Source organism: Brevibacillus sp. HB1.1, from assembly GCF_013332445.1.
Classification (GTDB): domain Bacteria; phylum Bacillota; class Bacilli; order Brevibacillales; family Brevibacillaceae; genus Brevibacillus; species Brevibacillus porteri.
The window spans coordinates 1-57,472 of record NZ_JABMIV010000017.1 but is presented as its reverse complement, the minus strand read 5'-3'; the positions used below and the strand labels follow the sequence as shown (position 1 = coordinate 57,472).

The window sequence follows — 57,472 nt, the reverse complement described above, 5'->3', positions numbered from 1 at the left end:
AAGGCGTGTTTCGCTTTTTGCATTACGTCTCGGTCGGTGTCCCTAAGATCTTCGCTGTTTTCTCCTGTTCCCTCTACAAGCTGCTTGTTTTTTTCGGTAGCTGATAAAAGATGAAAAAACCTTTACTGTTCTACCGCGGAGATTTCGAACAAATAGAAAATGTAATCGGAGGAAGCTCCCGCGTGACCCATTTGTCTGAGCATGGCGGAGATATTGCCTCGGTGATAGGTTCCGTGGTTGGCGACGTGTTGGACGATGTCGGCATAGCGAGCATGAACCGTGCCCAATGCCGGGTGCGTATAGGCCGAGGTGTCTTCCATCGAGATTTGCCCGAAGAAATCTCTGAACTGCTGGGCTGATTCGGCAAACCGTTTTCGCAGCTCGTGTACGTTCTTCCCTTTTAATTCCTGCAAGAGAACCCCTACTTTTGGTCCTACCTCTTCGTAGCTCTCCCCCTTCATGGCCAACAACCAAACATAATCCGTCTTGAGAATGTGAGCCAACGTCTGGGTGATCGTCGGAAACACACTCGGAACCTCCTGCTCACTTACTCCCTCTGGTACCTCCTGCAACCGCGCGAATACCTTTTCGTTTGCCCATACATGATATTCGTACAAACGCAATGCTTCATGCTTCATAATCAATCTGCCTCCATTCACTTTTTCCATCTCTTCTTTGCATTCAATATAAATCAACTCTCCTGACAAAAATGGTCAGTGAATTCAAGTCGACTGATAAAAATGAAATAAATCGGCAGCTATAGCAGCCAAACGCTCTTTTACAAAGGCTGGCTCTTCAACTTGAATGGATTTTCCGTATGGCAAAAGATAATGAGAAAGGATCGAATGGGCCATTTGCTCATCTACTTGAAAGATCACCTGTGCCTCGCTGCGCTCGATCACTGTATGTCCGAGATACCAATGCCTGCACAAATCAGCGAGTGACTGTGGTCTTCCTTTGACCTTGATCAAAATGGTGTTGCCCTGCTTGTCTGCTTCCGGTAGTAAATTCGAGAGAAAAAAATGGCGCGCAGAAAATTCAGGAGGGCGTTGAAAGCTGGCTTCTGTACGTTGGATCTCATAGACACGATCTGCACGAAAGCTGCGAATGGTACTACGGAGGTGGCAATAGGCAACGATATACCAGTTTCCCTTCCAATAAACGAGCCCGTATGGATCGATTTGACGCATCTGTCTCGTTGTCTGGTAGGCTTTCTGATACTCCATCGAAAGGGTGTATCCATTGGCAACAGACAACTCCAGTTCCTGTAAGGTAGATTCGAGAGAAGGATCAACAGGAGGCTGGATCACCTCGAAGCCGATACTATGTCGGTCAATCGCGTCACGCTGCTCTTCATTTGTATAACGTTTTAGCTTGGAAATGGCCCGGTGTAAATCTGCTCCGAAGGGATAACCGGCCTCTTGGGCAAAAGCCGCTGCATGAATGAGGGCTTTTTGCTCGTTGAGGTCGAAAAACAGCGGAGCTTCATTGAAATGCTGAAGTAAACTGTAGCCACCATTGTGTCCGGCATCGGAAATGATGGGTACACCGCTCGCACACAGTGAGTCGATATAGCGATAAACGGTGCGAATATTGATCTCGAGAATCTCTGCCAATTGCTTGGCTGTCATTCGCTTGCCGGTCTTCAACAGCCACAAAATGGAGAGCATATTATCGGCTTTGGACATGGACGGATTCGCTCCCCTGAAAGAAATCTTCTGATTCTACTAATTACCACAGAATTCAATCCATTTCCTCTATCTGCCCCTTCTCCTTTTCTCGACAGGACAGGTCTTTTCTCGATACGCTGTCAGTTGAAACATGGCGGAAACGGTTGAAAAGGTATATTTCTGTTCACTTAACACCTCAATGACATAGGGCAAGGCGTCCACACTCCCCTTTAGCGTGTCTTTTGTACCGCCAGCGGAATGTTGAAGCACGACTGCGCCTGGGGTAACATGTCCCAAGATGTTTCTCGCTACCTGCGGGCCGGTGAGACCTTTCCAATCCCAACTGTCTATATCCCACAAAATCATTTCGTAGTCTCTCGCTGCAAGCAGCTGGATGACCTCCTCATTCACTGCTCCATATGGCGGCCGAACTATGCGAGGACTCACTCCTACTACCTTTTCGATCTGATCCGAGGTACGTTCTACCTGCTCCTGAACAGCCAAGAGAGGTATTTTCGTAAAGTCAGGGTGATCCCAGCTATGATTTCCTACAATATGACCTTCCCTTACGATCCGCTCCAGTATTTTCGGGTAGTACTTCACCATTTGTCCCACACAGAAGAAAGTTGCCTTTACCTGATAGTGGGCTAATATTTCTAACACACGAGGCGTCCACAACTGATCTGGTCCATCATCAAAAGTGAGTGCGATTTCCTTTGACTGATTGAGCTTGTTCACAAGCGCTACCCTCCCTAAAGCCAGTATTCTGCTGCATTGATGCATAGTATGACTGGGCTCTCATTTGGTAACGCTAAAAAAGCTGTATGGATATGCAACGTATAAAAAAATTTTTTAACAATAGTTAATGAATATAGTATAATGATGATAATGATTTTCATTTTCGTAAAAATTCCTACTAGAGAGATTGTTGGATATACATGGAGGGTTAATCACGGCAAAGCATGCTCGAAAGGGAGGATTATATGGAAAAAGTTTTAGAAGTAAAAGATTTGCATGTGTCATTCGATACGTATGCAGGTGAAGTCAAAGCAGTACGAGGCGTCTCCTTTGATCTGGAAAAAGGAGAAACACTGGCAATTGTTGGTGAATCCGGTTCCGGTAAATCCGTAACCTCACAAGCACTTATGCGCCTCATTCCTTCTCCTCCTGGACGCATTCCAAAAGGACAAGTTCTCTTTGAAGGAAGAGATTTGGTTACGCTTTCCGAAAAAGAAATGCAGGATGTTCGCGGTCGCGATATCTCGATGATCTTCCAAGACCCGATGACTTCCTTGAATCCGACGATGACTATCGGTAACCAAATCATGGAGAGCTTCATCAAGCACCAAAAGCTGAACCGTGCAGATGCGCGCAGCCGTGCTATTGAACTGTTGGAAATGGTAGGGATTCCATTTGCCAAGGAACGTGTCGATCAATACCCGCACCAGTTTTCCGGTGGGATGCGCCAACGGATTGTCATTGCCATCGCACTGGCCTGCAATCCAAAAATTATCATCGCCGATGAGCCGACAACTGCTCTGGACGTATCGATTCAAGCGCAGATTTTGGAGTTGCTGAAGGAACTGCAAAAGAAGATGGGTACTTCGATCATCTTTATTACGCATGATCTCGGTGTAGTTGCTAACATGGCAGACCGTGTAGCGGTTATGTATGCAGGTAAAATTGTGGAAATCGGTAAAGTCGATGAAATTTTCTACGATCCTAAGCACCCGTATACCTGGGGTCTATTAGGTTCCATGCCTAGCCTCGATGCCAGCGACGACGAGCTGATGTCCATTCCTGGATCGCCGCCTGACATGTTCAAGCCACCTGTAGGTGATGCCTTCGCGGCTCGTAACCCATTTGCGTTGAAGGTCGATCTGGAATATGAACCACCGATGTTCAAAATCTCCGACACGCACTATGCGGCAACATGGCTCCTGCATGAAATGGCACCTGACATCAAACCGCCTGCTTCGGCTGTGAGACGAAAAGTCAATTCTAATGATGCGACTGAGGCTCCAGTAAGCACCAAAAAAACGATCAACTACGAGAACCGTGAGAAGCTGGTTGAAGTCAAAGATTTGAAACAGCATTTTGACCTCGGGAATGGTCATACGCTGAAAGCTGTAGATGGTATCACCTTTGACATCTACAAAGGGGAAATTTTCGGTCTTGTGGGTGAATCCGGTTGCGGTAAATCCACCACAGGACGAACCATCCTTCGCCTGTACGATGCAACTGGCGGAGAGGTCTTGTTCAATGGGAACAGTGTACACGGAAAGAAAACACTTGAAGAAAAGAAATGGCTCAACCGCAAAATCCAAATGATCTTCCAAGACCCGTACTCGTCGTTGAATCCACGTCTGACTGTATCCGACATTATTGCAGAAGGTCTGGACATTCATCGTCTGGCGACCAAGGAAGCACGCATCGCCAAGGTACACGGGCTGTTGGAAACCGTTGGCCTCAACCGCGAGCACGCAAACCGTTACCCGCATGAGTTCAGCGGCGGACAGCGCCAACGGATCGGGATTGCACGGGCATTGGCTGTTGATCCGGAATTCATCATTGCCGATGAACCGATCTCTGCCCTCGACGTGTCCATTCAGGCGCAGGTCATTAACCTGCTCAAGCGCCTGCAAAAAGAAAAAGGCCTGACTTATCTGTTCATCGCCCATGACCTGTCCATGGTTAAATACATCAGTGACCGCATTGGTGTGATGTACCGCGGACGTATTGTGGAGCTGGCAGAAAGTAATCGCCTGTACGAGAATCCGATTCATCCGTACACCAAATCGTTGCTCTCGGCAATTCCATTGCCAGACCCTGATTATGAGCGCAACCGTAAGCGCATCGTTTTCGATGATCAGGAATATTTGCGAGATCAAGGGGAAGAACGCGTCTTGCGTGAAATTGAGCGCGGTCACTTTGTTGCTTGCACCCAGAAAGAATTCGAAAGATACGGCGGCGGAGTCTTGGTGTAAACCTGATACAGAAAAAAGGGAGAGAGCCTCGACAGCTCATCTCCCTTTTTTATTTAGTCCTTCATTCGCAAGAGTCTCATGCTGTTTAAGATGACCAGCAATGCGGCTCCCGTGTCACTGAGCACCGCCAGCCACAAGGTTAGATAGCCTGGGAATATCAACACGAGTGCGACCAGCTTTACGATGATCGAAAACCAGATGTTTTGCTTGATAATCGCGAGTGCTTTTCTGCTGACCTTCATCGTGTGCGGCAGCTTTTCGAGATTGTCAGCCATCAATACGATATCCGCGGTTTCCATTGCCGTATCGGTACCAGCTCCACCCATGGCAATCCCCAAGTCAGCTGATGCGAGAGCAGGCGCATCGTTGATCCCGTCACCCACCATGGCGACGACCTTGCCTTCTTGTTGGAGTTTCTTAACCGCCTCTACCTTATCTTGCGGCAACAACTCTGCAAAATAACGATTTACACCCGTCTGACTCGCTACCTTTTTCGCCGTACCAGCATTGTCACCAGTCAGCATCACGATGTCTTCAATACCTGCCGCCTTGAGTTTGCCAATGGCACTAACCGTAATCTCACGAATGGTGTCGGCAACGGCAATCATCCCGATCAATTTCGTTGCGGTACCGATAACCACCAGCGTATGTCCCTCACTCTGCAACGACTCGATTTGCGTTTGCCATGCCGACAAATCGACTCCCAGCTCTTGAAACAAGGCGGGCTTCCCTGCATAAAATGTCTCGGCTCCAATGACAGCGCTCGCCCCTTTTCCGACAATCGCCTTGAAATCTTGCCCACTCTGGGAAGCGACCTGCTTTTGTTTCGCATAGGTGAGAATCGCTTGTGCAATCGGATGGGAAGAACGCTCTTCAATCGTTCTGGCGATCGACACTACTTCGTCTTCGCTTCCCTCCATCTCGATAACCGCTGCAACCTGTGGTTTCCCTTCCGTCAATGTGCCCGTTTTATCGAAGGCAATGGCGTTGATCGCTCCTGCCTTTTCCAAAAACGTACCGCCCTTGATCAGGACGCCGTTTCTCGCGGCATTTCCAATCGCAGACACAATCGCAACTGGCGTGGAAATGACCAGTGCGCACGGGCAAGCAACAACCAGTAGCTCAAGTCCTCTGTAAAACCATTCTCCCCAGGTACCGAGTCCGAATAATGGCGGGAATACGATCACGAACAAAGCAAGCACGAGCACGATTGGCGTGTAGATCGCAGCGAATTTGTCGACGAACGCCTGAGTAGGCGCTTTTTTCTCCTGCGCTTCCTCCACGAGATGAATGATTCTGGCAATCGCCGTATCCTCCACCAGCTTTGTTACCTTGATCTCCACCGCGCCGCTTTCGTTGACACTCCCTGCAAAAACGCTGTCGCCGACCAGTTTATCTACGGGAATCGATTCACCTGTAATCGGGGCCTGATTGACGCTCGATGTCCCGTGTACAATCACCCCATCCAGCGGGATTTTCTCTCCTGGCTTCACTACGATGACTTGGCCGACAGCAATGTCCTCAACTGGCTTGCGGGTAAGAGTCTCCCCTACCTTGACCCATGCCTCAGGCGGAGCCAAATCCATCAAATTGCGTATGGAGTCACGTGTTTTTTCAATCGACTTGGTTTGCAGCAAGTTTCCGATGGAAAAGAGCCAGACGACCGTCGCGCCCTCCAGCCACTCACCGATTAATGCTGCTCCAATAGCCGCAACAGACATCAATACGTTCATATCCAGTGAACCGCTTTTGATCGCGTAAAAAGCACTGCGCGCAGGTCGGTAGCCGCCACTTATGATCGACAACGCATAGAACACAGTAACGACCAGTGGAGATACGCTTGGTGAAAGGGAGGCTAGAAAACCGAGAGCCAATAACACACCCGAAATTGTCGTCAGTACCGTCCCTGCTTGATCCGTTTTCGGTACTGCTTTGGCGGTACGTCTAGTAAGTAGCATGGCACTGTATCCAGCCTTGGCGACTTCCTTCACCACCACATCGGCTCCTAGTCCATCCGCGACGAGCTGCATTTTACCCGTGGAAAAGTTCACGTTTACCTCTTTTACGGTTGGCAACGTCTGCATATGCTTTTCCAGCGATTTGGCGCACGAACTGCAATCCATACCTGTAACGCGATAGACAACAGCCTGTGAAGAAAGAATTCCTGCGCTTTCTGTTGCCGCAGCCGCAGGCTCGAGAACCGTGAGAATTTTACCAGCATGCGTATGCTCACTGCCGCATTGATGCCCACTGCAACACTCTTCTTTTTTTCGTTCTTCTGCCATCTGTTCTCACCTTTTTCCAAGCATCTATTTTGCCCAGCTTCGAATGAAATCAATCCACAAACATTCAAACAAATATTTAATTATTATATTATCGCATCCTTCTGGTTCGTTCAAGAATTGATTTGAATATTCCGCCCATTTTTTTACAGATCGAGAATAAAAAAAGACCCCTATTACTAGGAGTCTTGTTACTTGGTACGAGCTTCTACAGGTGTTGGGGTGGTCTGCCAACGCTCCCCACAGTCCAGACATTTGCACTTGATTACTTTACGCTTTTCTAAGGCAAGACGAACGGCAAACAGAATAAATGCCCCTGACAGTCCGAGGAACAAAAAGATGACAGGAGTCCCTTTCACGGAAATGCCGATCAAGGCAAGCACTGCTAAAACCGCTACATAAATGGTTATGTATAATGGCTTATTGATCGACTCCGTGAAATCGATCTTTGCAGACCGGCACTTCGGGCACTTTGGTTGCGCACTCATGGTATTCTCTCCCCATTTCTTGGATCATGTTCATCTTACACGAAAACGAAGAGGGACACTACACTGCCATGAAAATGTCGTTTTTCCTTTTCACTTTCTCCGCGAATGTCTATAATAGTAGGACATTGTAGAGCATGAGGTGATGGTTACAGTGGATGACATCTGTGAAATCCAATGTTTTGATGAGGAAAAAGTAAATCGGTTAAAGCCGTTCGCCACAGAATCAGAAGGGGTAGCAAAAATCTTCAAGGCGTTGGCCGATGACACCCGCGCCAAAATCATTCACATCCTCTCGATGGAAGACGAGCTCTGTGTCTGTGATGTGGCTGCTATCATCGGAAGCTCGATCGCTAACACCTCCCACCATCTGCGGCTACTTCGCAACATGGGACTAGCCAAGTACCGCAAAGAAGGTAAACTCGTTTTTTACTCGTTGGATGATGACCATGTACGCCATCTCATATCTGCGGGGATTGAACACGCCAAAGAACAGAAAACCATTGTCCGAGCTACCTGATTGCTCGGGCTTTTTTGTTATAGGACTAAGATGGCTTTTTTAAGAAATAGTCAGGAGGTGTGTTCACACATGATAAACAAGGATGCGGTAATCCATTGTTTACAGGGTATCCATAACCGAAAGTTCGTCGATCATTTTCATATTCAAGAAGACCGGCAGCCACGTTGGGAGGCTTCAGCCTATCTCTTGTCTCTCGAAAAAACAGAAGTCCCTCATCCGGTGGATGCTTTTCTACTTTTAATGGAGCGTCTCGAATACTGGGGTGAAGAGTGGGCTTGGGAAGAGATGAACGTCAAAAATAGCAACAGACAGCTTGTACTTAGTCGGGTCATTGATCCCCTCATAAGGTTTGGGCTATTCATGAAAATAGACGTAAAAAATACGCTTGGCAAACTAGATGAACTAGGTATTGAAATTGATTTTGGCTCCATTGTGACAGCTGGGTCCACTAACACGCTGATTTATGATGAGTGGAATGATTTTCTATTATTCGGTGGTAACGCACACCATTATTACGCCATTCAATGGTACACAACCGCTTAGTCAGTATTTTAAACATTTGATTAACTATGAAAGGTTCCCTCGTTTTTCCGGGTAAATCCTTATAAAATCAGCCTTTTACGGATGGCTCGGTTTCTGTATGAAGACGCTTGTTGACCGCCTCTATTCCCACAAATATAAGGAAGTAACATATTGCAGCAAACACAAAAACCGTTGCCTGCGGATAAAACAAGGCAGCATGCGGATCAACACTCATTAGCCATTGAAAAAACACAGGCACATAGCCGATGACCGCATACCCGCCGAAACGCACAGCGTTTTTATTCCACCCGATCAAGTGTGATCGACTCACTAGCAAGTCCACGAATACCGACAGCCATACGAAGACAACTAGATTCAATGCCATGCTGAAGAGCACACCCAGCAAATACTCTTGTCCGAACCCATACGGCGCGCTTGGATCACGATAGATGTAGATGATCAACGCAGCATACAGACCCGTAATAAAAGCGGATATGACAGCGGCAAGTACACGCCTGCCGATATTCATGGAAATCACTCCCTTGCTTCGCTTCGTTATGAATCGTTTTTCGTTCACGCAGTAGGATACTCACCCGTCGGTAGGCTGACCGTGACCGTTGTCCCTTCGCCTATACGGCTTTGAATGTGAATGCTGCCTTTTGCGACCTGCAAAATTTTTTGCACGATAGAAAGACCGAGACCGCTTCCCGTCGCTTCCCGATTGCGTGACTTGTCTCCTTTGTAAAAACGGTCAAAGACATGCTCCTGCTCTTCTTCTGACATGCCGATCCCCGTATCCCGAATGGTCACGCCGATTCGCGTATCCTTTTGTATCGCAATAGATATAGAGCCAGCCGTTGGGGTGAATTTGATACTATTGGCAAGCAGGTTCATCCATACTTGATTGAGTAGCTGCTTGTCACCCACGATGAAAGTCTCCGGTAAAGTCAGCTCCATCACGAGCTTTTTTTGTTGCCACTGATGCTCCAAAATTAAGAGGACTTGCCTGATCTGCTCATCCAGTCGGAAACGTGTCGGTTCGTAGAGACCTGTCTCTTTGTCCAGGGAAGCGAGCGTCAACAGCTGCTTGCTCAAGGAAGACAGCCGCCTGCTCTCCTCTTCGATGATAGTCAAGTACGTCTCCTGCTGTTCACTTGTCACACCGCCGCTGCGGATAGCTTGAGAAAAGCCTTGGATCGATGTCAATGGAGACTGGATTTCATGTGAGACATTGGAGACAAACTCTTGGCGCATCTCGTCTAGTTGTTTGAGTGACTCTGTCATCCTGGCAAAATGCATAGCTAAATCGCCGATTTCGTCACGGCGAGAGATGTCCAGATGGATGTCGTACTGCCCTTCTGCCAGCCTTTTGGTCGCATGGCTCAGCTTCTCGATCGGCTTCACCAAATAACGGGTAAATATCAAAATCAGGATCAGGCTAAGTACAAACATCGCTGCCAGCAGCAAGGCAAACATAATATGCACCTCGCCAAACTGCTGTTCAATATTTGGTCGTACAAACAGGGCGTATTTTTGCCCTTCTGCTGTAAGCGGCAAGCCAATGCTGTTTGTCAGCGTGTTTTCAAAAAATCCGGTCACAAACCAGCTGTGCTGTTCTTCTGTAATCCCTCTGTAAGTCTCACCCGCCAACACTCTTTGAACGATGGCAGGCTCTATCTGCTGATCGCGAAAAGGTGCTCCGAATTGGCTTACTGCGCCATTCTCATCCACGAGATGTAGCTGAAAATTCAAATTGGCGACATGCGTCATGAAGGCGGGCAGGTCGAGTGTGGATTTATGCTCATACAAATCGATGATATGCTGTCCGATGCTCGTAATTTTTTGTTCATTATAAGCGCGCAAATTGCGTTGATAGTACTCATTTGCCAATAAAAATCCAAGTGTGCCGCTGATCAGTACAATTGCGACAAAGGTAAGAACTAACCGGACGTAGAGAGATTTCACTGGCCTCGTACCTCCAGCTTGTAGCCTAAGCCGCGAACAGTAGAAATGACAAAGTCATTTGTTTTCTCCGTAAATTTCTCTCGCAGCCGCTTAATATGCACATCGATGGTCCGACTATCGCTCTCGGTATCGCCGCCCCATACGAGCTCCAACAGTTGATCTCGGGTAAAGATCCGATCAGGAAAACTGGCAAGCTGGGCAAGCAGTTCAAATTCCTTTAACGGTAAATGAATCAACTCTTCTTTCACCTTCACAACATGGCTGATCCGATCGATGACGGTATCGTTTATGACGATGATTTGTTTGCTGACCATCTGATAACGACGCAGCAAGGCCTTGATGCGGTACAGCAATTCGGTAGGCTCAAATGGCTTGGTCAAATAATCATCCGTCCCCGCCAAAAAGCCTTTTTCCTTATCGCGCACCTCGCCCTTTGCCGTTAGCATGATGACAGGGAGGTCGTAAAATTCCCGTATCTCCCGGCACAGCTCCCAGCCGTTTTTGCCTGGCATCATCACATCCACGATGGCGAGCTGGACTGATTCCTGTTCCAACAGCTGCGAAGCCTCATCTCCATCCACACAAGCCAAGACATGGTATCCCTCTTTTGCTAAATAAAATCGCAATAGCTCACGTACATGTGGATCGTCATCTGCAATCAGAATCGTCAGTTTCATCAAGCTGGCCCCCTTGTTACTCCGCCTTCTGGTTTTCCTGCTTCATTATTTTGAATGATACTCACTTGTCTACTATCCTGCAAATCGTCAATGGCTTGCACCTACGTGGATCAATAGTAAAGAAGCAATATGAACAAGAGATGAATGAATACTGCTGGTTCTTGAAGACTTTTACACATCTGATTAAATCTGCGGGAAGCTGCTCTTTTCCCGGAAAAACAACTGTTTGCGCACACAAAAAAGCGGCAGACATGGGCCCGCCGCTCTTGTTACTCATCGATTACTTGCGAAACATCTCTGTAAACCACGCGGCAGAAGCCTCTACTTCCTTCACCGTCAGCTGATGACCATATGAATCCCAATGCACAGTCACGTCAGCACCTGCTTCTGTCAGTAGTCGGTTCAGCTCCTCCGTCTCTTGTGCCGTACAAATCGGATCATTCGTGCCCGCTCCAATAAACACCGGAATGGCTGACATATCAGGCAGCGCTATCCCACGGCGTGGAACCATTGGATGGTAAAGAATCGCCCCTTTTAGCGGATTCGGGTAATGGAACAGGAGACTACCTGCGATATTCGCCCCGTTCGAATAGCCGACTGCCACGATATTGTCTCGCTCGATCTGATACGTAACCGCCGCCTGATCCAAAAAATCATGCAGCTCCTGCGTGCGATAGACCAAATCCTCTTCGTCAAAAACACCCTCAGCTAAGCGTCGGAAAAATCGTGGCATGCCGTTTTCGAGAACATTCCCACGGACACTCAGAACAGAAGCGCCTGGATAAATGCGATTGGCCAGTGGCAAGAGGTCGTTTTCATCTCCACCTGTTCCATGTAGCAGCAACAGTGTTGGTGCTTCTGAATCGGTTCCTTTTCGAAAAATGTGCTTCAAATTCATGATTGATCTTCCTCCAACACTCTGACTGTAATCGGTGGCAAGCCTTGCTCAATCTGGGCGCGATGTGGCTCATACCACTCGGGGAGCATCAGTTTTTCGCCCAATGTATCAAATGGCTCATCTCGTTCAAAGCCCGGAGGATCGGTCGCAATCTCAAACAAAATCTCGCCCGGCTCGCGGAAGTAAATGGCGTTAAAGTATTGACGGTCAATAATATCTGTTGGATGAAGACCTGATTGAGCCGCGCGCTGCTGCCATTGCTGGTGATCCTGATCGTCTATAGCACGCCATGCGATGTGATGAATCGTTCCTGCGCCACCTTCTCCTCTTGGTATCGGCTCGGCATTCACGTCAATAACATTGCCCAAATCACCGTGAGCCTGGAAACGGACAAGGCCGTTTTCTTCGCCGACTCTGGTTAGTCCCATTAGTCTCTCGAGAACATCCATGGTGTGGGCTGGAGCCATACTGTACAGGATCGCTCCGCCGAAGCCTTTGATCGCCTTGTCAGCCGGCACTCCGCCAAAGGACCATTTGCTCGCTGGGCCTCCTTCACGTTCCACAATCTCCAGCTGTAAGCCGTCTCTGTCCGTAAATTGCAGATACGTTTCGTTAAAACGCTCCACGCGACGGTACTCGATTCCGAATTTTTTCAGTCGATCCTCCCAGAAGGAAAACGCCCCTACCGGAATCAAGAAAGTCGTATAGCCCACCTGTCCACCGCCCACGCGTCCGCGGCGACCAGATTCCCACGGGAAAAAGGTGATCGCTGTACCTGGACTGCCGACCTCATTCCCGAAGTACAGATGATACACGTCTGGCGCATCGAAGTTAATCGTTTTTTTCACCATGCGCAATCCGAGAAACCCTGCATAAAAATCAACGTTATTTTGAGCGCTTGTGACAAAAGCTGTGATATGGTGAATTCCTGCTGTTTGCTGTGTCATTTTGAATAGCCTCCTCTAATTATGATTTACTTGCTTGGAATGTGTTGTAGCTCACAAACTCTCCAACGGGCTTGCGGTACCCTCTCACACGCTGGCTGGATGTATCTTCTTTTCCAATCGTGATCATCAGAGCTGGCACAAAGCTGTCCGGAACCTTTGCTATCTCTTGAACGGCTGCTGGGTCGAATCCGATCATCGGGCAAGTATCCCAGCCTTTATCCTTTGCAGCAAGCATGAACAGCATTGCGGACAAATTGGCATTGCGGATCGCTTCATCGCGCTTGAACTGCTCTCCTCCAGACTCGTGCATCGCTCTGACAGAAGAATTATTGTGATCGTACTCGCGTTGATCCATGATCCCTAAATGAAGGAGACCTTCATTGATGCGCTCTACACTTTGGTACGCTTCCTTGTCTCCAAATACAAGCACAACGGCCGAAGCGGTCTTTACCTTATATTGTCTATATGCCGCTTCATATACACGCTCTTTTGCTTCTGGATCGGTGACAACTACATAGTGGGCATGCTGCAAATTGAATGCAGATGGCGCGAACTTGACCAGCGACATGATTTCATCGATCTCAGCAGGTGTTATCGTTACATCCGGTAGAAACTTGTTTGCGGATCTTCTGTTTTTTACAAGGGTAGTGAATTCACTCATGGGGCTTCCTCCTCGATTTTTTCATTCATTTTTTAATATCTTAAATTAAAGATAATGATGTTTAAAAAAGCACCTTCTTGGGGAAGTAGGATGACAATGTTACAAAAATTAATATCTTGAATTTAAGATAATTATAGGACTAAAATTTTCCCTTGTCAACACCCCAAGGCCAGAAGAATGAAATCTCTTCCAGCCCCACGCACTTTTATCAGGTTTCGTACCAGTAAAGAGCATACTCGGTCATGACAGAAGGATACCCCATTTGGCGCAGCATCGCCGTTATGTTTCCACGATGATACGTTCCATGATTGACCACTTGCATGATGATTTCTGCCAAGCTCGTATCGCGTACTCTCGTGTACGGATTGTCGAGGACAATGTGGCGATCCAAATCTTCTTCTTGGCTGAGAAACACTCTGTATTGCTCGACTAGCTCGGCATACATCTGCTCTACTTCCTCCAAGCTTTTTCCCGTTAATTCCTGTTCCTTCTTCCATGCCTCATTCAATGCCGCTCGCATGTCCATGCCCTGCAAAATGTGAAGCCAGCCTTGGTCCACCATATAAATATGCTCCACCACTTTTGCTACTGTCGGGAAAACGCTTTGGACCTCCTGCTCGTAAACACCTTCCGGAAGTTCCTTCAAGCGATTGATTAACGTTTGATTCGCCCACGTGTGAAAGTCGTACATGTTTTTGGCATAGTGCGTCATGATAAAGCCCCCTCTTTAGTTCTTGGATAGCTCTATCATAGACCGGCTTCCCTGACAAATATGGTCAGTGATGCTTCCTGCTCCAGCCAAAATCTCATTTTTTCTAATGAAAATAGTTGTTCCATGTGGTGGACTCCTGGAGGAAACGCTTCTTCATACAGCGATTTTGCTACGGCAGCCGCCACCATTGCGGTCATGTTGGACTGATCGCGCCCAAAAAGCAGACACTCTACTGTCGCCTCGTTAGTTCCCCGTTTTCCCCGTGCCTCTACCTTGATGGCAAACCGATCATCCCCCATTTTCCAACGCCCAAACGCTTCCATCACGGATTCCCGTACTTTTGGTTGATGGAGTAATCGGCAAATTCCTATACTCCGAAGGGCCGCCACCCCTCTCGTCATCCCATTCAGATCAAAACAAAGTCGGGTAGATACTGTAGGGATACACAAGGTGCGTGCCAATGTCTGCTGATCAGAAAACGGAAATCGATACGCGCGCTTTTTCCCCAGCCCCGGTCCAAAATCAACGAGCTTGCCCTCTGTCATGCTCTCTACGGTTACACGCTGATGATTGTTAATCACCTCGTAGCTCGTGCACAAGTTATCGACAGTCCATTCAATCGCGGCCCTCCCATGTCGATCACCGAGACCAAGCATAATGAATATGTCCAGCTCACTCACTTGGTCCAGTAAGCGATGAGCTTCCCCCGCGAGCAGGTTGGTCAGACCTGGCGCCAGTCCTACACTGAGTACGGCAGTTCCCCTGTTCTTCGTTTCAGTTCGGCTCCCCCATTGTTCGATTTGCGTCAAAAAATGGCCATTCGCTGAAATATCGAGATAATGCGTTCCATTCCGCACACACCCTTCTACAAAAGCCGTATTCGTCTGATCCAGACACATGACCACCAGCTTTACTTTTTCCAGCATGCTTTGGTCTAACGGCTTGTGAATATCGAGCTCAAGCGGCAGCACCTGTCCATCTGCTTCTCGGCAAAATGCTTCCGCCTTCTCCAAGCTGCGTCCAGCAGCATACACCCGTCCCGGATATGCGTTACCCAAATTCTTGCAAATCGTTGCCCCTACATGACCGTACCCCCCGACTACCACAATTCGATCCTTGCTCATGCCTTCTCCACCTCTGTGCCTCTCTTTTTCTGCCACTCCAGACGTCCCGCATACCACCAGACCAACAAACCGCTCAGCCAAATCAGGCCACCTGCTTCAAAAACCGCGCGATACGCATCGATCATCGGCAGCACTGCTTGATTCGATTCGCCGTTCATCATGCCCAGTCCCAACGCTGCGCCGACCACCATCCCTGCATTGCGTGTCAAGGCGATCATGCCTCCGATCGCACCCGCATGCTCCAACGGGACGTAGCGCATGATGTAGCTGTTGTTGGGCGAAGCAATCAGCCCCATACCTGCCCCCACCAAAGCCAGTATCGCGATGATTTCCACCGTTGATAATACCTCTAGCCAGATCGCCAATACGGTTATCCCTGCCCCCATCGCACCAAGACCTGCAAAAATGAGTGGCCGTGCCCGATAGCGATCCGAAGCCCAGCCACTAAAAGGACCCGTCAGCGCCAGCATCAGTGGGTAAGCAGTCATCATATACCCTGCCGTCAAAGGGGAAACATGCGCTTGATCAAGTAAGTAAAACGGCATGACAACCAGTACGAGATTCGCGAGCACAAACGAAGTAAAGCTAATGAACAATCCACTGGACACAGCTGATAGGCGAAAGACCGCCACGGGCAAAAACGGCACGGACTGTCGCCGCTCCCACCAGACAAACGCCCCTGCCAAGACGAGTACACCCCCAAAAAGAATGAGCATCCCTTGTGAATCCCAGCCCCACCCGTTTCCATTGGAGATCGCCATAATGACTGAGCTGACCAGTAGCATGAACAGACCTGCCCCAACGAGATCTAGTGAACGGGCCTTCTTCGCCTGCTCATGAGAAGGAATGTAACGAAAAGCCAGCCCCGTAGCCAAGATAGCGACAGGAACATGAATGAGGAACAACCACTCCCAGCTCAACCACGACGCGATCATCCCACCTGCAATCGGTCCAGTCATGCCACCAAGCGCAACAGCTGTGCTCATGATCCCCATTGCCCTTCCCCGCATTTCTTTTGGGAGCAACATCGCAATGAGCGCGATATTGGTAGCCTGGAACATAGCCGCTCCGACGGCTTGCACGATTCGAAGCATCAACAGCATCGTAATCGTCGTCGAAAATGCCACCAAGACAGAGCTTACCGTGAACAGCAGGAAGCCGTAATTGTGCAGCACACGATGCCCGTATCGATCTCCCAGCTTGCCCATGAAAGGAAGAAGAGACGCAATGACAAGCAAATATCCCGTTGTAATCCATTGTGCGATCGCCAGCTCCGTCTGGAAAATGGATGTGAACTGAGGGAGCGAGACATTGACAATCCCCGCCGTAAAATGAGACAAGAATGCACCCAGACAAATCGCGATCATCATGAAAAAGCGCTGCCGCTGGCTCATATGGTCTTTCCAACTCCTCGCGTATCTTGTAAATTTAGACTAAGAATTATTCTCAATTATAAAGAGGAACGAGGAGAGCACCATCCCACAAAGATGGGATTTTCCTTTGCCAATAGACGTACAGGAGAATACAGATGAGCACAAATCGGGAAGCGAGCAAACGAAAAGTGATGGCACTAGCTGAACGCTTTTCTCACTCTTCACAAGACTATCGGACAGCGCTCTTGCAGCTATTGCGAGAGTTCGTCCCTTTTGACGGGGCCTGCTGTACCGCCGTTGATCCGCAAACGCTATTATCCACCGGAGCCATTACGGAAGACGGGGTGGAAGCCATTCATCATGGCATTTTTGAGCATGAATACTTGCGCGAGGACTTCAATCGATATGATCATCTGAGCAAAGCGGCTGAGCCTGTCGCTACGTTGAGTCAAGCGACCAATGGCCAGCTTGCACGCAGTGACCGCTATCGCAATGTTCTGCTCCCCGCCGGTTTTCATGATGAGATGCGTGCTGCCCTTAAGTACGACGGTGCATGCTGGGGCTATTTAACGTTGTTTCGTTCGCAGGGGCGTCCCTTTTTTTCTGAGCAGGAGCGTGAATGTATTTTGGTTTTGGCGCCGCTGATTGCGTATCAGTTGCGAAAGACGAGTCTGTCCTTACCCGCTGAGGAAAATACGTGGATGGAAGAAGAGATGGGAATATTGATGCTGTCGGATCAGTTCACCTTACTCGCTGCCAATCCCACAGCGGAAAAATGGCTGACCTTGCTGCGCCAATGGGAGTCGATTAATCGCGATACCTTGCCCCGACCAGTGCGAGCGGTTTGTTCGCGGGCACTCTCCCAGCTGACAGAATCAGGTCACAAGACATCCATGGCAAAAGTCTGCATTCGCATGCCAGATGGCCCTTACATGACGATTCAGGCAAGCCCGATGAACACCCAAAGCAGCACGGTGCACCTGGCTGTATTGTTCGGTCCCGCAAAACCTGCTGACATGCTGCCGCTCATCGCCGAAGCATACGGATTGTCTGTACGGGAGAAGCAAATACTCGACCAGATTGTCCGCGGCGCTTCCACGAAGGAGCTCGCACGCACACTGCACATCTCCGCTTATACGGTTCAGGATCATTTGAAGTCCATCTTCGTAAAAACTGGGGTATCCAGCAGACGAGAGCTGATCTGGCAATTGTTTACCCGATTTGGCGTACAGGCGAACCAGTAAAACCTTAGCGAAAAGCCCCCTTCTTACAGCACACGCTGCTAGAAAGGGGCTTTTCGCTATCACTATGCGATGAACTTCAAACCAACAATACTGATGACAATCCCTGTCATGAACAGAATCCGCTTCCTGTCCCTCGACTCTTTGAAAAACAACATCCCTACCAGCACGCTTCCTGCTGAGCCAATTCCCGTCCATACAGCATAAGCTGTTCCGACCGGGAGCGTCTGTACAGCGGACGAGAGCAGATAAAAGCTAATACTTGCGAAGATCAAACAAGCAACCGTTGGCTTCCATTTTGTAAATCCTTCGGTCAATTTTAACGAAATCACTCCACCAATTTCTGCAAAACCAGCGATAATCAACATCGCCCATGCCATACTGTCCACCTCCAAGTTGTTATGCGTTCTCTTCTTCTGGCTTGCTCGACAGCTTCAATCCGATAATGCACGTGAGCAGCAACAGGATAAAAAAGATTTTCAAGAAAGAGACATCCTCACCCAAAAAAGTAAATCCAACGACGGCCGTTCCCGCTGCACCAATCCCTGTGAAAATCGCATACGCAGTTCCGACTGGAATTCGTTTCATGGCCTGAGCAAAAAAGTAGAAGCTGGTTACGATCAATAGAACCGTGACGACACTCACTACCGGCTTCGTGAATCCATCCGAGAACTTCAGTCCCAATGCCCAAGCAATTTCGATCATTCCGCCAATGATTAAATAAAACCATGCCATGGTAATCACCTCTTCGTTGTTCTTGTTGTGTTAACAATGAATGAACATCAGTCATTTTGTGCCAAATAAAAAAACCTCTATCGAGGCATTCCTATGGAGGAGCGACCGCGCTTTAGCGGAAAGTTTTTATGCGCTCCAGAAAGTTTATGCAAAGTCGCTTTTACACGCTGGTACATAAACTTTCTTACACGTAAAAAAAAGAATTGGATATGCTCCAATACTTCTTTATTGGATACCTAGTGATCTTTTGCAAAAACGCAGGATTTCCGCTTTATATTCATCTGGTGCTACGTTCTTCTGATCGCTACTGTAATAGCGTTCCGCTGTATTCTCGACAAGCGTAATAATAATTTTGGCCGTCCATTTCACATCAATATCTTTCAAGATGGCGTTATCACTGATTGCTTGCACGAGGACGCCTTCCATCCACTCATAAAAAGGCTTATAGATCGTTCCCCATGTCTCCAATGAATTATCAAGTGCAAATCCGGAATAGCAAAGGATGATGACATCCCTGTATTCATCAGTAAAGGAAAAGGTCTCATCGACCAACACTTCGAGAACGCTCTCGATATCACTTTTTTCCTTCAGCTTATCATTGATCCGCTGGAAGGTAATCGTCAGCAGATTATCTGCAATCGCTGGAACCAGAGCCATCTTAGATGAGAAGTACAGGTAAAACGTCCCTTGGGCAATCCCTGCTTTTTTTACGATATCGGATATGGACGTCTTATCCAGCCCTTTTTCCGATATGATCTCGATAGCCGCGTTGAGAATTTTGGAATATTTATCGTCTTTGCTGACCGCCAAGTAACTTCCCTCCTTTTAACCGAACGATTACAACTGACTGACTGTCATTCATTTTATCAACTCATTTTGAAACTGTCAAATCGAGATGAAAAATCAGCTCCTCGCCATATTCTCCCGCAAACCTTAATCCTTGATCTACAAAACCCGCCTTTTTATACAGTTGGATCGCTGGGGTATTTGTATGATGAACCGTCAACACACTTTCATCCCGCATCGGGTAATACTCTCGTGCGATGTCAGGCAAGCTCTGTAAAGCTTTCAAAGCGTAGCCCTTCTTTTGATGACGGGAATCGATCGAGAACGATTTAAAAATAATCGCCTGTTCATTTGGTGTGTAGGGATTGCCTGTCTGTGGTGTGAATAAGGCAAAACAGCCGATTAAATGACCTTGGTCAAAAATCACATAGGGCTGCTGATCAGAATTGTTTTGAGATACTTCGATGATATCGACTGGCATAGACGTGTAGATCGCTTGTTCTTGCGGCAAATCGTACGCCATGATCCAAGGGTAGTCGCTTTTCTCGTACGGTCTGATGATGAACATAATGCTCCCTTTCTCTTCTTTCGGAACATACTGTGGCAGCCCGGTATGAATCTGTAAGCACCAGTCTGCCACCGCCCCGAAATGGATTCATTTACTCGGCTTTTGATTTCTGTTCCCCTATTTTTTGATTCAGCTTTTCGAATGCCAATGCTAGCTCTTCTTTCGGGATCATCGCATACCGATCGCCAATACTTACCTCATAGGAGCTAGAAGATTCGTCTTTCTGTCTTACATAATGCGTGAAGCCAATCCCTGTCTCTTCACTAAGTGAGACCATGATACGCTCGAGCTCTTCTTGCGGCAAATCTGCGTGCACATGAAACATGTTGGACACAGGCACGGCCGGTCTCGTAGATATCCCCTGGCATTGGTTGTACAATCTCGCCAGCTCTTTTGCATGCTCGTAATATTGATTGAATTTATGTTTTCTTTGCTCAAAATGGTATTCTGACGTAACAATGTACGGGTACAAACTAATCAGATCCCCACCATGGCGTCTTTTCCATACCTTCGATTGCTTCGTGAAATCTTCATCCCCAGCCAGGATCGCTCCGGCAATTCCGCCTATCCCTTTGTAAAAGGAAACGTACACGCTATCAAACAATGCGCATACCTCATCGGCTGATTTCTGGTAATACGGCAGGATTTCCAAAAGCCGGGCACCATCTAGATGCAACCGAACTCCTTTTTCCCGACAATACTGGGAGATCGCCTCCAAATCCTCATACGAGGGCAGCTGTCCGCCAATCTCACGCTGTGGCAATTCCAGCAACAGGCACGCGATATCGTCGTCCATGCCGAGAACATCGTCCAGTTCAATCACTCTGTCTTTATCCGCCAGCAAGACCGCCTCAATCTGATGCAGCTCCTTGAGCCCATCTTCCTCGTGAATCTCCAAGTGGCAGAGCGGATGATAGGCGACCTTTTTGATTCCCTTCTCATCGCACCAGATGCGTAACGCGATTTGTTGGGCCATCGTACCGCTGGGAAAGAACACGGCAGACTCTTTGCCCAAATATTCGGCCATCTTGCTCTCGAAATTCTCGATGAGTTCGCCTGTTCCGTACATATCACCCTCTACATTCCCATCCACTCTGGACAGGACCTGCTGCAATTGATGGAGGTCTCTCTTGCTGTGCCCGGCGATTTGATAAGTGGTCTTTTTAAATACTTCTCGCAAGGTTTTCATATCGCTCATTTTGGCAGTGCTCCTTTTTCTTTCTCATCTTCAAAGCTTCTTACTTCTAAAGATATTACATTTCACGAGCAGCTTATGTCGTTTATTGTTTGACGCACTGTTGGCGATATTCACTCGGGGTCTTGCCCGTCATTTTTTTAAACAACGTGATAAAATACGGCGTATTCGGCATTCCTACCAATTGCGCAACATCCGCGATCTGGTTGTTCGAATGAACCAGCAGCTCTCGCGCCCTGTCTATCCGCTTTTTCTGGATGTACTCCACGGGCGTCATTGACATGAGTCGCTTAAATGTTCGCTGCAAATGAAACGGACTGCCATGGCACATATCCGCCAAATGCTCCAACGTCAGCTTTTCGTTATAATGAGAATCAATATACTGTGTAATTTGTGCCACCCACTCACGATCAGGCAACCTCTCTCCCGTGGGCTTGCATCGTTTACATGGGCGAAATTCTTCCCGCATAGCTTGGCTTGCATTTTGGAAAACTCGCACGTTCTCCCTCTTCGGCGGCTTTGACTTGCACGACGGTCTACAAAAGATCTTCGTCGTTTTTACCGCATAAAAAAATTGATCATCGTAAGACACATCGTTATGAATAATGGCCTGCCATCGCTCATCGGTTACCCGTTCCTCCAACACATGTCATCTCCTTTGCCATAGCCGTTATCGAATCGCTTGCTCTTATTGACAGTATACCCCTACGCTACGTGATCCGTACTGCTAGAAAATTAAAATAGCAAGATAACGAAATGACAGTATCGCTTTTCTTGTTATAAAACTAGGAGGAAGTCAGACAGGAGGTTTTCGCATGACAAACGGTCTATCACACGAGGCTTGGGTCGATAATAGAGAAGAAATAATCTTGTCCGTACCTACGGAATTCAGTTTTTCGCAAAATCTTCACTACTTGTCCAGAGCATCCAACGAATGCATGTTTCACATTCAAAACGGGCGCCTCTACAAAGCCATCCCGATTGAACAAGATCCACAAGTGGTCGAAATTCATGGAGATAACGCTCAAGGATTGACTGTGCGTTTTCTCAGCCCTTCGCTTCCCACCGAAAAAGTCCGGATAGAGGTAGCACGCTATGTTCGCGATTGGTTCGATCTCGATCGAAATCTGGTTCCGTTTTATGCGCTTGCCGCAGGGGATGCTCTTCTACAGCAGGCTGTTGAAAAGTTCTACGGGCTGCGGACCATGGGTATTCCCGACCTGTTTGAAGCGCTCAGTTGGGGTATCATTGGACAGCAAATTAACCTGACCTATGCGTACACGCTTAAACGGCGGTTGGTAGAGACATTCGGAAGACGGGTAGAGTTCGAAGGACAGACGTATTGGCTTTTTCCCACAGCGGAAAAAATCGCCGGATTATCCGTCGCTGATCTGGATGGATTGCGCATGACGACCAAGAAATGCGAGTATTTGATTGACGTCGCACAACTCATCGTTGAAGGGAAACTATCGAAAGAGCTATTATGGGACGGAGGAGATTATCAAACCGCGGAGAAACGTTTGACCAGTATTCGCGGGATTGGACCGTGGACGGCCAACTATGTGCTCATGCGCTGTCTGCGAATTCCCTCTGCTTTTCCCATTGATGATGTCGGCCTGCACAATGCAATCAAATTTTTACTCGGCAAAGAAAAAAAGCCGACAAAAGCAGAAATACAAGAGCTGTCCAAGGCTTGGACGAATTGGGAGTCGTACGCTACTTTTTATTTATGGCGTTTTCTTTATTAATCAAAGGAGGTTCTATCCTATGCTAAAAATAGGTTCGCACGTATCATTCTCCGGTAAGGGACTGCTGAATGCCGCCGAAGAAGCAGCCACCTACGGCTCGAGTACCTTTATGATCTACACGGGTGCACCACAAAACACCCGCCGCAAGCCGATCGAGGATCAGTACATTACGGAAGGCAAAGAAGTAATGGCGAAGCAGGGCGTGGATGAAATTGTGGTACATGCCCCGTACATTATTAACTTGGGCTCTTACAAGGACGATACCTATGAGCTCGCTGTCCGCTTTCTGCAAGAAGAGATTCGCCGGACCGACTACATTGGCGTCAAAAATATCGTGCTGCACCCTGGCGCGTACACAGACAAGGATGCAGAATACGGCATCGCCCGAATCGCAGAAGGCTTGAATGAAGTTCTGACAGGCATCAAAGACACCAACGTGAAAATCGCGTTGGAGACGATGGCGGGTAAAGGAACGGAAATCGGTCGCAGCTTTGAGGAAATCGCGGCCATCATCGAGAAAGTAGAAGACAACAGCAGGCTGACCGTCTGCATGGATACTTGCCATATTCACGATGCTGGCTACGATATCGTCAACGACTTCGATGGCGTCTTGGAACAGTTTGACCGGACAATAGGCTTGGACCGTCTCGCCGTCGTTCACTTGAATGACAGCAAAAACTTCCGCGGGGCAGGCAAAGACCGCCATGCGCCAATCGGTGCGGGACTCATCGGCTTTGATGCGATGAACTACATCGTGAACCACGAGAAAATCCGCCACCTGCCGCTTGTACTAGAGACACCTTGGATCAGCAAGGAGAAAGGCAACGAGCGTCCGATGTACGAAGCAGAAATCGCCCTCCTGCGCGGGGAAGTGGACAAGCGCTTCGGCGACGAATTCATGGACCATGTAGAGCGCCTCGATTTCTTTTTCCGCAAACAAGATATCACCAGACGCGAGTATGTGATTGGGATTTGGGAGCTGCTCAAAAACGACGCGAAGGCAAAGAAAGCCGATGGCCGCGAGCCGATGGAGCGTCTGTACGATATGGTGAAGGAAGCGAGATTGTTCCCTGAGCTTACCGAGGAGCAGATCAACCACCGCTTGAGTGCCTACTTCGCGATTCCAGCATTCTCGTAATGTAAAAGCACTTGATGTAGGCTGACTGTGGCTTCCTCCTGTTGGAGTGAACCCGACTCACGTACCAATAGAGGGGGAGCCATATGCCTACGCCAAAAAAGCCAGCACCTCAAGATGCTGACTCTGCCAAAACATACACCCTGCTCGGAGCTGATCGCTCTTTTTATCAAAGTGATACTCCGGGTACATTAGGAGGGTATCGACCAGGCAGGATATATGGCCGACTGGATTGTCCCTCTGCCATCAGAGCCATTACGCGAGGCGGTTATGTGCGCCATCGCGTATTTTTTGCGGATGAAGCAACCGCTATTGCTGCGGGATATCGGCCTTGTGCAGTTTGTTTACGAGAGAAATATTTGTTGTGGAAAGTGATGCGTGCGTAGATCAATGCGTCCTGCCATTCCGTTCATTTTGCCTCATGGTATCTCTATAGAACACCTGCGGGGATTCGAAAGAGTACATAGTTGCCCGTCCACATTTGTGACGTGATAATCATCTTCTCTTTCCTCCGTTCAAAAAAGTATCCGGCCCCTTCTTGCTGGATAAAGGTCCAGCCTTTTTCTGTCACTGCTCGTATCATCGCTTCTGCCGCTGATGCTTGATTCGCTTGCGGCCCATACCCATACCAATCGACGTTTTCCTCCGTCGTCAATTTGACGATGGTTCCCGTGTTTTCGCCCAACAGCTCTGCCACTTCTCTTTTGGACTTGGAATCGAATGGTAATGCAGGATACCAGATCAGGGAAACATACGCGATCATGATGAAACAAAAGCCCAAGAAGAATAGGAGGAACAGAACTTTCGCTCTCTTGTTCATGCCCATGCAACTACTCCTCTTCTTCAAAAATGGCAACCGGACGCGCCCATCCCGCGCTCGCCCCTTTTACTTTTACAGGAAACACAGAAACGGTAAACCCGTAGGGTCTCGGCAATTGCTCCAAGTTCGCCAGCTTTTCAATTTGGCAATACTCTTTCTCTTTTCCCACATAGTGAGCCGCCCATAATACGCCATCGCGCGGATTTTGTTTATAGTTAGCGGCTTGAACGGAAAACGGGATATCCCATCCCCACCCATCGGTTCCCATGACCTTAATTCCTTGATCAATCAGCCAATGGGTTGCTTCCGCCGATACCCCTGCATGTGATAGGAAATAGTGTTCTTCATAGTATCTTTTATCTGCATCCGTCCTGATCAGGACAATATCGAACGGTTTTAGTTCGTATTGGATTTGGGCGAGCTTCTGCTTTACATCATTCACCGTGATTTCGTAGCCAGACGGCTTTTCACTAAAATCAAGCAAGACACCATCTCCGTAGAACCACTCCAACGGTAACTGATCAATCGTTCTTGCCGGCTCTCCCTCGGAAGTAGGCCAGTAATGCCAAGGTGCATCTACATGTGTCCCTGTATGTGTCGTGAGTGTCACCGTTTCACTCGCCCAAGCCTTCTGCTCGGGAAAATCCGTTGATTGGAGTCCGAAATACTGCGCAGCTTGGACAGCCCCTTCTTCATGACTATTGTATTGAATCTCAGGTGGAAACGGTTCTTTTGCCAGACGATCAAGAGGCACACTCAGATCAATGAACCGACGTGCTTTTCTATTCATAGCAGGATTCCCTTCTTTCCCCTTTGTAATTTTCTGTATTTTCGTTCAACATTACTGTACTACCTGCCTTCCACCAGCGTCAAATGAACACAAGCAAAAGGCCAGTACCTCGTCGTCTATACAGGTACTGGCCTTGTTTATGGAGATTCAATAGGAATTTGTACTTCTACATACGTATCGCCCCCATCTGGGGATTGCAGATAGTTTTCTCTGCCTGGCTGATCTTTTTTGATCCGGTATTGATTGCGCTCTATCCATTTTGCCAAGTCAATACAGGCCGTAGAAGGAACGAATGGCTCTACACGTTGGACCAGGGTGGCCATCATCGGCTCCTCTGGCAGCATACGTATTTCCAGCCTATCAGATGGCAAGGAAATGTCCTGTTTGAGTACATAGCCGATCTCCAATTCGAATGCCGTCTCGTCCCTCTCCGATTCCTTCCACAAAACGATGGGAGAAAGCATCCCTCTCTGCTGCTTGCCTGCATAATGAGCCAGTCGATCGAAAAGCATCGGAATCTCTTCCACGTTCCCTTCCGCACGGAACGAGACAACTTTTTGAGCTTCGACTCGTTTAAAGACAACCTCTTGTTCTCCATACCCCTTTTGCTCGATCGATAGCAGACGCTCCTTGATTCGATTCAATCGTGCTTGCTCCTCCTCAAGGAGCTGTTTCATTTCCCTTTCTTTTTGCCTGAATATGCCTTGTAGTTGTTCCAGGGACATCTCTTCATGAAGCAATTCCTGAATTTGTTGCAACGTAAATCCCAAGTCCTTGTACATGAGGATTCGATTGAGCGTAACCAATTGCTCTGCTGCATAAAACCGATAGCCAGTCTCTTTGTCGATATCCGCTGGCTTCAAAATACCAATCTGGTCATAAAAGCGAAGCGTCTTTAAGGACACTCTGCTCAATCGGGAAAATTCACTGATCTTAAACATGGAAAAACCCCAATCTATCATTCCCTTGACTTTCCCCTGTACGGGAACGTTTATAGTTGAAAAAAATCATGCTTACAAAGGAGCAATGCGAGATGGATTACGATATTTTTCACTTGGGAGAGGTTCGCTTGCAGTCAGGAGTGACCCTCCCACATGCATATATTGCTTACAAAACGTACGGCACGCTCAACGCAGCCAAGGATAACGTCATTATATTTCCTACATCGTTTGGAGACCAGCATTACCAAAACGAATGGCTTATCGGGGAAGATAAGGCTCTGAATCCGAATCAATATTTTATCATCATTCCCAACATGCTCGGCAACGGGCTATCGTCCTCCCCGAGCAATACAGCCAGCCCGTATGATCAGGCCAATTTTCCACACGTTACGATCTACGATAATGTCGCCCTTCAGCATCGACTCATTACGGAGCGGTTTGGCATCAAAAAAATTGCGCTGGCAACTGGCTGGTCGATGGGGGCCATCCAGGCTTTTCATTGGGCGGCGAGCTACCCAGATATGGTCGAACGATTGGCTCCTTTTGCCGGAACCGCAAAAACATGGCCGCATAACATCGTCTTGATCGAAGGCATCCGAGCAGCCTTGCAGGCCGATGTAGCTTGGAACAACGGGCAGTATACAGCATCTCCCGAGGTTGGCTTACGTACCTTAGGGCGCGTTTATGCGAGTTGGGGATTTTCACAGCCATTTTACCGCGAGGCATGCTATAAAGCTTTGGGCTATGAGACCCTTTCCGAATTTATCTCGGGATTTTGGGAGGAGAGCTTTGTTCCGTCGGATGCAAACGATTTGCTGGCGATGATGTGGACCTGGCAGCATGCCGACATTAGTCAAAATGATAGGTACAACGGAGACTTTGAGGCGGCGTTGCGAAGCATCCAGGCACGAACGGTTGTGATGCCTGTACGGACTGATTTGTATTTCACGCCAGAAGACAGTGAATATGAGACGAAGCACATCCCCAACGCTACTTTTACGCCGATTGAATCAATCTGGGGACACTTGGCTGGGTTTGGGCTTAACCCTGTCGATACCGCGTTTATTGATAACGCCTTAAAGGAACTGTTGGAGACAAAATGAAAATTGTTTCATGGCTTTGAGTGCTCAAATAAAAATGCGTGCAAGCCCTAGATCGTTTCACATAAAATGAAATGGAGAAAAAAGGAGGGACTTCCAAATGGCCTCATTAATTTATCATGTTGCCGTATCATTAGACAATTTTATTGCCGATCAAGGGATCATGGATGGAAATATTGAAAACACTCTCTTTTTATTTGAGGGAGAACATGTACCGGACTTTTTATCTGAAATTCAGGAATATGATGCTGTGCTGATGGGCGCCAAAACCTACGAGTTTGGGTTTAAATTCGGTGCCAAGCCGGGCGAACCAGGCTATAAGGGAATCAAGCATTATATTTTCTCAAACTCCATGCAGTTTGAATCCAATGCAGAAGTCGAGCTGATCAAAGGCGATGCCATCGAATTTATCAAGAATCTCAAGCAGCAAGAAAACGGCAAGCTGTGGCTGTGTGGGGGCGGTGAATTGGCAGGAGCGTTACTGGCACATCAACTAATTGATCAATTAGTGCTGAAAGTGAATCCGGTGATGGTCGGTGAAGGTATCCCTCTATTCGGAAGTGCGAAGCCACGTCTCAAACTCGAGTTAGTGAACATGAAACAGTACGCGAACGGCGTAACGAAACCTACCTACAACATTGTTTATATATAATCTCGCTTCACAAGAAAAACGGGACCACATCATTCGGCCCCGTTTCTTTTGTGAAATGACAACGTTATATTTTCCGGTACTTCCGCAGCTACTACACGCTCGTATTTTTCGTTACGTTACGTTACATCCTGCAATTCACGAGCTGGGACTTCCAATGCCTTCTGAATCTCAATCTTCCGTATGCGATGCTTGTCTTTCTTTCTGATCGTAAAGACGAGATCATCGTATTGCCATTGGATACCTTCTTTGAGCGTCGAATTTTGACTGTATAGCCAACCTCCGATGGTATCGAGCTCTTCTTCATTAATATTGGCGTTAAGCAAATCGTTAACCTCGGAGAGCAGTACCTTTCCGTCCACAATCACATGGCTGTTCTCTTCCACGATTTCGATTTCGGCTTTTTCCTCCGCGTCGAACTCATCACGGATCTCACCTACAATTTCCTCCAAAATGTCTTCAATCGTAACCATTCCGGAGGTACCGCCATATTCATCAATCAGGATGGCGATATGCGTTCTTTGTTTCTGCATTTTTTTCAAAAGATCTTTTACAGGAGTAGCCTCTGAAACCGTCAAAAACGGTCGGATGAGCTTGGACATATCCAAATTTGGATCATCGGCATAATTCAGAAAGAACTCTTTCGTGTTAATCATCCCGATAATATGATCTTTGTTTTGCGATATAACCGGAAAACGGGTATATTGCTCTTCTTTCATGATTCGCAGGTTTTGCTCAAGAGTATATTCTTTGTGCAAGCAGCTCATATCTGTCCGTGGGACCATAATCTCGCGGGCCAGCATCTCGTCAAAAGCAAAAATATTGCTAACGTACCCATACTCAGACTGATTAATTTTGCCGCTCTCATAGCTTTCCGTCAAAATGATTCGCAGCTCTTCTTCTGAGTGACTTTCTTCGTGCTCCTTGGTCGGTTTCATCCCGAATGAACGCACAAGTAGAGCAGCAGAGCCATTCAGCACCCAGATTGCAGGGTACATCAATTTATAGAACCAAATAATAGGTTTCGCACACAGTAAGCTAACCGCTTCTGCCTTTTGAATCGCCACTGTTTTTGGTGCCAGTTCCCCGACAACCACATGTAGAAACGTAACAAGCGAGTAAGCAATCACAAACGACAGGACTGCAACGACTTGTTCGGGTAAATAAGGCGTAAGAAATGGGCTAATGATGCTTTCAATCGTCGGTTTCCCTAATACCCCCAAGCCAATGGCTGTCAACGTAATCCCCAACTGACACGCTGACAAATATCCATCCAGGTTACTAACTACTTTCTGAACAGCAAGAGCATTCTTTCTCCCTTCCATGACCAGTTGGTCCACACGGCTTGGGCGAAGCTTTACAATTGCGAATTCAGTTGCCACAAAAAATGCAGTAGCAACAATCAGAAAAGCAATTAGTAACAAATTCATGGTTAGCAATATCCTATCCCCTCTTCATTTAGAAGTCTTACGTTTTCATTGTACGAAACTCCACTCCATCATATCAAAGTTCGCTTATATCCAATTTCGTCTTAATTGTTTGATTATAGGCAGTTTTGCTATTTCAGGTCACTCACCCTTACAATTGCTGACTACAGGCATGGCATACTTACTCCTATCCTTCCCTGCCTCCTACTCTTTATTCGAAATTGCCTAACTCCAACATGACCGGACAATGATCGCTTCCCATCACCTGTGAGTCAATTCCCGCCCCGAGCAACGATGGAGCTAGCCTCTCAGACGCGAGAAAATAATCAATACGCCATCCGATATTCCGCTCTCTTACTTTTGGCATAAAAGACCACCACGTATATGCATCTGTCTGATCCGGATAAAAATATCGATAGGTATCCACAAATCCAGCTGCCAGCAAACTCGTCATCTTCTCACGCTCTTCAGGAGTAAAGCCAGAATTATTGCGATTCGACTTCGCATTCTTCAAATCAATCTCTTGATGGGCGACATTCAGATCCCCACAAACCACCACGGGCTTCTTCGCATCCAGCTGCAATAAGTAGTTCCGAAACCGATCCTCCCATTCCAGCCGATAATCCAATCTCGACAAATCACGCTTCGCATTCGGAGTGTAGACCGTGACCAAGTAGAAATCCTGAAACTCCAAAGTAATCACGCGGCCCTCAGGCTCATGGTTTTCTTCCAGCCCATAACGAACAGAGAGTGGTTCCATTTTTGTAAAAATAGCCGTTCCGGAATAACCCTTTTTCTCTGCGTAGTTCCAATATCGATGATACTCCTCGCCGATCTCCAACTCGATTTGACCTTCCTGCAGCTTCGTTTCCTGCAAGCAAACTATATCGGCATTCGCTTCTTTGAAGTACTCGTAAAACCCTTTGTTTACGCATGCGCGAAGTCCATTTACATTCCAAGATATCAATTTCATCATCGCTTATCTCCTCGTCGCTATTCGTTAGATTCCATGGTACACTATCTTTGTTTTCAATTATAGGAGGGTACAATGATGGACATTGCAATGGGCATCGCATTCATGAGACTTCGTTAAAATCGACAAGACCCCAAGTCGGCTCAGCCATTTTCAAAAACGGAGTGGGATGAGTTTATTTGTGTTTGATTGATTGTAACTATTCATGAATGAGGTGTTTTTATTATGTCTAAAAACAATGTAGAGCAAATGCTCGCCATCGCGAAAAACAACGGAATCCTTGTAGACCCAACTACCGTGAAGGTGAATGAATCCGGCTTAGATTTCCTTGCGATTTTTGCAAGTACGATAGATGGCGTTCCATGGGTATTGCGCCAACCGCGCCGTGACGATGTCGTGGAGACAGCTCGTTACGAGAAAAAGGTGTTAGATCTCGTGGCAAAACATCTACGTGTAGAAGTACCGGATTGGCAGGTTCACACCTCTGAATTCATCGCTTATCCGATCCTAAGTGGCACACCGATGGCAACGATCAATATGGAAACAAAAAATTATGAGTGGTATTTGAACCCTGAATCTCTACCTGAGCTGTGCTTACAAACATGGGCAGAAGCATTGGTCGAGTTACACGGTATTCATCATGATCTTGCTCGAGATGCTGGTATCCGCGTCAAGCAGCCTAGCGAAGCACGAGCAAGCCTTCGAGAAAAGATGAATGATGTCAAACGCGTCTTTGGCGTTTCTCAAGCGCTATGGGATCGTTGGCAAAATTGGATTATGGATGATACATTCTGGCCTGCTCACTCCGTTCTCGTGCATGGTGACCTCCATCCGGGGCATATCCTGGTTGATGAAAACGGAAAGGTAACGGGGCTCCTGGATTGGACGGAGGCCGAAGTAGCTGATCCGGCGACGGACTTTACGGTCTTTTACATGTTGTTTGGGGATTCAGGCTTGGCTGATTTCATCAAACGCTACGAAAAAGCAGGAGGCCGTGTATGGCCGCGCATGCATGAGCACATTGCAGAAATGACATCCGTGTATCCCGTCATTCTTGCCACCTTTGCGTTGAAATCAGGACTGGAAGAGTTCAAGATCATGGCACAACAAGCTCTGGGAGTCGATGAAAACGGCAAAGAGATTTCTTAATAAATAAAACCAGCCACCGTCCCCGATTGGAGGCGGTGGTTTTTCCATGTAAATAGCTACAATGAGCCATTACTGTCTTGGAGATATGGTGTTACAATAAATCGGCTCATTTGGACAATCCTTTATTAAATAGATGGAGTGAATATGATGAAGCGAGGACTTCTTATTGGCATTTGTGCTGTGGTTGTAGTAACAGGCGTGCTTTCCATTCCTGTTGAGGCAGGCCCCTCACCCGACACACGAATCATATTGGAGCACACGAACAAGACGTATATTTCACCGCCCTGTTATGAGCAAGCTAACAAAACGAACAATCTAGCCGAAGCTGATATGAAAAAAGCGCAGGAATTGAATTATCAGCCAGAATCCAGCTGCACGGCAAATTCACTTGCCCCCATCAAGCAACCGATCGCTTCCATACTCGCTGAAAATCTTAGAATAAAACAAAGCCAATGGGACTGGTAACTGCACTACGTTCTGATTCACGAATTGTTCAAGGAAAATAGCTCATGTGAGCCATCTCCTTTTATCAACAAAGTTTATATAATCATCAAGAACGTCATCGAGAGGAGTAACCCTGCATGCTATTTAAGAAGTGGAACCGTAACTTCCACCGCTACATCGGACTCATTGTTAGCCTTTTTTTACTGATGTGGGCCATTACTGGTTTTCTCCTGTTAAATGTTCCTTGGTATCAGGAAAAAGCCACAGACTTGAAAACCACAATGATCGAGGTACCCGCAAAACCAGAAGAGCTAACCATTGCCTATGTGGGGGAGAAGTTAGTAGAAACTGGGGAATATTCTTGGGCTGAGATCAGATCGATCGCAAAATCAGGTGACTCTTTCAAAGTCTACGTCAGCAGAGAACCTATTCTGCGGCTGACTGTTTCTTCAGAAGGGCACATCACAGCCTTGAAACAAGATCCCATTTTAGATTTCTTCTACGGACTGCATGTGGGCGAATGGGAAGACCTTAACTATGTGACTGTGTTAGAGATTATCTCCATTTTAACTGCTTTTCTTGTCGTCTCCGGGCTCATTTATTTCCTGCCCAAACGCTGGTTTAAGAAACGTGAAACGAAAATATAAAGGCTTCGGCCATAAAAAAAGAGCGTTAGCCTTCAGCAGCTAATGCTCTTTTTTTGATTAATAGTACGGAGAAATCATGATGTAAACAATGACACCCGTCGCACTGACATACAGCCACATCGGCATCGTCCAGCGGGCGATTTTTTTATGTTTTTCCACCTTCATGTTGAGTCCACGTGCAGTCGTAATCAGCGCAAAAGGCACGATAAGCGCCGACAGCAGAATATGTGTAATCAAAATGAAGTAATAGATCGGCCGCAGAATTCCCTCTCCCCCGTAGGAAGTGCTAGGTGCCATTCCGTGGTAGATCACATACGAAACCAAGAAGAGAGCTGTTGTCGAGAAGGCTGCAAAAATATATCCTCGATGCATCTTCATGTTTTTGAACTTCAGGATGGAAACGAGTGCGGCAACCAGAAATACAAAGGTAAAACTGTTCATGACCGCATTAAAAAACGGCAGAAACGTCAGATCGAGATGGCTGAAATCATTGTTCTTCGGCATGAAGTACAAGATGGCGATCAGCGTGTTAATCGCTATGGTGAGAATAACGATAATCGGTGTATAGTTGCGTTGTTTCATTCTTATGCTCCTTTTTTCTCAGATCATGAATGAGTATCCCGCTTTAGTCTACCCATTGACGAGCCCGGACATTGGCAGCCGAAGACGGTTAACCAGTCCAGTCATCCTAATGATAAACGAAGTAGGTATGCCGTACAAAGGCGATTTGATGAACAAAAAAAAGGACCAACAAATGTTGGTCCCTTTCGTTATTTCTTATTTGATTGCTCGTCCAGTGGTACGGCCTTGCTAATTCCTAGTGCAAAGAAGCTGATGACCACAATCGCCAAGAAGACAATTCCGGCAATCAGGGAAACGCGTGTGTCATCATTGATCCACATACCAATGAGTACCATGATGAGAAAAGCAATAGTCAAATAGTTGCTCACTGGGGCAAAAGGCATTTTGAATGGATGGTTGTCCATTTCAGCACCCTTTGCTTTTCGGAATCTGATTTGACTGATCAAAATGACAAACCACGGTACCATACCAGGCAGAACACTCGCACTATACACATAAACGAAGAGATTTTCTGGGGCGATATAGCTTAAGATAACGCCAATGCCCAGACCGATCAGCACACCAATCGTACCTAACAACGGCACACCATTCGAAGACAGCTTCGTAAAAACTTTCGGGGCTTGGCCATTAACACCTAAGGTATACAGCATACGCCCTGCACTATAGATCCCACTATTACAGCCAGACATAGCAGCAGTGATCACCACAAAGTTAATGATACCTGCAGCAGCGGTAATACCAATCTTCGCAAAAGTAGCAACGAACGGACTGCCGATTGCCTGTAATTGATCCCAAGGGTAAACGGTTACAATAACAAAGATCGCACCGATATAGAAAATCAAAATACGCCAGATAATGCTTTGGATCGCACTCGTTAATGTTTTTCTCGGGTCTTTTGCTTCCCCTGCGGTAATCCCGATGAGCTCGACACCTTGATACGCCCCAATCACCAAGGAAAGGGCAAAGAAAAAGCCTGTCCAACCGCCCGTAAAGAATCCGCCATTCTCCCACAGATTCGATAATCCGATTGCGTTTCCACCATTTCCAATGCCAAAGAAAATCAATCCAAACCCTGCAATAATCATCAAAACGATCGTTACAATTTTGATCATGGCAAACCAAAACTCAAATTCACCAAATGATTTTACCGAGACCAGGTTTGCTGCACCGAGAATCACCATGGCAATTATGCCTGGAATCCAAGGCGGTAAATCCGGGAACCAATACTGCATATACTGCCCAACGGCGATGATCTCTGCCATCCCGACAATGACCCACTGGAACCAGTTACTCCAAGCCGTCATATAACCTGCTAACGGATGGATATACTTATGCCCAAAAGTCGCGAATGAACCCGTACTCGGTTCCATATACAACATTTCACCCATTGCACGCATGATGAAAAAAATAAAAATTCCTACAATTGCATAAGCTAGCATGACAGATGGTCCTGTCCATTTGATCGTGCTGGCAGATCCCATAAATAGCCCAACACCAATCGTACCGCCCAAAGCAATCATCTGAATATGACGGGCTTCCAGGCCTCTCTTCAGTTCTTTGTTTTCCACGTAAGATTCCTCTTCCTCTCTGCTGTTGGCGGTATTTTAGGAAAGCCATCATAGAAAGCATTCCTAATCGTTAGTAAGATTATTCCTTTTTCTTACGTTGTGCTTCACTTCCGAATTGTTTGTTTATTTGTAAAATAAATTTCACTAACGTTAATTATTATATTCACTTTATAAACAATTTGTAAATCGATATGTTTAAGAAAAATATAACCAAATATATATTACTGAAAAAACATTTTCTTCTAAACTAGGTTACACGATAGAAAAGCACAACAATCGCCGAGATTTCCCTCGATCGGTTGTTGTGCTTTTTGTCTCCACGATTATTTAGAATTAAGCGCTCTTGCCATCGCATCCACATAGCTTTGGCTGGCACGCTGGCTCACTTCTGCTTCGGGGACAAACACTTCAAAGCAGTGGTAGCAGCCGGGATACAGATGAAATTCCACGTCTACGCCCGCTTGTGCAAGTCGCGTCACATATTCGATCGTCTCATCTCGGAACAAATCGAGCTGTCCTACGCACGTATAGGTCGGCGGTAGCCCCGCCAAGCTTTCTGCTCTCGATGGCACCGCATATGCGGATAGCTGACTGTCATCGGTACCTTCGCCCAGGTACATACTCCACGCTGCCAAATTGTTTGTCCGGTTCCAGGTTGCATTTTCAGCCTCAATTTCATAGCTCGACGCTGTACGATTACGGTTGTCGATCATTGGATACAACGGCATTTGGAAAATAAGGGCTGGTCCACCTTTGTCGCGAGCCATTAAAGCAAGTGCTGCGGTCAGCCCCCCTCCCCCGCTTGCACCAGCAATCGCAACCCGATCCAAATCGATGCCGAGTGACTCAGCTTCGTCTGTCATCCACGTTAACCCGGCGTAACAGTCATGGATGGCAGCTGGATAGGGGTGTTCGGGAGCCAGACGATAATCGACCGATACGACTATACAATTAGCCGCTTGTACGAAGCGTTCGCAGAGAGCATCATCCATATCGGGGTGCCCCAGCACATAGCCTCCTCCGTGAATCCACAGCATGGCCGGAAGCTTACTGCCTGTTCGCTGGGCGGGCTCGTATATTTTCGCTAGCATCTCTCCTGCTGCGCCTTGAATCATTCGACTTGTGGTACGTACATGCTCTGACTTCACAATAGGCGGATTTTTCAGCATGGCCCTGCTCGACTCCAAATTTTCTTCGAGTTGAAAACCAGGGAATTGCGCTAATGTTTGCCTTAATTCCGGCAGTACTCGACGATGAAAATCCACGTGAATCCCTCCCTTAAGCAAATGTTGATTCTTGCTGTGTCTCTGCTTCCCACTTGGTTATTTCCTCTCGCACCCGAGGCGCTACCTCTGTTCCCAAGAGCTCAATGGCTCTCATTACCTGATCATGAGGCATCGTAGATATCGGCACATACATCATAAAGCGTGTCATGCCTACCTGTTTGCGAAGGTGAATGATCTTTTGGGCCACCGTCTCCGGATCACCCACATACAACGCTCCTTCGAAGCTGCGTGCGGCATCAAAGCTAGCACGGTTATAATGCGCCCAGCCCCGCTCCCTTCCGATTTTATTCATTCCTGCTTGGGTAGAAGGAAAAAATGTATCTGCCGCTAGTTCCGTATCTTCCGCAACAAATCCTAGTGAATGGGACCCAACTGTTAATCGCGATACGTCATGACCAGCGTGCACGGCCACCTTCTTATAAAGCTGCACAAGTGGTGCAAACTGCCGAGGACTTCCACCAATGATCGCTAGCATCAGTGGCAAACCCAGCAGACCTGCACGAACAACAGACTCCTGATTACCTCCGCTGCCAATCCATATAGGAAAAGGATTCTGAACAGGCCGTGGATACACGCCCAAATTCTGTATAGCTGGCCGATGACCGCCCCTCCAGGTTACTTTTTCGGACGCCTGTATTTTAAGGAGCAGCTCCAAATGTTCATCAAACAGCTCATCATAGTCATTCAAGTCATAGCCGAATAGGGGAAAAGACTCGATAAAGGAACCCCGTCCCGCCATAATCTCTGCCCGTCCATTTGAAAGGCCATCGAGTGTCGCAAAATCTTGAAAAACACGTACTGGATCAGCCGAAGAAAGCACTGTCACAGCACTTGTCAGCCGAATCCTTTTTGTCAGTGGCGCAGCCGCAGACAGCACCATTGCTGGAGAAGAAGCCGCATAATCCTTGCGATGATGTTCACCTATGCCAAATACATCAAGCCCAACCTGATCAGCGAGGACGATTTCCTCGACAACTTCACGCAATCGCTGTGCGTGGCTCATCACTTCACCTGTCTGAACATCCGGCGTCGTTTCCACAAACGAAGTAATCCCAATCTCCACAGACCTTCTCTCCTTTTGCAAAACTTGTATCAATCAACAGCTCTGAAAGCAAAATAGTTTCATTTCAGATATCTTCACTTCGAACTATTTCAGCAGCTCTATTCTCTTGTAATAGCCGTAACCCGTCTGGTCACTGCCCAATACACCAGAGCCAAAGCACTGACAGAGGCTCCGAGCAAGCATACTCCCTCCCAACCAAAATGCGCATATGTATAGGTCGAGGCAATGGAGCCAGCAGAAGAGCCGATCGAATAGAAAACCATATACCCCGCCGTGAGCCGACTCCGCGCCTCTGCACCCAAGGTGAAGATCATACTTTGATTCGTAACATGTACGGCCTGCACCGCCAAATCAAGCAAAACAATACCTATCGCCAAGGCAAATAGCGAATGTTCTAAATAGCCGATTAGCAGCCACGATAGTAGCAATAGACTCAAAGCAAAGCCCGTCGTTCTCTGTCCGTAACCTCGATCTGCGAGCTTCCCTGCCCTTGCTGCAGCTAACGCTCCGGCAACTCCTACGAGGCCAAACGCCCCTATCGCCGTATGCGACAAAGATAATGGCGGCGCACTCAGAGGCAGTACCAATGGCGTCCACAAAATACTAAAGGCAGCAAAGATCAGCATAGCCAGAACAGAACGAATACGTAATAGCCGTTCTTGTGCGAACAACATCAGGACCGATCCAAGCAACTGGAAGTAGGATAGCTGCTTTACCTCCCGCTCCCTATTTGGCAATACCCGAAATAATACACAAACCAATCCCAATAGAAATGCAGCAGAGACCAGATATACGGCACGCCATCCCGCAAGATCTGTTAAAACTCCTGCAATGGTTCGCGCTAGAAGTATGCCAATAACGATTCCACTTGTAACGACTCCCACCACTCGTCCTCGCTCAGCAGGGGCGGCCATTGTCGCCGCAAATGCAACAATTGTCTGCGTCACAACGGCAAGCAATCCTACCGCAGCTATACCTGCAAATAGTACTGTGCTGGTGGAGGCAGTCCCTACGATAACCAGCGCTACCACAGATAAAAACATCTGACCGATAATCAAGCGACGCTGATTCAATAGATCGCCAAGTGGCACAAGCAGCAACAGTCCTACTGCATAAAAGATTTGCGTAAGGGTAATGAGAATCCCAATGATGGAATAATCAATTCCGAACTCCATCGACAAATGATCAAGTAGTGGTTGCGCGAAGTAGATATTCGCAACCGACATCCCGCAAGCAACCGCAAACAATAGTGTTACATAGCGAGGCATGGGAGAGCCTTGCACTGAATCTGCCTTCCTATCGGCTTTAGCCGCTACTTTTTCGCTAACCTCCTCCATCTGTCTTCACCTTACCTCCTCTCATTTTACGTTTTGAACAAAATAACATACCGATCGGTACGTTATTGTGCCCAGTAAATATATCCCACTATTTCTTTTTCTGTCAACACCATTCTTTTTACGGTAGGATAAACCGTCCTAAAATTGACAATGCAGATGAAAACCAATAAAATATAAATTACCGTTCAGTACAAAAATTCCACTGGCAGTTACATAGATTCGAATACATGAGTAATGAGAGGAACTCTTTATGGCAAGAACACGCGAATTTGACGAAGAAAAAGTACTCGATGCAGCTATGCAGCTCTTTTGGGAGAAGGGGTATGAAGCTACCTCATTAAGTGATTTAACTTCCCGAATGGGTATCCAGCGCCCCAGTATTTACTCAACCTTTGGGGACAAAAAAGAATTGTTCGAAGCCGCACTACGCAGATACACGATGTCTCGTGCTTCGGAGATACGAACGAAGCTTCAAAACAATCCATCCGTAAAAGAGGCGTTTCGCCATTTTTTTAAAGAGGTGGCCGACGAGGACTATTCGGAAGGTCTCAGCCGCGGATGCTTTTGCATTAATACCATGGTCGAACTTGCCCCTCATGATGAGAAATTTGAGATTTTGACAAGGGAACACCAAATGTACCTCTCTGTCATCTTTCAAGAAACAATCGAGCGAGGTATCCAAACAGGTGAACTCGATTCGAGTATAGACGCGAAAGCTACCGCACAAGCGCTTATCGTATCGTTAATTGGACTGACCGTAATCATGAAATCTCGTCCAAATCGATCATTTGTTGATAATTCAATAGAAGTTACGCTTACGTTACTTAGGTAACTATTACGATCAACTTGGACAAAAAAAGACCAACATCTGTTGGTCTTCTTTCTCTCCATCACTACAACTACTGTTAGCGTTCCAATTTAAAACGCTGAACCAATGACTGCAACTCTTCCGCAATGTTGGCAAGATGCGCTGCCGAAGCCGCCACTTCCTCCATTGAAGCATTCTGTTCTTCACTGGCTGCGGCGACTTGGTCGACCTCTTGTGCAGTGGCTTGGCTCATGGCACTCGATTCACCAAAGGCCACAAGCATCAATGTATTTGATTGCATCAACCCTTCGCTGACGCGAGCTACTTGCTCGAGGTGCGCATCAATGCGGTTAATGGCCTCATACATTTCCGTAAAACGCTGCTCAACCGATTGTGTCAAATCACTTCCCGCTGTAGCAGAATCCACGCCCTCCTCCGTACGTCTAACCATGTGCAGAACGCGATTCTGAACCTCGCCGATCAGAGTGTCGATCTTTTCAGCAGCAGAACCTGTCTGATCAGCCAGCTTGCGTACCTCATCAGCAACGACAGCGAATCCACGGCCTTCTTGCCCGGCACGTGCCGCTTCAATAGCTGCATTCAACGCAAGTAAATTTGTCTGAGAGGCGATATCCTGGATAAAATTCGTCACCCCGCTAATTTCTCCAGCAACCCCTTTTAACTCCTCCATCTCATCTTTTGAACGAGTGGAATGCTCCACGATCATATTCACCTGTTGTCTCGCCGCTCCGAGGGACTCCTCTCCGGTATTGGCCAAACCTGTGATAAGCTGCGACATTTCCGTGCTCTCACGCAGAATGCGGATGGCATCATCCAGCTCCTGTTGCGCTTGCGTCGCCGATTGCTTCACGGTATCTATACTCCGATTCATATCGGAAGACATGGACGCTATTTCTTGCATGGAGGCTGCCACTTGTTCAATCGTTTGCACGTTCTCCTCCGAATTGGCAGACAAATGCTGGGAGGAAGCAGAGATTTGCTCGGAATGATCGGTAATTTGACGCAGAACATCGGACAACGATTGCGACATCGTATTGAAGTTGGATTGTAGCTGTCCAATCTCATCTATTCTTCCGCTCTCGATGGACCTGACTGTCAAATCCCCCTGCGCGATCGAGTCGGTCAGTTGCTTCAATTGCAGGATAGGTCTCACAGTCCGTTTCATGAAGATCCAGACAAACAAGGCAATAAGGGCAAGCAAAAGCACGATAAACATGAACGACATCCGTAACAGTGGCCCTGTTTTTTGCTTGATTTCACTCCAATCAATCACGGAAACGACGTTCAATCCGAGCGAATTTTGCTTGTTGAAATGGTAATATTCACGAAGCTCGTCAACGTCCATTTCAAAAGAACCCTGCTCTTGATCACGCATCACTTGGAAGCGCTCGTCTTCAAGCGGCTTGCCTTGTGGGAATCGCGGATGCGACATCGTCACGTTGTTCTGATCGAACAGGCTGACATATCCCTTTTCACCGATCTTGTACGTCTTTACCAGCTCGTTTAAGTGATCGATAGAAACGTCGATACCCGCTACTCCTGTACCGCCCGAGAGCGTCTTGGCAAACGTAATCACGTAGCTCCCACTGACTGCGTCGATGTAAGGGGGCGTCACAATGATCTGCCCTTTATGCTGAATCGCTTGCTTGTACCAATCTCGCGTAGTCGGATCAATTTCCTTTTTCGCAGAGTTGTAGTATCGATTGTCATAGTACATAAACGCAGCCAAAACATTGTCGATGTCTTTCTCTATGTTGTGGATACGATCGTAGATATACGTATCCGCATTTTGCCCCGGAGGAACTTGAACATCCGCAAAGCTATCGATCGTAACAGAATAATCCCGGTACGAATTATTGAGTACTTGTGTAATCATCGTGGTAACCGATTCAACTTGAGACAACAATTCGCGCTCTAACTGGTTGCGTGCCAGTTGTGTCAAGGAAAGGCTGAGAACGACAGAAGGAACAACGATAAGCAAGACGAGAAAAAACAGCATCTGCTTGGATAGCGAAGCTTTATAGCCGGTAAACATCTTTTTGATCATCTGTGATGACTCCTCTCTTATGGAAATAGGTTAACTAGCTGCTGTGAGAGCAACAGAACCAAACCGTTTTTGACAGCCCAAACACCGCCTCACAGGTCGACTAAAGGCGTACGGATAGACGGCAAAGCACCATAAATGTGCTGACCTTCATCAAGTTCATGTAAAGTATATTTCCCCTATTACTACCACTCTGAAACTTCACTACACCCAAACACGACAGTTTACTAATCACCCCAAAATTCAGATACCTAAAAAGTAGCAGCTCTGGAGGGTTTTTTAGTGTATTTTCACGATACTGTTTCATCCACACTCGTCAAAGCTGCATTTTTCATCATATAATGAATTATTGATATTTCAGCAACTCCCTACCTAACAAACATACGGAGCTGGTTAACCATATGAATATCCTTGTAACCGGAGCAACAGGTTTTCTCGGAAAAAAACTCTCCCAAGATCTATTAAACGAAGGCCATACCCTTTACTTACTCGCTCGAAATGAAAAGAAGGCAAGCGATTTGTTGCATAGCTTTGCCGAAAAACACCGGACACGGGTACATATTTTACTAGGTGATGTTTCGAAAAAAGACTTGGGCGTCTCTGAAAATGATTTGAGACAGCTCAACAAAAAAATAGATGCGATGTACCATATTGCCGCATACCTGTCCTTCGATCCCGCTCAGAAACCGCAGACGTACGAGGTAAATGTAGAGGGAACAAAAAATACATTACAATTCGCAGAAGCCATTCGCTCCCCCCGCTTTATCTATGTGAGTACGGCTTACACCATCGGCACCGAAACAGAAGGAAAAGAAGCGCTGTACAGCCCGGAACGCTCCTTCGTAAACAACTACGAAGAGACAAAATGCTTGGCGGAACATCTCGTCTTCTCCTACAGCGACAAAATGGAGACCATCATTGTCAGACCGTCGATCATTATCGGCGATTCCAAAACGGGCGAAGCCGATACCACTTTTGGCTTGTATGGATTATTAAAAGGTCTTCGCGTACTGAAAAGAAGAGCATCGCGAACAGAAGGCTGGGACAAGCAAAAGTACCGGATCTTGGTGGATGTCGACGTGAACTCGAACCTCGTTCCAGTTGACTATGTCTCTTCTGTCTTGCTCGCAGCACTTACTCATGGGGAACAAAAGGAAATCTATCATGCTACCAACCCTGTTCCACCTACCCAACAATTGGTGGTCGATTGCATCAAAGAAGTCTTGGATTTTCCGAATCTAGTTCCTGTTCCATTTGAAACAAACGAGCTGCTAACCGAAGAAGAGAAAGCCTTCAATGCATCCATGAGCTTGTTCCATTCCTATTGGAAGCGGAGTATCTCTTTCCCGAATGACAACACCAAGAAACTACTGCAAAAAGTGGATCAAAGTGAACTGCAGATGGATAAAGAGATGCTGATTGGGATTATGAGTGGGTTTCAAAAGCAGGCTGTGCTTGCTACGTAGTTCTCATTTCGTTTTGTTCCAAGAAAAAAGAGCTACCCTAAAAGAGTAGCTCTTTTCTTTTCTTCTCCTTCTAGTTCAGAGAAGCAACCCTATCAAATTGCTTCGCATAGAGATGGGCGTACGCTCCATTGCGTGCCAGCAGCTCCTTGTGTGTGCCTTGCTCAGCAATACCGTCTTTGGTTAATACGATAATACGCTCCGCATTGCGAATCGTGGAAAGACGATGGGCGATAACAATGGTTGTACGTCCTTTTGCCAATGATTCTAATGATTCTTTGACGATGCTTTCACTCTCATTATCGAGTGCGCTCGTAGCTTCATCTAATATCAAAACGGGTGGATTCTTCAAGAATACCCGGGCGATACTTATGCGCTGCTTTTGCCCTCCAGACAGATTGACACCTCGTTGTCCGAGCTCGGAGTCGTATCCATTTAGCAATCCCATGATAAAGTCATGGGCATTCGCTTGTTTGGCTGCCATGATGATTTCTTCGTCGCTTGCTGCTGGTTTTCCGTAGCGGATGTTTTCCATCACGGTTCCCGCAAAGAGGTAGACATCTTGTTGGACGATTCCGATTTTATCTCGTAACGACTGTAGGTCGATATCACGCACATTGATCCCGTCGAGGTATACGTCTCCACCTGTCACATCATAAAAACGGGGAACCAGCGAACATAACGTCGTTTTTCCCGCACCTGATGGTCCCACTAATGCTACGTACTCTCCGGGATGTACCGTCATCGACAGGTTTACAAAAATATCGTCCAATTGCTCTTCATAACGGAACGAAACCTGCTGGAACTCAACTTCACCAAGCACCTCTGATATAGCCAGCGCATCCCGTTTGTTTTCGATATCCGGCTTCACGGCCATCAATTCCATAAAACGCTGAAAGCCCGTTATTCCTTCTTGCAGCAGTGTGCTCATCTGGGTCAGGCGCTGAATCGGCTCCATCATGAAGTTGATATACAATAAAAAAGTGATCAAATCTGCCAAGTCCAAGGTTTGGTTGACGATGTTGGCACTGCCAAAAATGATCACCGTTATCGTGATACACTGAATAATCGTTTCAACGCTATTGTAAAAATACGCTTCCGCTTTGTAGGTATTCTTACGGCTTTCCAGGAAACGATTATTTTCCCGGTTAAACTTCTCGATTTCCACGTGCTCGTTCGCAAACGATTTGACCACACGAATTCCTGACAAACTATCCTCTACCTGCGCGTTAACGTCTGCGATTCTTTCTTTATTCCTTGTTAATGCTCTGTTCAGCATCTTGTTAAAATACACAGAGAAAAGCATTAAGATCGGCAAGAAACAAAATACAGCCATCGTTAGCGGAGCATTGATCATAAATAAAATCACAAATGCCCCAACAAATCGAATGAAGTATTTCAAGTAGTCTTCTGGACCGTGATGATATAGCTCCGCAAGCATATACAGATCGTTCGTCAAACGCGACATGAGCTTACCGGTCTTTTCCTTATCATAAAAACGAAACGAGAGCTTCTGCATATGAGCGAATAGCTCACTGCGCATATCCCGCTCCATACGAGCTCCTATCTCATGTCCTTTATAGTCTGCATAGAAGTTAGCGATGTTTTGGACGATGACAAGAACAAGCATCAGTCCACCCATCCCGTACACTTCCTGTAGTGCCGTGGACAAATCTTCTTCGAGGATATCCTTCGTCACATACCGAACTAGCAAAGGAAACACTAAAGTCAAAGCAGATACAACAAAGGTACATGCCAATACCGACAGAAACACCATGACATACGGTTTGTAGTAGGAGAGAAATTTTTTGACTGGGAATCTCATGATTTACCCCTTTTTTCGTGTTTTTTTCAAAACACTTACAAGGGGGACACTATTTACATCATGATAGTAGCGAAAGTGTTCCACCCTTATAAGTTTGTGGGCTTTTCTTCATTCCGTTTCTCATGTAAATAGCCTCCTTATTGGTTGGTACACTTATTTTAAGCGATTATATGTCGATGTGCACCAGTTTATCCTGATTTTGTATAGGACTAAAAAATAAGCTTCCCCTTTGCCCATTTGTTGATCTCGGTTGAGGTTTCGGTCGAGTAACTCCGTAAATGGTGAACCCTTCAACCAAAGATTGGGATAAAATAAAAACTCGAGTCCCTGTACGCTAAGGAACTCGAGTTTTTGAATGCGGAAACGCAAGACGTGCAACCTAGCATTCTGCTTGCCCCGCTGGTTAAATTCTGGGTCACTCTCTTTTTGCATGAAGATTCCGTCATTACTGGCTCAGTGAATCAAGCGAAGTGCGAACATGATTGGCAAACGAATAGTTATTTTTTGCATCCCAGTTGATAGACCAGGTCATAACTCCTTGGAACTGCGGATATCCAGCTGGATTTTGGAGTTTGTAAGTTCCTCCAAAAGACGTGCCTTTTACCAAGTATTGAAGTGCTTTCTGGATATCGGCAGGAGACGTATAGCCTCCCCCGGCAGCACTTGGAGCAGAAGGTAGCCCGATTGCGACTTGGTTTTCCCTCAAGGCCGGAAACATGTTATTAGGATTACGACCGATAGGGAATCCCTTCAATAACATTTCTGCCATCGCTACTTGGAAATCAGCCGTTCCTTGTTGATACGTACGACCATCTAATGCTTCTAACGCTCCGGAATTATAGTGTTGGACGTGGATATAATTCATTCGATCGCGAAGGGCATGAATCACAGGCAGATAAGCGCCCCACGGCCCACCATAGGAAGCGTAACCTCCTTGGACATAAGCCGTCTCTGGCGCCATCGTCAAAATGAAGGATGGGCCAAATGTAGTCGTGATCGTCTGAGTCGCTGAAATTAAGTTTATAATTTTAGGCGTTGTCGGATTTCTAAAATCAGTGTCCCCCGCATTTAGCGACAGGGAGCTTCCTTCCAGATCAATATCCATACCATCAAAACCATACGTTTGAATGATCGAGGTCATCGAGGTTATAAAATTTTGTTTGGCAGCTTCCGTCGTCAGCTCTACTGTACCATTCGCTCCGCCAATCGAGATGAGGACCTTCTTACCCTTTGATTTTAAGAAGGCGATATCCGACTTAAATTCCTCAATCGACGCATTGAACGGCACGAATCCCATTGTCGCATGATCGCCACCGACTGGTTCTGCGAACGCAACATTGATTACATCGTATTTATCTGAGACATCTCTTAGCTTGAGTACCGTAGAACCATTGTCAAAATTATGCCAGTAGCCGATCAAAACTCGTTTGGATACCGGTTCATTTGGGGATTTAGATAAAGTTGTTACGGTTATCGAGGCGCTGGGTGGGGATACATTGCCTGCGGCATCTTTTGCCTGTATCGTGAATGAATATGTCGTATTTGCTAGAAGCCCAGTCACGGTATAGGAAGTTGTACTCGATGTACCAGCGAGTGTATCTCCGTTGTAGACGAGATACTCCTGAACAGCTATGTTATCCGTAGAAGCTGACCAAGATAAGCTGACCGAACTACTTGATATCCCTACTTCACTAAGATTTGTGGGGGACGTAGGTGGAATGGTATCGGGAGCAGAGGGACCTTGCAGTTGCCACAGTGTCGGTACGTTGGGTGGTTCCCATCCGACAAGCGATGTATGAGCAAATGTACATTTATAATCTTGCCCTTGGTATGTAACCATGTCTCCTAACTTGTATACGGTGTTAGGAGTCCACGGTGTCATGGCGTGTGAAGACTGCGGAAATATAGAAAAAATTAAGATAAGCGACAGCACTACCAAAACTCCTGCTTTTCTCATCAAATGCATCAAACAAAGCCTCCTTCATTTTTACTTGTGCAAAAAAGAGTGTCATTTACATCTTTGCTTAACCCCCCTCTTACAGATGAGCTAATATAAAGATATCCTTATATTTGGAAAAAATGTATTTTTATGAATAAAGTATACATAAGAAAACCTCTATCGAGGCTTTTTCGAAGAGGTGCGACCGCGTTTTTGCGGAAAATTTTCTTAGCCTGCCTCCCACAGAGACAGACATATCATACTTCCAGCGTATACGATTACATGACCGTTCGCTATAGATCGCATCTTTGTTTGGAAAAATAACCCAGAATAACTTCGTTGACAACGTTTTCACAGAATAATAGAATACACTTAACAAGTTAACTATGATGGAGATTCGGAGACTCATACTTTTTGGCACTTTCATTTTTGAAAGCGCCATTAAGGTATGGGTTTTTTTACGTGTATCGCCATCATTGTTAGAAATCACTAAGGGGGAGGAATAAGATGCTCAAGCTGTTTAAGCCTGCACCGCCGATTGACAGATTGCCTGACGAACAAATTGATTCTGAGTATAAAAAGCTCAGGCTTCAGGTGTTTCTCGGAATCTTCATCGGTTATGCGGCGTACTATCTCATCCGCAAAAACTTCTCGCTCGCCATGCCTTATTTGATTAAAGAAGGATTTACAAGATCAGAGCTCGGCTTTGCGTTATCCGCCATTTCGATTTCCTACGGGATCAGCAAGTTTGTAATGGCCATTTTTTCAGACCGAAGCAACCCGCGAATGTTCTTGCCTGCCGGTTTAATTCTTTCTGCACTTATTAGTTTGCTGATGGGCGTTGTTCCTTACTTCACTTCATCCGTCTCGATCATGTTTGTGATGCTGTTCCTGAACGGTTGGTTCCAGGGAATGGGCTGGCCTCCATCCGGGCGTGTTCTCGTACACTGGTTTAGTGTAAGTGAAAGAGGAAATAAAACAGCCATTTGGAATGTAGCCCATAACGTTGGTGGAGGCTTGATGGCCCCCCTCGCTGTTGCAGGTGTAGCAATGTTCACCGGACTTTCGGGTTATACCTCTTCCGGGTATGAAGGCGTGTTTGTCCTGCCTGCTCTGGTTGCCATTGTCTTTGGATTCATTACGTATTTCTTAATTCGCGATACGCCGCAGTCAGTCGGCCTGCCGCCTATTGAAGAATATCGCAATGACTATCCAAACAAGGAGAAGAAAACGTTTGAAACAGAATTCTCCACAAAAGAAATCCTTTTCAAATATGTGTTGAACAACAAATGGGTTTGGGCAATCGCGATTGCCAACATCTTCGTCTACTTCGTCCGTTACGGTGTTCTGGACTGGGCGCCGACCTATTTGAGTGAAGAAAAAGGCTTTGATATGAGCAAGTCGAGCGTTGCCTACTTCCTGTACGAATGGGCAGGTATCCCGGGAACGCTCCTGTGCGGCTGGCTGTCCGATAAATTGTTCAAGGGCCGCCGTGGACCCGCAGGGTTTGTCTTTATGCTCGGCGTATTGATCGCTGTTCTGGTCTACTGGTTCAACCCACCTGGAAATTCCGTGGTCGATATGATTTGCCTGATCGCTATCGGTTTCCTGATTTACGGTCCAGTCATGCTGATTGGTTTGCAAGCCCTTGATTTCGTTCCGAAAAAAGCTGCCGGAACCGCTGCAGGGCTGACGGGTCTGTTTGGTTACCTGGGTGGTACAGTCACAGCGAATGCATTGATGGGGGTTATCGTTGATGCCTCCGGCTGGGATGCAGGATTTATGTTGCTGACGGCTTCGTGCGCATTGGCTGCTCTTGTTTTTGCTCTTACGTGGAATGTGCGGGGACAAGAAGTAGTTAAAAATCATTAAAATAGCAAAAAGAAGGATGAAAATCGTTGTGATTTTTATCCTTCTTTTTTTATGGCTTGAATAACCATTCTTCGCTAGTCCCAAAATTACCCTCTACATTAGATATTTTCGTTCTTCAGGGATTCAACGATACTCTGTTCTTTATATTTTCTAGTCGCATAGAGGATGGATGTACCCACAATGAAAAACACACCTATCCCTGCAAGGATGAGATTCGCCCAAGGCAACGTAAAAGCAAATTCAAAATTACGGCTAAGGCTCATGTAGATGAAAAACATCACGCATAAACTAATCGGTAAACCGTAAATAAGTGACTTCATTCCATAAAAGAATCCTTCGAAGCGTAGCATTTTCTTCATGCCCTCTGGTGTCATGCCTATGGAAGCCAACATCGCAAACTCACGTTTTCTCAAGGCCATCCCTGTCGAAATCGTGTTGATAATATTTGCCATGCAAATGAGTCCGATGAGAACCACAAACCCATAAAGGAATACGGATGTGACTGTGGCGCGATTCAGTGCATCCTGACGCTCCGCAATCAGATTGGTCGTATAGACATATACATCTGGATATCTGTTAATAATTGGGTTTATTTCATTTTCCAATGCCGCAGACTGCCCTGTTGTAAATTCAACCTCGCTGAAAATTTGCTCAGTCAGCATATCGTTACCTAGTTCTCGTAGCTTGTCAAAGTCTCGTTCAGAAACGACAAATGTCACGCTAGAAACATCTTCCTCGTATCGTAGCATAAAAGGTGGACGTTTATCCGTGATAGAAGCAATTCGGACTTTAGCTCCTTCAATCATAGTGAGAGGTATTTCTGATCCCTCTTGTACGGTTAGTTGAGTGATATCTGTAAAATTATGTTTTTCCTTCAAGGTGATCTGATTGACAAGTATGGCGGAAATCTCGTCACCTTCCCATTTCTTTGCATCAATCCCCGCGGATTGCAGGTACGCTGCAAAAGAAGCCTCATCAAGAGAAACAAGCTTTGCAGACATGTTGTATTTCCCATCTGGATTAAGAGTATGGCGACTGGAGATGTCTGTGGTAACCTCGTTTTCGTTGAGGTATAGATCATTATAAAGAAGTTGAGTCTTCACTTTTGTTGTTGCGTTTTGGACAGACATCAAATCATTTGTTAATGAACGTACCCTTTCCCAATCGGCTCCCCTTGCGTATACGGACAGATCATATGGTAGCGGTGCTTGTGCCATATTATAGGACTTATCCATATACAACGAAAAGGAAGAAGCTGCAAGGTACAAAATTACACTGATCGCAAGAGAAAAGACAGTTGAGCGATAGTGGTGTTTATTCCTTTTCAGATTTTTTAATCCTAGTTCCGCTTCATATCCAAACAACTTACGGGTCATTTTGGATGTACGTACATCTTTTCCTTTTATTTCGATATCCTTTGTCTGGCGGATCGCAGTTATCGGTGTAATTCTCGATGCCCTCACTGCTGGAAACCATGCAGAAACGAGCAGCGTCAAAATGGAAAATAAAATGACAGCAATCATACTGTACGGCTCTATCACCAATCGCATCGGTTCACTAACGACAAACATTTTTTGAATGAATGGACTAAGCAAATGGAGAGTAACCCCAATACCAATGGACCCGAAAAACAACCCAGCTGGAATCGCTATGACCCCGATCACAGCAGCTTCAAAAAATACAGAAGCCCTTTTTTGCTGTTTGGTTGCCCCTACGCTAGATAACATCCCTAAAGTGCGACTACGCTCTGAAAGCGAGATCGAAAACGCGTTGTAGATGAGTGAGAAAGATCCAATCAGAATGATACTTCCAACGGTAAGGACTGCCAGATACATGGTGTTAAGAAAGCGGGAATCACTCGAAATCCCTGAATAAAGCAAAAGATCCCGGTTGTACTTGATTTTTACTCCATTAGATTTACCTTGATTATTTACTCCGCTCACCTTACTAGCGATCGTGTCACTCGTTTCATAAATGTCATTCCCTAAACCTTTAAAATCCTTATATTCAACTCTTACCGTGTAGGGAAAACCCTCCTCCAAGGCACCCTCTGAAAGACCACTAAATGCACGGTATGCAGCCATTGCATCCTGCTCTCTAGCTGGTGCTTGAACAATCCCGGTAATGGTGTATGTTTTCGTTTTTGTAGGCGTAAAGACTTCCTTTGATTGATAGGCATCATTGTTGCCCAACGTCTCGCTCGTACCATCTTTATTCAAGCTACGTTTACCAAAATCTAATGTGACTACATCTCCAACCTTCCAGCTAACACCGGCAGTTTGAAGAAACTGTGATGAAAGTGCCAGTTCATTTTCATTCTGAGGCAAACGCCCATCAATTGGGCTGATCCCTATTACATCATGATTACTGTGTCCAGTAATATACAAATAAGGCTTAGCCCTGTTTGCAGAGTTAGAAAGTCGTGCAAATCCGAGTTCCTGGTCAATGTCGTATCTTTCAATTGCTTCTGTATTTGTAATAACCGCAACATCTTCTCCTGTAACATCGAAAAAAGCTGCCTGCCATTTACCAGTGTAGGCAATCGTGTTTCTCTGCATCATATCCATGAAAGAACTACTAATCGAAAATACTGCTGTAAGCATTGCGACAGAAATGATAACCCCAATGATTGTAACAAGAGTACGGCTCTTATTCTGCTTCATATAGCGTAACGTGAGCTGATTTACGATATTCATCGCCTGATCACCTCATCTCTAGAAATCCTGCCATCCTGAATGCCGATAATACGGTCTGCTTGTAAGGCAATGTTTTCGTCATGTGTAATAACAATCAGGGTTTGATGCCGCTCTTTGTGTAGTTTTTTCAAGAGCTTCACAATCTCAGCACTGTTTTTGCTGTCTAGATTCCCCGTAGGCTCGTCAGCCAATACAATGGCGGGACTGCTAATCAATGCACGGCCAATGGACGCACGCTGCTGCTGTCCTCCAGAAAGCTGGTTTGGCAGATGCTTTAATCGCTGTTGAAGACCTAGAGTCTCTACGATATCGGAAAAGATATCTTGATTTACTTCTCTACCGTCCAACAGCAATGGTAGGGTAATATTTTCCTCTACATTAAGGACAGGGATCAGATTGTAGAATTGATAGATAAGCCCAATCTGTCTGCGTCTGAAGATGGCCAGTGCCGTTTCATTCATCGCGTACATATCAGTCTGGTCAACAATCACCTTACCGGATGTGGGTGTATCAACGCCCCCCAGAATATGTAGAAGGGTAGACTTCCCTGAACCAGATGGTCCAATGATCGCCACAAACTCCCCTTTTTGTACGGAAAATGAGATATCGTTCAGTGCAGTAACAGCTGTTTCACCATCACCGTACGTCTTTGACAGGTTCTCTACTCGCAAAATCTCCATCATGAACCTCCTAGATTCGTTATTACGTATAGAATAGCTGCCAAAGATGTCTCGTCGGTGACATTCAATCTTACAATTTTGTCATCTACATCATTTGCTTGTAGAATTTGATTTTGAATGCTGTGCCTACACCAATCTGGCTTTCCATAAACACATCGGCGTTTTGACTTTGCAAGATTGTTTTTGACATTGCTAGCCCTATTCCAATACTATCCGCTCCAGCATTCTTCCCTTTATAAAATCGTTCAAAAATGTGTGGAGCATCTTCCGGGCTAATCCCCTCGCCACTGTCGGCAATGACAATTTGTGTATACAATGCTGTTTCCTCACACGAAATAGCAATACGTCCCCCAACCGGTGTATGCTCAATCCCGTTTTTAATTACGTTCAAAATGGCTTCTACCGTCCAGTTTTCATCTCCATACACGAAAAGGTCTTCTTTACAGGAAAAAGAAAGCTCCTGATTTTTTAATTCCATGGGGACAAGGAGTGGTTCTAATGCCTTGTTTATCATTTTTTTGACAGATACGGATTCCTTCTTGAAAATAACGCTCTGCACATCGATTTTGGACAGCTTGAGCAATGAAGTCACGAGCCATTCAATACGCTTCAGCTGATTGATAATCTTGCCTAAGAACTCCTCCCTCTTGTCTTTTGGCAGACTCGGGTTGTTTAACAAATCAGCCATGACAAACATGGAGGCAAGTGGCGTTTTTAGTTGATGGGAGATGTTCGAAAGAGTATCTGCCAAGTATTGTTTGTCCTTTTTCAGAAGAGTAGACTGCTCAGACAACGTTAATGTGACTTTATAAATATCATTTTTCAGAATGCTCAATTCACCCTCAACGTTATCCCTAATATCCATCGTGGGTTGGCCTGAATAGACAGAAGCCAAATAATAAGCAAGCTTACTGATGTCCTGATAGCGTTTGCGGGTAAACAGGAAAAAACAGGAAAGGAGCAGAAATACCATGGCAATCGCCACAATCCCCGCTCTCCAATCGATTATCCAAAGAATTGTGATCCCCATGATGGAAATAAGCACGCTATACATACATAACTTCCGTATTTCTTTGTTTTTAAGCATGACTTCCACTCATTCGATAGCCAAGTCCGCGTACGGTTTCTATCACTTTGGGATTCTGGCTATCATCCTCCAACTTTTCTCGAAGCCGCTTAATGTAGACAGAAAGGGTATTGTCATTGATAAAGTTACCATCTAGATCCCAAATGCCCTCTAACAACTGATTTCTGGACAGAACTTGCCCTCTATTATTTATGAATGCCAACAGTAAACGGTATTCTAAAGCAGTCAGCATCACTTCCTCGGTTCCTTTGTACACTTTAGCCAGTTTCGTATTTACGACAACATTTCCAATCTTCACGTTGTCAGTCGGGGTATGGTCTTTTTGATAGTGCCTAAGGGATGACTTCATTCGGCTAATCAGCTCCCGAATACGAAACGGCTTTGTGATATAGTCGTCTGCTCCCATATCTAACCCCCGAACCACATTGATTTCATCATCACACGCCGTCAAGAAGATGACAGGTGCCTCCTGATTTTCTTTTACATATTCGCAAATCTCATAGCCATTACCATCTGGCAAAGTTAAATCCAGTAAATAAATATCAAAACGTTGTTGCTTAATTGTTTCAATTGCCGTTTGTTTCCCTTCACAAAGAACGACTTCATAACCCTCACTGGAAAGCGAATAGTGCAAACCATCTGCAATGGTCTTGTCATCTTCTACTACTAAAACCTTCAATGTTAATCCTCCCCTGGTTTCAAAATATCTATATACGGTTGATCTACGAAACACATCGTAACCCCATGTAAAAACAAGAATCGTATGTTACGTGGATTGAGCCATATAGTCATTATTGCCGATGTTATTTGTTATTAGTTCAATTTACTTAATTGGTAAGATACTTTGCAAGTTTGGAATAAGGTCGTACAAAAAAGCGAAATGGATTTAGATGATCTTGAAATACTTCAAAATGAATTAGCGAGAATAGATGAATCTATGTCATTCACTGTAAGAAGTACTAACTCTATGGCCCTTCACGATCACGCGACAGAAGGTACATTCGGTTGTTTTTTTGATTATCAGCGATAATGAAAAAAGACGCCCATGGCGTCTCTAACATTTTCACAGCGTGAGGAAATAAAAAGGATATTACTGTCTCATAAAATGAAGCCGGAATCATTTTTTTACCTGGATGTTTTCCGGGTCCCCCCTTCCAACTTCCACCGTAGAAATGACGCCCATGCTGGTCTTCTTGTGAGAAAAAGCACACTTCGAAGGGTGATTTATGGCAAATTCAACGCTGTTTGGATATTCTGTTGATCCAACTTAATCTGCTCGTTAACATTCCAAGGGTGGTACCAGCCCTGCTCGATCATGTACGTACTAATTTTTTCGTGCAAATCAATCGCTTCTTCCAATTGTTTGGTAAGCGTAGCTTTTATTTCCGGAGTGCCTGTTTCGGTTAGAGCCATGGCGTAATTTCTCACACCACTCTTGGCTGAGATTAGCAAGTCCATTGCCACTACTTGATCCGTCATGCCACCCATGCCGATCATATCTTGAAGAATACCAGCCATATCTTGTCTTCCACCTCCTATGTAGCTGCATTTGTTAGCAACGAGCTCAGCTCCTGAAGCTGTCTAGTAGATACATGAACATCATCGGCTAAAATTTGTTTTAACGCTTCGTCCGCAACCAATGCTTGCATGGTCTTGGATTTGGTCAAGCAAATGGTTTTAAAAGCAGCAATCTCATGAACCTCCAGCTGTTCGTGCAATCCATATGCCATCGAAGGACAGCCTCCCTTTCCACGATCTAGTTAAGGCTTTAGAACAACTTTGATGCAGTTGTCCGTCTTCGTATCGAACACTTCGTATCCGCGCTTCGCGTCGCTCAAAGGGATAACGTGGGTGATGATGTCGCCGGGATCCACTTTGCCTGACGTCACGAGTTCGTACATATACGGCATGTAGTGGATGACTGGGGCTTGTCCCGAACGAATATTGACATTGCGTTGCATGATGTCGCCAAGAGGAAACGCATTATATCGTCCTCCGTAGACACCGGTAATTTGAATCGTGCCAGCCTTCCGCACGGCTTGAGAAGCGATAACCACCGCACCCATTGCGCCCCCTTGCAGTTTTAGGCCACTCGCGAGAAACTCCAAATCGGACATTTTCCCGTCCATACCAACAGCGTCGATGACAACATCAGCGCCACCCTTTGTCATTTCCTTCAGATAGCTTCCAATATTTTTCTCTTGCTCAAAGTTTACGATTTCCACATTGTTCGTACGCTTTGCATGCTGCAAGCGGTAATCGACATAGTCGACCGCGATTACACGTTTTGCGCCCTTCAGCCAGCAAAACTTTTGTGCAAGAAGTCCCACTGGACCGCAGCCCAAAACAATGACTGTATCTCCGTTTTTCACACCGGCATTATCAACGCTCCAGTAAGCGGTCGTCATGGCATCGGCGATCAGACACAGCTTTTCGTCTTCCACTTCGCAGTTTTCAGGGAGCTTGAAATGGGTGAAATTTGCGAAGGGCACCCGTAAATACTCGGCTTGTCCTCCAGGATAACCGCCAGTCGTGCCTGAATAGCCGAAGTAAGCACCCATATCCCCATTCTCATTTGAATTATCGCATTGGCTTTCTAACTGGTTCTTGCAGTAGAAGCACTCCCCGCAGGCAATATTGAATGGAATAATGACGCGATCTCCCTTTTTCAGCTTGGTTACGCCCGGGCCAACCTCTTCAACAATACCCATTGGTTCATGGCCGATGATATAGTCTTCTTGCAAATTCGGAATCATTCCGTGGATTAAATGCAGGTCAGATCCGCAAATTGCTGTGCTGGTCAGCTTGATAATCATATCGTCGGGTTTCTCGATCTTTGGATCTGGAACTTCTTTTACCACGACGTTCTTAATGCCCTGATATGTAACAGCTTTCATCCATTGTTCCTCCAATATTATTGTTCATCTGGCGTCCGATCGAACATGCCTTTGCGCGAGGTATCCTCAGGGAAAAGCTTCATTTGTCCAATTTGGATGGTGTTCAAGGCCGAAAGCTGGTCCAATTGATATTGTTCATTGAGTTCGTAAGGGTGGAACCATTTTTTACTAATCATGAGCTCAGCAATTTCTTGATGGATAGCGATCCCTTGGTGGAGCTGCTTGCGAAGTACCGCTCTAGCCTCAGGGGATACTGTTTCTGTCAGGGCGATTGCCGTGTTTCGGACGCCCTCTTTGGAACGGACGAGGAAATCCATGGCAAACGTCATATCAGCCATCTCCGGCATGTGTAACGCATTAATCGGATCTTGATAATCGTTATTCATTCGAGTATCACCTTCAATTCAATATAAGAGTAGGGCGATTTTGCGGAACCGGGGCTTGGAATGGAGCTTTCTGATAGACTGCCTGTAGCTCAGCAATTGCTTGCGTAGTTTGTTCTACGTCTTTTTGCATCAATGCTTTTAGATCCTGATCGAATACGATGCCTTGCATCAATTTAGACTTGGCAAGGCAGAGTGTCTTGAAGTTGAGTGCTTCATGGATTTCAAGTGATTCATGTGCAGCCAGTGTTTGCCTATCCATTATGTAACGACCTCCTTCCAGTTAAATGAACATGTATATTCTGCCCTTTGTGTATAGTGGTATTCAGAGATAACTACTGTGTCGGAATGGTTAGTAGAAGTTATGTTCGCTTGGCTGCCTCCAATATTTGGTGTATTTTTCTAGTCAATCGAATCTTCTACTAAAGCGTTGCCGAAACAAGCGAAAAAGGTACCTATCCGAATTCAAGATCACGCAGTTCATCCACCAGCATCTTTAGCTGCAAAGAGTAAGCATAATTCTGAACACTGTCAAAAAGCATGCTTTATGACACATCAGGAAACAAACCTTATTCTGTATGTCAAAATGTGTATCATTATTCGTTGAAATATTTCATTTTTTCCTTACTCTTTTTGACATACTTGTGCTTAATCCATGGGAACTAAAGATTGTACGGGCTCTGTTGTGCTGTTCAAGGCTAATATAGTATTAGACTATCCAAACTTACCGTACAAAAAGCCAGTCAAAAC

The 57,472-nt window shown here is 46.3% G+C and carries 57 protein-coding genes; 15 read left to right on the top strand and 42 right to left on the bottom strand.

Annotation, left to right across the window (positions count from 1 at the left end):
* Window positions 1-122: 122 nt before the first annotated feature.
* From HPY27_RS28120 to HPY27_RS28110, 3 genes are all read right to left on the bottom strand, one after another.
* Window positions 123-695 (bottom strand): DinB family protein, encoded by a 573-nt coding sequence (locus tag HPY27_RS28120; RefSeq protein ID WP_254613015.1) that lies wholly within the window; start codon window positions 693-695, stop codon window positions 123-125.
* A gap of 27 nt (window positions 696-722) precedes the next feature.
* On the bottom strand, window positions 723-1,688 hold the full coding sequence (locus tag HPY27_RS28115) for a helix-turn-helix transcriptional regulator (protein ID WP_017247132.1): 966 nt from the start codon (window positions 1,686-1,688) through the stop codon (window positions 723-725).
* A 69-nt stretch (window positions 1,689-1,757) separates the two neighbouring features.
* Window positions 1,758-2,408 carry a polysaccharide deacetylase family protein gene (locus HPY27_RS28110; protein ID WP_371736812.1) on the bottom strand — a complete coding sequence of 217 codons (651 nt, stop codon included), beginning with the start codon at window positions 2,406-2,408 and terminating at the stop codon, window positions 1,758-1,760.
* 245 nt (window positions 2,409-2,653) lie between these two features.
* Between HPY27_RS28110 and HPY27_RS30465 the strand changes: the two genes are divergently transcribed.
* Window positions 2,654-4,657 carry an ABC transporter ATP-binding protein gene (locus HPY27_RS30465; protein WP_174226482.1) on the top strand — a complete coding sequence of 668 codons (2,004 nt, stop codon included), beginning with the start codon at window positions 2,654-2,656 and terminating at the stop codon, window positions 4,655-4,657.
* A 53-nt stretch (window positions 4,658-4,710) separates the two neighbouring features.
* Here HPY27_RS30465 and HPY27_RS28100 read toward each other — a convergent pair whose 3' ends face one another.
* Together HPY27_RS28100 and HPY27_RS28095 are read right to left on the bottom strand one after the other, a co-directional pair.
* Window positions 4,711-6,942, bottom strand: coding sequence for a heavy metal translocating P-type ATPase (locus tag HPY27_RS28100; protein WP_174226481.1), 2,232 nt, complete (start codon window positions 6,940-6,942; stop codon window positions 4,711-4,713).
* A 188-nt stretch (window positions 6,943-7,130) separates the two neighbouring features.
* The gene (locus HPY27_RS28095) at window positions 7,131-7,427 is read right to left on the bottom strand and encodes a hypothetical protein (protein WP_069852677.1); all 297 of its coding nucleotides are present in this window, start codon (window positions 7,425-7,427) and stop codon (window positions 7,131-7,133) included.
* A gap of 142 nt (window positions 7,428-7,569) precedes the next feature.
* Between HPY27_RS28095 and HPY27_RS28090 the strand changes: the two genes are divergently transcribed.
* Window positions 7,570-7,944 carry an ArsR/SmtB family transcription factor gene (locus HPY27_RS28090; protein WP_035290894.1) on the top strand — a complete coding sequence of 125 codons (375 nt, stop codon included), beginning with the start codon at window positions 7,570-7,572 and terminating at the stop codon, window positions 7,942-7,944.
* Window positions 7,945-8,013: 69 nt separating this feature from the next.
* Window positions 8,014-8,487: a hypothetical protein gene (locus HPY27_RS28085; protein ID WP_174226480.1), complete on the top strand. Its 474-nt coding sequence runs from the start codon at window positions 8,014-8,016 to the stop codon at window positions 8,485-8,487.
* A gap of 67 nt (window positions 8,488-8,554) precedes the next feature.
* Here HPY27_RS28085 and HPY27_RS28080 read toward each other — a convergent pair whose 3' ends face one another.
* The 9 genes from HPY27_RS28080 to HPY27_RS28040 all read right to left on the bottom strand — a co-directional run bounded on the left by HPY27_RS28080 (window position 8,555) and on the right by HPY27_RS28040 (window position 16,844).
* The gene (locus HPY27_RS28080; RefSeq protein ID WP_173624332.1) at window positions 8,555-8,995 is read right to left on the bottom strand and encodes a hypothetical protein; all 441 of its coding nucleotides are present in this window, start codon (window positions 8,993-8,995) and stop codon (window positions 8,555-8,557) included.
* A 44-nt stretch (window positions 8,996-9,039) separates the two neighbouring features.
* A complete protein-coding gene (locus HPY27_RS28075; protein ID WP_174226479.1) occupies window positions 9,040-10,431 on the bottom strand; it encodes a sensor histidine kinase in 1,392 nt (463 codons plus the stop codon).
* Entirely contained in the window at window positions 10,428-11,108 is a 681-nt protein-coding gene (locus HPY27_RS28070; protein WP_017247126.1) for a response regulator transcription factor, read from the bottom strand. Before HPY27_RS28070 ends, HPY27_RS28075 begins: the two co-directional genes overlap by 4 nt.
* 280 nt (window positions 11,109-11,388) lie before the next feature.
* On the bottom strand, window positions 11,389-12,006 hold the full coding sequence (locus tag HPY27_RS28065) for an alpha/beta hydrolase (protein WP_069852688.1): 618 nt from the start codon (window positions 12,004-12,006) through the stop codon (window positions 11,389-11,391).
* Window positions 12,003-12,953 (bottom strand): ring-cleaving dioxygenase, encoded by a 951-nt coding sequence (locus HPY27_RS28060; protein ID WP_174226478.1) that lies wholly within the window; start codon window positions 12,951-12,953, stop codon window positions 12,003-12,005. Before HPY27_RS28060 ends, HPY27_RS28065 begins: the two co-directional genes overlap by 4 nt.
* A 19-nt stretch (window positions 12,954-12,972) precedes the next feature.
* Window positions 12,973-13,614 (bottom strand): nitroreductase family protein, encoded by a 642-nt coding sequence (locus HPY27_RS28055; protein ID WP_017247123.1) that lies wholly within the window; start codon window positions 13,612-13,614, stop codon window positions 12,973-12,975.
* A gap of 208 nt (window positions 13,615-13,822) precedes the next feature.
* Window positions 13,823-14,326 (bottom strand): DinB family protein, encoded by a 504-nt coding sequence (locus tag HPY27_RS28050; protein WP_069852695.1) that lies wholly within the window; start codon window positions 14,324-14,326, stop codon window positions 13,823-13,825.
* A 35-nt stretch (window positions 14,327-14,361) separates the two neighbouring features.
* Complete coding sequence (locus HPY27_RS28045) at window positions 14,362-15,450, bottom strand: saccharopine dehydrogenase family protein (RefSeq protein WP_173624337.1); 1,089 nt, start codon at window positions 15,448-15,450, stop codon at window positions 14,362-14,364.
* Window positions 15,447-16,844, bottom strand: a complete 1,398-nt coding sequence (locus tag HPY27_RS28040; protein WP_174226477.1) for an MFS transporter — start codon at window positions 16,842-16,844, stop codon at window positions 15,447-15,449. The genes HPY27_RS28045 and HPY27_RS28040 overlap by 4 nt, the downstream gene beginning before the upstream one ends.
* A 134-nt stretch (window positions 16,845-16,978) precedes the next feature.
* On the opposite strand from HPY27_RS28040, the gene HPY27_RS28035 reads away from it, so the two are divergent.
* Complete coding sequence (locus tag HPY27_RS28035) at window positions 16,979-18,067, top strand: response regulator transcription factor (RefSeq protein ID WP_174226476.1); 1,089 nt, start codon at window positions 16,979-16,981, stop codon at window positions 18,065-18,067.
* A gap of 62 nt (window positions 18,068-18,129) precedes the next feature.
* On the opposite strand, the gene HPY27_RS28030 is transcribed toward HPY27_RS28035, so the two are convergent.
* The 6 genes from HPY27_RS28030 to HPY27_RS28005 form a co-directional block, all read right to left on the bottom strand.
* Window positions 18,130-18,444 carry a DMT family transporter gene (locus tag HPY27_RS28030; RefSeq protein ID WP_017247118.1) on the bottom strand — a complete coding sequence of 105 codons (315 nt, stop codon included), beginning with the start codon at window positions 18,442-18,444 and terminating at the stop codon, window positions 18,130-18,132.
* A 19-nt stretch (window positions 18,445-18,463) separates the two neighbouring features.
* On the bottom strand, window positions 18,464-18,799 hold the full coding sequence (locus HPY27_RS28025; RefSeq protein WP_017247117.1) for a DMT family transporter: 336 nt from the start codon (window positions 18,797-18,799) through the stop codon (window positions 18,464-18,466).
* Window positions 18,800-19,024: 225 nt separating this feature from the next.
* The gene (locus HPY27_RS28020) at window positions 19,025-19,609 is read right to left on the bottom strand and encodes a TetR/AcrR family transcriptional regulator (RefSeq protein ID WP_174226475.1); all 585 of its coding nucleotides are present in this window, start codon (window positions 19,607-19,609) and stop codon (window positions 19,025-19,027) included.
* Window positions 19,610-19,670: 61 nt separating this feature from the next.
* On the bottom strand, window positions 19,671-20,153 hold the full coding sequence (locus HPY27_RS28015) for a GNAT family N-acetyltransferase (RefSeq protein WP_174226474.1): 483 nt from the start codon (window positions 20,151-20,153) through the stop codon (window positions 19,671-19,673).
* A gap of 91 nt (window positions 20,154-20,244) precedes the next feature.
* On the bottom strand, window positions 20,245-21,351 hold the full coding sequence (locus HPY27_RS28010) for a threonine aldolase family protein (RefSeq protein ID WP_017247114.1): 1,107 nt from the start codon (window positions 21,349-21,351) through the stop codon (window positions 20,245-20,247).
* Window positions 21,352-21,433: 82 nt separating this feature from the next.
* Entirely contained in the window at window positions 21,434-21,994 is a 561-nt protein-coding gene (locus HPY27_RS28005; protein ID WP_035290891.1) for a bifunctional transcriptional activator/DNA repair enzyme AdaA, read from the bottom strand.
* Between the two features lie 169 nt (window positions 21,995-22,163).
* On the opposite strand from HPY27_RS28005, the gene HPY27_RS28000 reads away from it, so the two are divergent.
* The 3 genes from HPY27_RS28000 to HPY27_RS27990 all read left to right on the top strand — a co-directional run bounded on the left by HPY27_RS28000 (window position 22,164) and on the right by HPY27_RS27990 (window position 24,617).
* Window positions 22,164-23,096 (top strand): DNA-3-methyladenine glycosylase 2, encoded by a 933-nt coding sequence (locus HPY27_RS28000; RefSeq protein ID WP_174226473.1) that lies wholly within the window; start codon window positions 22,164-22,166, stop codon window positions 23,094-23,096.
* Between the two features lie 19 nt (window positions 23,097-23,115).
* Complete coding sequence (locus tag HPY27_RS27995) at window positions 23,116-24,234, top strand: deoxyribonuclease IV (protein ID WP_174226472.1); 1,119 nt, start codon at window positions 23,116-23,118, stop codon at window positions 24,232-24,234.
* An 83-nt stretch (window positions 24,235-24,317) separates the two neighbouring features.
* Window positions 24,318-24,617 (top strand): Ada metal-binding domain-containing protein, encoded by a 300-nt coding sequence (locus tag HPY27_RS27990; protein ID WP_017247111.1) that lies wholly within the window; start codon window positions 24,318-24,320, stop codon window positions 24,615-24,617.
* 44 nt (window positions 24,618-24,661) lie between these two features.
* Here HPY27_RS27990 and HPY27_RS27985 read toward each other — a convergent pair whose 3' ends face one another.
* The 3 genes from HPY27_RS27985 to HPY27_RS27975 form a co-directional block, all read right to left on the bottom strand.
* A complete protein-coding gene (locus HPY27_RS27985) occupies window positions 24,662-25,051 on the bottom strand; it encodes a hypothetical protein (protein ID WP_254613014.1) in 390 nt (129 codons plus the stop codon).
* A gap of 10 nt (window positions 25,052-25,061) precedes the next feature.
* Window positions 25,062-25,841, bottom strand: coding sequence for a cyclase family protein (locus HPY27_RS27980; RefSeq protein ID WP_173624344.1), 780 nt, complete (start codon window positions 25,839-25,841; stop codon window positions 25,062-25,064).
* Window positions 25,842-25,978: 137 nt separating this feature from the next.
* Window positions 25,979-26,782, bottom strand: a complete 804-nt coding sequence (locus HPY27_RS27975; protein ID WP_254613013.1) for a MerR family transcriptional regulator — start codon at window positions 26,780-26,782, stop codon at window positions 25,979-25,981.
* 92 nt (window positions 26,783-26,874) lie between these two features.
* Here HPY27_RS27975 and HPY27_RS27970 point away from each other — a divergent pair, with 92 nt between their 5' ends.
* Entirely contained in the window at window positions 26,875-27,885 is a 1,011-nt protein-coding gene (locus tag HPY27_RS27970; RefSeq protein ID WP_173624346.1) for an alpha/beta fold hydrolase, read from the top strand.
* Window positions 27,886-27,982: 97 nt separating this feature from the next.
* Complete coding sequence (locus HPY27_RS27965; RefSeq protein WP_173624347.1) at window positions 27,983-28,534, top strand: dihydrofolate reductase family protein; 552 nt, start codon at window positions 27,983-27,985, stop codon at window positions 28,532-28,534.
* Between the two features lie 116 nt (window positions 28,535-28,650).
* Here the strand turns inward: HPY27_RS27965 and HPY27_RS27960 are convergent, their stop codons facing one another.
* Both HPY27_RS27960 and HPY27_RS27955 read right to left on the bottom strand, forming a co-directional pair.
* Window positions 28,651-29,961, bottom strand: coding sequence for a hemolysin family protein (locus HPY27_RS27960; protein ID WP_254476443.1), 1,311 nt, complete (start codon window positions 29,959-29,961; stop codon window positions 28,651-28,653).
* Between the two features lie 208 nt (window positions 29,962-30,169).
* Complete coding sequence (locus HPY27_RS27955) at window positions 30,170-30,931, bottom strand: exodeoxyribonuclease III (protein ID WP_174226490.1); 762 nt, start codon at window positions 30,929-30,931, stop codon at window positions 30,170-30,172.
* A gap of 225 nt (window positions 30,932-31,156) precedes the next feature.
* Between HPY27_RS27955 and mphJ the strand changes: the two genes are divergently transcribed.
* The 3 genes from mphJ (at window position 31,157) to HPY27_RS27940 (ending at window position 33,171) form a co-directional block, all read left to right on the top strand.
* A complete protein-coding gene (gene mphJ, locus HPY27_RS27950; protein ID WP_173624349.1) occupies window positions 31,157-32,080 on the top strand; it encodes a macrolide 2'-phosphotransferase MphJ in 924 nt (307 codons plus the stop codon).
* Window positions 32,081-32,224: 144 nt separating this feature from the next.
* On the top strand, window positions 32,225-32,545 hold the full coding sequence (locus HPY27_RS27945) for a hypothetical protein (protein WP_254613012.1): 321 nt from the start codon (window positions 32,225-32,227) through the stop codon (window positions 32,543-32,545).
* A gap of 116 nt (window positions 32,546-32,661) precedes the next feature.
* Entirely contained in the window at window positions 32,662-33,171 is a 510-nt protein-coding gene (locus tag HPY27_RS27940; RefSeq protein WP_017247100.1) for a PepSY-associated TM helix domain-containing protein, read from the top strand.
* A gap of 57 nt (window positions 33,172-33,228) precedes the next feature.
* Here the strand turns inward: HPY27_RS27940 and HPY27_RS27935 are convergent, their stop codons facing one another.
* From HPY27_RS27935 to HPY27_RS27915, 5 genes are all read right to left on the bottom strand, one after another.
* Window positions 33,229-33,753, bottom strand: a complete 525-nt coding sequence (locus HPY27_RS27935; RefSeq protein WP_017247099.1) for a DUF420 domain-containing protein — start codon at window positions 33,751-33,753, stop codon at window positions 33,229-33,231.
* Between the two features lie 188 nt (window positions 33,754-33,941).
* On the bottom strand, window positions 33,942-35,321 hold the full coding sequence (locus HPY27_RS27930) for an amino acid permease (protein ID WP_017247098.1): 1,380 nt from the start codon (window positions 35,319-35,321) through the stop codon (window positions 33,942-33,944).
* 323 nt (window positions 35,322-35,644) lie between these two features.
* Window positions 35,645-36,586, bottom strand: coding sequence for an alpha/beta hydrolase (locus HPY27_RS27925; protein WP_174226469.1), 942 nt, complete (start codon window positions 36,584-36,586; stop codon window positions 35,645-35,647).
* Window positions 36,587-36,599: 13 nt separating this feature from the next.
* The gene (locus HPY27_RS27920; protein ID WP_017247096.1) at window positions 36,600-37,670 is read right to left on the bottom strand and encodes an LLM class flavin-dependent oxidoreductase; all 1,071 of its coding nucleotides are present in this window, start codon (window positions 37,668-37,670) and stop codon (window positions 36,600-36,602) included.
* A gap of 98 nt (window positions 37,671-37,768) precedes the next feature.
* The gene (locus tag HPY27_RS27915) at window positions 37,769-39,007 is read right to left on the bottom strand and encodes an MFS transporter (RefSeq protein WP_174226468.1); all 1,239 of its coding nucleotides are present in this window, start codon (window positions 39,005-39,007) and stop codon (window positions 37,769-37,771) included.
* A gap of 250 nt (window positions 39,008-39,257) precedes the next feature.
* On the opposite strand from HPY27_RS27915, the gene HPY27_RS27910 reads away from it, so the two are divergent.
* Complete coding sequence (locus HPY27_RS27910) at window positions 39,258-39,839, top strand: TetR/AcrR family transcriptional regulator (RefSeq protein WP_174226467.1); 582 nt, start codon at window positions 39,258-39,260, stop codon at window positions 39,837-39,839.
* A 73-nt stretch (window positions 39,840-39,912) separates the two neighbouring features.
* Here the strand turns inward: HPY27_RS27910 and HPY27_RS27905 are convergent, their stop codons facing one another.
* Window positions 39,913-41,883, bottom strand: a complete 1,971-nt coding sequence (locus HPY27_RS27905; RefSeq protein WP_174226466.1) for a methyl-accepting chemotaxis protein — start codon at window positions 41,881-41,883, stop codon at window positions 39,913-39,915.
* 398 nt (window positions 41,884-42,281) lie between these two features.
* On the opposite strand from HPY27_RS27905, the gene HPY27_RS27900 reads away from it, so the two are divergent.
* Window positions 42,282-43,346 carry an SDR family oxidoreductase gene (locus HPY27_RS27900; protein WP_174226465.1) on the top strand — a complete coding sequence of 355 codons (1,065 nt, stop codon included), beginning with the start codon at window positions 42,282-42,284 and terminating at the stop codon, window positions 43,344-43,346.
* Window positions 43,347-43,416: 70 nt separating this feature from the next.
* Here HPY27_RS27900 and HPY27_RS27895 read toward each other — a convergent pair whose 3' ends face one another.
* Both HPY27_RS27895 and HPY27_RS27890 read right to left on the bottom strand, forming a co-directional pair.
* A complete protein-coding gene (locus HPY27_RS27895) occupies window positions 43,417-45,168 on the bottom strand; it encodes an ABC transporter ATP-binding protein (protein WP_174226464.1) in 1,752 nt (583 codons plus the stop codon).
* Window positions 45,169-45,613: 445 nt separating this feature from the next.
* Window positions 45,614-47,134, bottom strand: a complete 1,521-nt coding sequence (locus tag HPY27_RS27890; RefSeq protein ID WP_017247089.1) for a chitinase — start codon at window positions 47,132-47,134, stop codon at window positions 45,614-45,616.
* A 480-nt stretch (window positions 47,135-47,614) separates the two neighbouring features.
* Here HPY27_RS27890 and glpT point away from each other — a divergent pair, with 480 nt between their 5' ends.
* Window positions 47,615-48,979, top strand: coding sequence for a glycerol-3-phosphate transporter (gene glpT / locus HPY27_RS27885; protein WP_017247088.1), 1,365 nt, complete (start codon window positions 47,615-47,617; stop codon window positions 48,977-48,979).
* A 98-nt stretch (window positions 48,980-49,077) separates the two neighbouring features.
* Here glpT and HPY27_RS27880 read toward each other — a convergent pair whose 3' ends face one another.
* The 9 genes from HPY27_RS27880 to HPY27_RS27840 form a co-directional block, all read right to left on the bottom strand.
* Complete coding sequence (locus HPY27_RS27880; protein ID WP_174226463.1) at window positions 49,078-51,675, bottom strand: ABC transporter permease; 2,598 nt, start codon at window positions 51,673-51,675, stop codon at window positions 49,078-49,080.
* On the bottom strand, window positions 51,672-52,355 hold the full coding sequence (locus HPY27_RS27875; RefSeq protein WP_017247086.1) for an ABC transporter ATP-binding protein: 684 nt from the start codon (window positions 52,353-52,355) through the stop codon (window positions 51,672-51,674). The genes HPY27_RS27880 and HPY27_RS27875 overlap by 4 nt, the downstream gene beginning before the upstream one ends.
* An 85-nt stretch (window positions 52,356-52,440) precedes the next feature.
* Complete coding sequence (locus tag HPY27_RS27870) at window positions 52,441-53,442, bottom strand: sensor histidine kinase (RefSeq protein ID WP_173624360.1); 1,002 nt, start codon at window positions 53,440-53,442, stop codon at window positions 52,441-52,443.
* Window positions 53,435-54,121 carry a response regulator transcription factor gene (locus tag HPY27_RS27865; protein ID WP_173624356.1) on the bottom strand — a complete coding sequence of 229 codons (687 nt, stop codon included), beginning with the start codon at window positions 54,119-54,121 and terminating at the stop codon, window positions 53,435-53,437. The genes HPY27_RS27870 and HPY27_RS27865 overlap by 8 nt, the downstream gene beginning before the upstream one ends.
* Before the next feature lie 545 nt (window positions 54,122-54,666).
* Window positions 54,667-54,960, bottom strand: a complete 294-nt coding sequence (locus tag HPY27_RS27860) for a spore coat protein (protein WP_017247082.1) — start codon at window positions 54,958-54,960, stop codon at window positions 54,667-54,669.
* Window positions 54,961-54,977: 17 nt separating this feature from the next.
* On the bottom strand, window positions 54,978-55,172 hold the full coding sequence (locus HPY27_RS27855; RefSeq protein WP_017247081.1) for a hypothetical protein: 195 nt from the start codon (window positions 55,170-55,172) through the stop codon (window positions 54,978-54,980).
* A gap of 30 nt (window positions 55,173-55,202) precedes the next feature.
* A complete protein-coding gene (locus HPY27_RS27850; RefSeq protein WP_017247080.1) occupies window positions 55,203-56,339 on the bottom strand; it encodes a zinc-dependent alcohol dehydrogenase in 1,137 nt (378 codons plus the stop codon).
* 17 nt (window positions 56,340-56,356) lie between these two features.
* Window positions 56,357-56,725 (bottom strand): spore coat protein, encoded by a 369-nt coding sequence (locus HPY27_RS27845; protein WP_017247079.1) that lies wholly within the window; start codon window positions 56,723-56,725, stop codon window positions 56,357-56,359.
* A 13-nt stretch (window positions 56,726-56,738) separates the two neighbouring features.
* Complete coding sequence (locus HPY27_RS27840) at window positions 56,739-56,984, bottom strand: spore gernimation protein GerQ (protein ID WP_174226462.1); 246 nt, start codon at window positions 56,982-56,984, stop codon at window positions 56,739-56,741.
* Window positions 56,985-57,472: the final 488 nt, after the last annotated feature.

What these genes read in the sequence shown, in the direction of transcription:
- HPY27_RS28115 (WP_017247132.1), bottom strand. Translation starts at nt 1,688, where the DNA reads ATGTCCAAAGCCGATAATATGCTCTCCATTTTGTGGCTGTTGAAGACC.
- HPY27_RS30465 (WP_174226482.1), top strand. Translation starts at nt 2,654, where the DNA reads ATGGAAAAAGTTTTAGAAGTAAAAGATTTGCATGTGTCATTCGATACG.
- HPY27_RS28100 (WP_174226481.1), bottom strand. Translation starts at nt 6,942, where the DNA reads ATGGCAGAAGAACGAAAAAAAGAAGAGTGTTGCAGTGGGCATCAATGC.
- HPY27_RS28095 (WP_069852677.1), bottom strand. Translation starts at nt 7,427, where the DNA reads ATGAGTGCGCAACCAAAGTGCCCGAAGTGCCGGTCTGCAAAGATCGAT.
- HPY27_RS28090 (WP_035290894.1), top strand. Translation starts at nt 7,570, where the DNA reads ATGGTTACAGTGGATGACATCTGTGAAATCCAATGTTTTGATGAGGAA.
- HPY27_RS28085 (WP_174226480.1), top strand. Translation starts at nt 8,014, where the DNA reads ATGATAAACAAGGATGCGGTAATCCATTGTTTACAGGGTATCCATAAC.
- HPY27_RS28080 (WP_173624332.1), bottom strand. Translation starts at nt 8,995, where the DNA reads ATGAATATCGGCAGGCGTGTACTTGCCGCTGTCATATCCGCTTTTATT.
- HPY27_RS28070 (WP_017247126.1), bottom strand. Translation starts at nt 11,108, where the DNA reads ATGAAACTGACGATTCTGATTGCAGATGACGATCCACATGTACGTGAG.
- HPY27_RS28065 (WP_069852688.1), bottom strand. Translation starts at nt 12,006, where the DNA reads ATGAATTTGAAGCACATTTTTCGAAAAGGAACCGATTCAGAAGCACCA.
- HPY27_RS28060 (WP_174226478.1), bottom strand. Translation starts at nt 12,953, where the DNA reads ATGACACAGCAAACAGCAGGAATTCACCATATCACAGCTTTTGTCACA.
- HPY27_RS28055 (WP_017247123.1), bottom strand. Translation starts at nt 13,614, where the DNA reads ATGAGTGAATTCACTACCCTTGTAAAAAACAGAAGATCCGCAAACAAG.
- HPY27_RS28050 (WP_069852695.1), bottom strand. Translation starts at nt 14,326, where the DNA reads ATGACGCACTATGCCAAAAACATGTACGACTTTCACACGTGGGCGAAT.
- HPY27_RS28045 (WP_173624337.1), bottom strand. Translation starts at nt 15,450, where the DNA reads ATGAGCAAGGATCGAATTGTGGTAGTCGGGGGGTACGGTCATGTAGGG.
- HPY27_RS28040 (WP_174226477.1), bottom strand. Translation starts at nt 16,844, where the DNA reads ATGAGCCAGCGGCAGCGCTTTTTCATGATGATCGCGATTTGTCTGGGT.
- HPY27_RS28035 (WP_174226476.1), top strand. Translation starts at nt 16,979, where the DNA reads ATGAGCACAAATCGGGAAGCGAGCAAACGAAAAGTGATGGCACTAGCT.
- HPY27_RS28030 (WP_017247118.1), bottom strand. Translation starts at nt 18,444, where the DNA reads ATGGCATGGGCGATGTTGATTATCGCTGGTTTTGCAGAAATTGGTGGA.
- HPY27_RS28025 (WP_017247117.1), bottom strand. Translation starts at nt 18,799, where the DNA reads ATGGCATGGTTTTATTTAATCATTGGCGGAATGATCGAAATTGCTTGG.
- HPY27_RS28015 (WP_174226474.1), bottom strand. Translation starts at nt 20,153, where the DNA reads ATGTTCATCATCAGACCGTACGAGAAAAGCGACTACCCTTGGATCATG.
- HPY27_RS28010 (WP_017247114.1), bottom strand. Translation starts at nt 21,351, where the DNA reads ATGAGCGATATGAAAACCTTGCGAGAAGTATTTAAAAAGACCACTTAT.
- HPY27_RS28000 (WP_174226473.1), top strand. Translation starts at nt 22,164, where the DNA reads ATGACAAACGGTCTATCACACGAGGCTTGGGTCGATAATAGAGAAGAA.
- HPY27_RS27995 (WP_174226472.1), top strand. Translation starts at nt 23,116, where the DNA reads ATGCTAAAAATAGGTTCGCACGTATCATTCTCCGGTAAGGGACTGCTG.
- HPY27_RS27990 (WP_017247111.1), top strand. Translation starts at nt 24,318, where the DNA reads ATGCCTACGCCAAAAAAGCCAGCACCTCAAGATGCTGACTCTGCCAAA.
- HPY27_RS27985 (WP_254613014.1), bottom strand. Translation starts at nt 25,051, where the DNA reads ATGAACAAGAGAGCGAAAGTTCTGTTCCTCCTATTCTTCTTGGGCTTT.
- HPY27_RS27980 (WP_173624344.1), bottom strand. Translation starts at nt 25,841, where the DNA reads ATGAATAGAAAAGCACGTCGGTTCATTGATCTGAGTGTGCCTCTTGAT.
- HPY27_RS27975 (WP_254613013.1), bottom strand. Translation starts at nt 26,782, where the DNA reads ATGTTTAAGATCAGTGAATTTTCCCGATTGAGCAGAGTGTCCTTAAAG.
- HPY27_RS27970 (WP_173624346.1), top strand. Translation starts at nt 26,875, where the DNA reads ATGGATTACGATATTTTTCACTTGGGAGAGGTTCGCTTGCAGTCAGGA.
- HPY27_RS27965 (WP_173624347.1), top strand. Translation starts at nt 27,983, where the DNA reads ATGGCCTCATTAATTTATCATGTTGCCGTATCATTAGACAATTTTATT.
- HPY27_RS27960 (WP_254476443.1), bottom strand. Translation starts at nt 29,961, where the DNA reads ATGAATTTGTTACTAATTGCTTTTCTGATTGTTGCTACTGCATTTTTT.
- HPY27_RS27955 (WP_174226490.1), bottom strand. Translation starts at nt 30,931, where the DNA reads ATGAAATTGATATCTTGGAATGTAAATGGACTTCGCGCATGCGTAAAC.
- mphJ (WP_173624349.1), top strand. Translation starts at nt 31,157, where the DNA reads ATGTCTAAAAACAATGTAGAGCAAATGCTCGCCATCGCGAAAAACAAC.
- HPY27_RS27945 (WP_254613012.1), top strand. Translation starts at nt 32,225, where the DNA reads ATGATGAAGCGAGGACTTCTTATTGGCATTTGTGCTGTGGTTGTAGTA.
- HPY27_RS27940 (WP_017247100.1), top strand. Translation starts at nt 32,662, where the DNA reads ATGCTATTTAAGAAGTGGAACCGTAACTTCCACCGCTACATCGGACTC.
- HPY27_RS27935 (WP_017247099.1), bottom strand. Translation starts at nt 33,753, where the DNA reads ATGAAACAACGCAACTATACACCGATTATCGTTATTCTCACCATAGCG.
- HPY27_RS27915 (WP_174226468.1), bottom strand. Translation starts at nt 39,007, where the DNA reads ATGGAGGAGGTTAGCGAAAAAGTAGCGGCTAAAGCCGATAGGAAGGCA.
- HPY27_RS27910 (WP_174226467.1), top strand. Translation starts at nt 39,258, where the DNA reads ATGGCAAGAACACGCGAATTTGACGAAGAAAAAGTACTCGATGCAGCT.
- HPY27_RS27905 (WP_174226466.1), bottom strand. Translation starts at nt 41,883, where the DNA reads ATGATCAAAAAGATGTTTACCGGCTATAAAGCTTCGCTATCCAAGCAG.
- HPY27_RS27900 (WP_174226465.1), top strand. Translation starts at nt 42,282, where the DNA reads ATGAATATCCTTGTAACCGGAGCAACAGGTTTTCTCGGAAAAAAACTC.
- HPY27_RS27895 (WP_174226464.1), bottom strand. Translation starts at nt 45,168, where the DNA reads ATGAGATTCCCAGTCAAAAAATTTCTCTCCTACTACAAACCGTATGTC.
- HPY27_RS27890 (WP_017247089.1), bottom strand. Translation starts at nt 47,134, where the DNA reads ATGCATTTGATGAGAAAAGCAGGAGTTTTGGTAGTGCTGTCGCTTATC.
- glpT (WP_017247088.1), top strand. Translation starts at nt 47,615, where the DNA reads ATGCTCAAGCTGTTTAAGCCTGCACCGCCGATTGACAGATTGCCTGAC.
- HPY27_RS27880 (WP_174226463.1), bottom strand. Translation starts at nt 51,675, where the DNA reads ATGAATATCGTAAATCAGCTCACGTTACGCTATATGAAGCAGAATAAG.
- HPY27_RS27875 (WP_017247086.1), bottom strand. Translation starts at nt 52,355, where the DNA reads ATGGAGATTTTGCGAGTAGAGAACCTGTCAAAGACGTACGGTGATGGT.
- HPY27_RS27870 (WP_173624360.1), bottom strand. Translation starts at nt 53,442, where the DNA reads ATGCTTAAAAACAAAGAAATACGGAAGTTATGTATGTATAGCGTGCTT.
- HPY27_RS27860 (WP_017247082.1), bottom strand. Translation starts at nt 54,960, where the DNA reads ATGGCTGGTATTCTTCAAGATATGATCGGCATGGGTGGCATGACGGAT.
- HPY27_RS27855 (WP_017247081.1), bottom strand. Translation starts at nt 55,172, where the DNA reads ATGGCATATGGATTGCACGAACAGCTGGAGGTTCATGAGATTGCTGCT.
- HPY27_RS27850 (WP_017247080.1), bottom strand. Translation starts at nt 56,339, where the DNA reads ATGAAAGCTGTTACATATCAGGGCATTAAGAACGTCGTGGTAAAAGAA.
- HPY27_RS27845 (WP_017247079.1), bottom strand. Translation starts at nt 56,725, where the DNA reads ATGAATAACGATTATCAAGATCCGATTAATGCGTTACACATGCCGGAG.
- HPY27_RS27840 (WP_174226462.1), bottom strand. Translation starts at nt 56,984, where the DNA reads ATGGATAGGCAAACACTGGCTGCACATGAATCACTTGAAATCCATGAA.